The 57,671-nt window shown below is 40.7% G+C and carries 55 protein-coding genes (1 of these 55 running past the window's edge); 23 read left to right on the forward strand and 32 right to left on the reverse strand.

What is annotated here, in order from left to right; all coding sequences use genetic code 11:
• Positions 1–73 precede the first annotated feature (73 nt).
• From CWC14_RS12190 to CWC14_RS12200, 3 genes are all read right to left on the reverse strand, one after another.
• Positions 74–436, reverse strand: coding sequence for a hypothetical protein (locus tag CWC14_RS12190; protein ID WP_249928746.1), 363 nt, complete (start codon positions 434–436; stop codon positions 74–76).
• Between the two features lie 199 nt (positions 437–635).
• A complete protein-coding gene (locus CWC14_RS12195; RefSeq protein WP_138563118.1) occupies positions 636–1,883 on the reverse strand; it encodes a DEAD/DEAH box helicase in 1,248 nt (415 codons plus the stop codon).
• Positions 1,884–1,974: 91 nt separating this feature from the next.
• Positions 1,975–2,679: a DUF3581 domain-containing protein gene (locus CWC14_RS12200; RefSeq protein ID WP_016900441.1), complete on the reverse strand. Its 705-nt coding sequence runs from the start codon at positions 2,677–2,679 to the stop codon at positions 1,975–1,977.
• Positions 2,680–2,835: 156 nt separating this feature from the next.
• Between CWC14_RS12200 and CWC14_RS12205 the strand changes: the two genes are divergently transcribed.
• Both CWC14_RS12205 and CWC14_RS12210 read left to right on the forward strand, forming a co-directional pair.
• Positions 2,836–3,231 carry a hypothetical protein gene (locus tag CWC14_RS12205; RefSeq protein ID WP_138563119.1) on the forward strand — a complete coding sequence of 132 codons (396 nt, stop codon included), beginning with the start codon at positions 2,836–2,838 and terminating at the stop codon, positions 3,229–3,231.
• An 87-nt stretch (positions 3,232–3,318) separates the two neighbouring features.
• A complete protein-coding gene (locus tag CWC14_RS12210) occupies positions 3,319–4,170 on the forward strand; it encodes a CPBP family intramembrane glutamic endopeptidase (protein ID WP_138563120.1) in 852 nt (283 codons plus the stop codon).
• 57 nt (positions 4,171–4,227) lie between these two features.
• Here the strand turns inward: CWC14_RS12210 and gltX are convergent, their stop codons facing one another.
• The 3 genes from gltX to proB all read right to left on the reverse strand — a co-directional run bounded on the left by gltX (position 4,228) and on the right by proB (position 7,332).
• Complete coding sequence (gene gltX, locus CWC14_RS12215) at positions 4,228–5,712, reverse strand: glutamate--tRNA ligase (protein WP_008111109.1); 1,485 nt, start codon at positions 5,710–5,712, stop codon at positions 4,228–4,230.
• A gap of 50 nt (positions 5,713–5,762) precedes the next feature.
• Positions 5,763–6,122, reverse strand: a complete 360-nt coding sequence (locus tag CWC14_RS12220; protein ID WP_036981509.1) for a glutaredoxin family protein — start codon at positions 6,120–6,122, stop codon at positions 5,763–5,765.
• Positions 6,123–6,228: 106 nt separating this feature from the next.
• On the reverse strand, positions 6,229–7,332 hold the full coding sequence (gene proB / locus CWC14_RS12225; RefSeq protein WP_138563121.1) for a glutamate 5-kinase: 1,104 nt from the start codon (positions 7,330–7,332) through the stop codon (positions 6,229–6,231).
• A 131-nt stretch (positions 7,333–7,463) separates the two neighbouring features.
• On the opposite strand from proB, the gene CWC14_RS12230 reads away from it, so the two are divergent.
• Positions 7,464–8,423: a DMT family transporter gene (locus CWC14_RS12230; RefSeq protein WP_036981507.1), complete on the forward strand. Its 960-nt coding sequence runs from the start codon at positions 7,464–7,466 to the stop codon at positions 8,421–8,423.
• On the opposite strand, the gene CWC14_RS12235 is transcribed toward CWC14_RS12230, so the two are convergent.
• The 3 genes from CWC14_RS12235 to pdsO are packed head-to-tail and all read right to left on the reverse strand — an operon-like array spanning position 8,318 to position 11,672.
• On the reverse strand, positions 8,318–8,923 hold the full coding sequence (locus CWC14_RS12235) for a class GN sortase (RefSeq protein ID WP_036981504.1): 606 nt from the start codon (positions 8,921–8,923) through the stop codon (positions 8,318–8,320). The genes CWC14_RS12230 and CWC14_RS12235 overlap by 106 nt on opposite strands.
• Entirely contained in the window at positions 8,920–10,920 is a 2,001-nt protein-coding gene (locus tag CWC14_RS12240; protein ID WP_138563122.1) for a marine proteobacterial sortase target protein, read from the reverse strand. The genes CWC14_RS12235 and CWC14_RS12240 overlap by 4 nt, the downstream gene beginning before the upstream one ends.
• Positions 10,921–10,946: 26 nt before the next feature.
• Positions 10,947–11,672, reverse strand: a complete 726-nt coding sequence (pdsO, locus tag CWC14_RS12245) for a sortase-associated OmpA-like protein PdsO (RefSeq protein ID WP_138563123.1) — start codon at positions 11,670–11,672, stop codon at positions 10,947–10,949.
• 228 nt (positions 11,673–11,900) lie between these two features.
• Here pdsO and pdsR point away from each other — a divergent pair, with 228 nt between their 5' ends.
• The 3 genes from pdsR (at position 11,901) to CWC14_RS19170 (ending at position 15,013) form a co-directional block, all read left to right on the forward strand.
• Positions 11,901–12,596: a proteobacterial dedicated sortase system response regulator gene (gene pdsR / locus CWC14_RS12255; protein ID WP_138563125.1), complete on the forward strand. Its 696-nt coding sequence runs from the start codon at positions 11,901–11,903 to the stop codon at positions 12,594–12,596.
• A complete protein-coding gene (gene pdsS / locus CWC14_RS12260; RefSeq protein ID WP_138563126.1) occupies positions 12,590–14,725 on the forward strand; it encodes a proteobacterial dedicated sortase system histidine kinase in 2,136 nt (711 codons plus the stop codon). The genes pdsR and pdsS overlap by 7 nt, the downstream gene beginning before the upstream one ends.
• 132 nt (positions 14,726–14,857) lie before the next feature.
• Positions 14,858–15,013, forward strand: coding sequence for a hypothetical protein (locus tag CWC14_RS19170; RefSeq protein WP_171036851.1), 156 nt, complete (start codon positions 14,858–14,860; stop codon positions 15,011–15,013).
• An 18-nt stretch (positions 15,014–15,031) separates the two neighbouring features.
• Here CWC14_RS19170 and CWC14_RS12265 read toward each other — a convergent pair whose 3' ends face one another.
• A complete protein-coding gene (locus CWC14_RS12265; protein WP_138563127.1) occupies positions 15,032–16,273 on the reverse strand; it encodes a multifunctional CCA addition/repair protein in 1,242 nt (413 codons plus the stop codon).
• Between the two features lie 142 nt (positions 16,274–16,415).
• On the opposite strand from CWC14_RS12265, the gene CWC14_RS12270 reads away from it, so the two are divergent.
• Positions 16,416–16,631 carry a hypothetical protein gene (locus CWC14_RS12270; RefSeq protein WP_138563128.1) on the forward strand — a complete coding sequence of 72 codons (216 nt, stop codon included), beginning with the start codon at positions 16,416–16,418 and terminating at the stop codon, positions 16,629–16,631.
• A gap of 16 nt (positions 16,632–16,647) precedes the next feature.
• On the opposite strand, the gene CWC14_RS12275 is transcribed toward CWC14_RS12270, so the two are convergent.
• Genes CWC14_RS12275 through CWC14_RS12290 form a run of 4 tightly spaced genes read right to left on the reverse strand, consistent with a single transcriptional unit; the run spans position 16,648 to position 20,514 of the window.
• Complete coding sequence (locus CWC14_RS12275) at positions 16,648–17,148, reverse strand: DUF1543 domain-containing protein (RefSeq protein ID WP_024602371.1); 501 nt, start codon at positions 17,146–17,148, stop codon at positions 16,648–16,650.
• 24 nt (positions 17,149–17,172) lie between these two features.
• Positions 17,173–18,522 (reverse strand): sigma 54-interacting transcriptional regulator, encoded by a 1,350-nt coding sequence (locus CWC14_RS12280; protein ID WP_138563129.1) that lies wholly within the window; start codon positions 18,520–18,522, stop codon positions 17,173–17,175.
• 2 nt (positions 18,523–18,524) lie between these two features.
• Entirely contained in the window at positions 18,525–19,058 is a 534-nt protein-coding gene (locus CWC14_RS12285; RefSeq protein WP_138563130.1) for a hypothetical protein, read from the reverse strand.
• Between the two features lies 1 nt (position 19,059).
• The gene (locus tag CWC14_RS12290; protein ID WP_138563131.1) at positions 19,060–20,514 is read right to left on the reverse strand and encodes a HAMP domain-containing sensor histidine kinase; all 1,455 of its coding nucleotides are present in this window, start codon (positions 20,512–20,514) and stop codon (positions 19,060–19,062) included.
• A 304-nt stretch (positions 20,515–20,818) separates the two neighbouring features.
• Here CWC14_RS12290 and CWC14_RS12295 point away from each other — a divergent pair, with 304 nt between their 5' ends.
• The 5 genes from CWC14_RS12295 (at position 20,819) to CWC14_RS12315 (ending at position 23,821) form a co-directional block, all read left to right on the forward strand.
• Complete coding sequence (locus CWC14_RS12295; protein WP_076920714.1) at positions 20,819–21,052, forward strand: EF-hand domain-containing protein; 234 nt, start codon at positions 20,819–20,821, stop codon at positions 21,050–21,052.
• 12 nt (positions 21,053–21,064) lie between these two features.
• The gene (locus CWC14_RS12300) at positions 21,065–21,292 is read left to right on the forward strand and encodes an EF-hand domain-containing protein (RefSeq protein ID WP_008111149.1); all 228 of its coding nucleotides are present in this window, start codon (positions 21,065–21,067) and stop codon (positions 21,290–21,292) included.
• 155 nt (positions 21,293–21,447) lie between these two features.
• A complete protein-coding gene (locus CWC14_RS12305; protein ID WP_138563155.1) occupies positions 21,448–21,684 on the forward strand; it encodes an EF-hand domain-containing protein in 237 nt (78 codons plus the stop codon).
• 8 nt (positions 21,685–21,692) lie between these two features.
• Complete coding sequence (locus CWC14_RS12310; protein WP_138563132.1) at positions 21,693–21,929, forward strand: EF-hand domain-containing protein; 237 nt, start codon at positions 21,693–21,695, stop codon at positions 21,927–21,929.
• A 203-nt stretch (positions 21,930–22,132) separates the two neighbouring features.
• Entirely contained in the window at positions 22,133–23,821 is a 1,689-nt protein-coding gene (locus CWC14_RS12315; protein WP_138563133.1) for an amidohydrolase, read from the forward strand.
• A 27-nt stretch (positions 23,822–23,848) separates the two neighbouring features.
• Here CWC14_RS12315 and CWC14_RS12320 read toward each other — a convergent pair whose 3' ends face one another.
• Positions 23,849–24,085, reverse strand: coding sequence for a YgjV family protein (locus CWC14_RS12320; protein ID WP_036981470.1), 237 nt, complete (start codon positions 24,083–24,085; stop codon positions 23,849–23,851).
• Positions 24,086–24,368: 283 nt separating this feature from the next.
• On the opposite strand from CWC14_RS12320, the gene CWC14_RS12325 reads away from it, so the two are divergent.
• Positions 24,369–25,025: a Crp/Fnr family transcriptional regulator gene (locus tag CWC14_RS12325; RefSeq protein WP_016900456.1), complete on the forward strand. Its 657-nt coding sequence runs from the start codon at positions 24,369–24,371 to the stop codon at positions 25,023–25,025.
• Between the two features lie 49 nt (positions 25,026–25,074).
• Here the strand turns inward: CWC14_RS12325 and CWC14_RS12330 are convergent, their stop codons facing one another.
• Together CWC14_RS12330 and pepB are read right to left on the reverse strand one after the other, a co-directional pair.
• On the reverse strand, positions 25,075–25,641 hold the full coding sequence (locus CWC14_RS12330) for a phosphoribosyltransferase (protein ID WP_010387648.1): 567 nt from the start codon (positions 25,639–25,641) through the stop codon (positions 25,075–25,077).
• A 175-nt stretch (positions 25,642–25,816) separates the two neighbouring features.
• Complete coding sequence (gene pepB / locus CWC14_RS12335; protein ID WP_069440153.1) at positions 25,817–27,115, reverse strand: aminopeptidase PepB; 1,299 nt, start codon at positions 27,113–27,115, stop codon at positions 25,817–25,819.
• 144 nt (positions 27,116–27,259) lie between these two features.
• Here pepB and sfsA point away from each other — a divergent pair, with 144 nt between their 5' ends.
• The 8 genes from sfsA to CWC14_RS12375 all read left to right on the forward strand — a co-directional run bounded on the left by sfsA (position 27,260) and on the right by CWC14_RS12375 (position 33,651).
• Positions 27,260–27,979: a DNA/RNA nuclease SfsA gene (gene sfsA / locus CWC14_RS12340; protein ID WP_138563134.1), complete on the forward strand. Its 720-nt coding sequence runs from the start codon at positions 27,260–27,262 to the stop codon at positions 27,977–27,979.
• Between the two features lie 282 nt (positions 27,980–28,261).
• The gene (gene dksA / locus CWC14_RS12345) at positions 28,262–28,705 is read left to right on the forward strand and encodes an RNA polymerase-binding protein DksA (RefSeq protein ID WP_013465738.1); all 444 of its coding nucleotides are present in this window, start codon (positions 28,262–28,264) and stop codon (positions 28,703–28,705) included.
• Between the two features lie 13 nt (positions 28,706–28,718).
• Positions 28,719–29,615 carry a tRNA glutamyl-Q(34) synthetase GluQRS gene (gene gluQRS, locus CWC14_RS12350; protein WP_138563135.1) on the forward strand — a complete coding sequence of 299 codons (897 nt, stop codon included), beginning with the start codon at positions 28,719–28,721 and terminating at the stop codon, positions 29,613–29,615.
• Between the two features lie 305 nt (positions 29,616–29,920).
• Positions 29,921–31,219 carry a polynucleotide adenylyltransferase PcnB gene (gene pcnB, locus CWC14_RS12355; RefSeq protein WP_138563136.1) on the forward strand — a complete coding sequence of 433 codons (1,299 nt, stop codon included), beginning with the start codon at positions 29,921–29,923 and terminating at the stop codon, positions 31,217–31,219.
• A gap of 3 nt (positions 31,220–31,222) precedes the next feature.
• Positions 31,223–31,708 (forward strand): 2-amino-4-hydroxy-6-hydroxymethyldihydropteridine diphosphokinase, encoded by a 486-nt coding sequence (gene folK / locus CWC14_RS12360; protein ID WP_138563137.1) that lies wholly within the window; start codon positions 31,223–31,225, stop codon positions 31,706–31,708.
• A 30-nt stretch (positions 31,709–31,738) separates the two neighbouring features.
• Entirely contained in the window at positions 31,739–32,533 is a 795-nt protein-coding gene (gene panB / locus CWC14_RS12365) for a 3-methyl-2-oxobutanoate hydroxymethyltransferase (RefSeq protein ID WP_138563138.1), read from the forward strand.
• Positions 32,533–33,381, forward strand: coding sequence for a pantoate--beta-alanine ligase (panC, locus tag CWC14_RS12370; RefSeq protein WP_016900475.1), 849 nt, complete (start codon positions 32,533–32,535; stop codon positions 33,379–33,381). The genes panB and panC overlap by 1 nt, the downstream gene beginning before the upstream one ends.
• Positions 33,382–33,411: 30 nt before the next feature.
• Entirely contained in the window at positions 33,412–33,651 is a 240-nt protein-coding gene (locus CWC14_RS12375; RefSeq protein WP_036981457.1) for a hypothetical protein, read from the forward strand.
• Positions 33,652–33,718: 67 nt separating this feature from the next.
• Here CWC14_RS12375 and CWC14_RS12380 read toward each other — a convergent pair whose 3' ends face one another.
• The 11 genes from CWC14_RS12380 to CWC14_RS12430 form a co-directional block, all read right to left on the reverse strand.
• The gene (locus tag CWC14_RS12380) at positions 33,719–34,687 is read right to left on the reverse strand and encodes a PstS family phosphate ABC transporter substrate-binding protein (RefSeq protein ID WP_138563139.1); all 969 of its coding nucleotides are present in this window, start codon (positions 34,685–34,687) and stop codon (positions 33,719–33,721) included.
• 79 nt (positions 34,688–34,766) lie between these two features.
• Positions 34,767–36,113, reverse strand: a complete 1,347-nt coding sequence (phoR, locus tag CWC14_RS12385) for a phosphate regulon sensor histidine kinase PhoR (protein ID WP_138563140.1) — start codon at positions 36,111–36,113, stop codon at positions 34,767–34,769.
• A gap of 93 nt (positions 36,114–36,206) precedes the next feature.
• Positions 36,207–36,896 carry a phosphate regulon transcriptional regulator PhoB gene (gene phoB / locus CWC14_RS12390; protein ID WP_013465747.1) on the reverse strand — a complete coding sequence of 230 codons (690 nt, stop codon included), beginning with the start codon at positions 36,894–36,896 and terminating at the stop codon, positions 36,207–36,209.
• Between the two features lie 617 nt (positions 36,897–37,513).
• Positions 37,514–38,578, reverse strand: a complete 1,065-nt coding sequence (gene fba, locus CWC14_RS12395; RefSeq protein ID WP_008111197.1) for a class II fructose-bisphosphate aldolase — start codon at positions 38,576–38,578, stop codon at positions 37,514–37,516.
• A 210-nt stretch (positions 38,579–38,788) separates the two neighbouring features.
• Positions 38,789–39,964 (reverse strand): phosphoglycerate kinase, encoded by a 1,176-nt coding sequence (locus tag CWC14_RS12400; protein ID WP_138563141.1) that lies wholly within the window; start codon positions 39,962–39,964, stop codon positions 38,789–38,791.
• A gap of 50 nt (positions 39,965–40,014) precedes the next feature.
• Positions 40,015–41,028, reverse strand: coding sequence for an erythrose-4-phosphate dehydrogenase (epd, locus tag CWC14_RS12405; RefSeq protein ID WP_138563142.1), 1,014 nt, complete (start codon positions 41,026–41,028; stop codon positions 40,015–40,017).
• Positions 41,029–41,213: 185 nt separating this feature from the next.
• A complete protein-coding gene (locus CWC14_RS12410) occupies positions 41,214–41,960 on the reverse strand; it encodes an SIMPL domain-containing protein (RefSeq protein WP_138563143.1) in 747 nt (248 codons plus the stop codon).
• 125 nt (positions 41,961–42,085) lie between these two features.
• Positions 42,086–42,709 (reverse strand): 3'-5' exonuclease, encoded by a 624-nt coding sequence (locus CWC14_RS12415; RefSeq protein WP_036981448.1) that lies wholly within the window; start codon positions 42,707–42,709, stop codon positions 42,086–42,088.
• A gap of 5 nt (positions 42,710–42,714) precedes the next feature.
• A complete protein-coding gene (locus CWC14_RS12420; RefSeq protein WP_069440145.1) occupies positions 42,715–44,553 on the reverse strand; it encodes a DUF294 nucleotidyltransferase-like domain-containing protein in 1,839 nt (612 codons plus the stop codon).
• Between the two features lie 140 nt (positions 44,554–44,693).
• Positions 44,694–46,418: a sodium:solute symporter family protein gene (locus CWC14_RS12425; RefSeq protein ID WP_036981444.1), complete on the reverse strand. Its 1,725-nt coding sequence runs from the start codon at positions 46,416–46,418 to the stop codon at positions 44,694–44,696.
• Positions 46,419–46,428: 10 nt separating this feature from the next.
• Positions 46,429–46,692 (reverse strand): DUF4212 domain-containing protein, encoded by a 264-nt coding sequence (locus CWC14_RS12430; protein WP_138563144.1) that lies wholly within the window; start codon positions 46,690–46,692, stop codon positions 46,429–46,431.
• 461 nt (positions 46,693–47,153) lie between these two features.
• Here CWC14_RS12430 and CWC14_RS12435 point away from each other — a divergent pair, with 461 nt between their 5' ends.
• Positions 47,154–50,594: a PAS domain-containing hybrid sensor histidine kinase/response regulator gene (locus tag CWC14_RS12435; RefSeq protein ID WP_138563145.1), complete on the forward strand. Its 3,441-nt coding sequence runs from the start codon at positions 47,154–47,156 to the stop codon at positions 50,592–50,594.
• 49 nt (positions 50,595–50,643) lie between these two features.
• Here the strand turns inward: CWC14_RS12435 and CWC14_RS12440 are convergent, their stop codons facing one another.
• The 3 genes from CWC14_RS12440 to CWC14_RS12450 form a co-directional block, all read right to left on the reverse strand.
• The gene (locus tag CWC14_RS12440) at positions 50,644–53,250 is read right to left on the reverse strand and encodes a DUF2339 domain-containing protein (protein ID WP_138563146.1); all 2,607 of its coding nucleotides are present in this window, start codon (positions 53,248–53,250) and stop codon (positions 50,644–50,646) included.
• A gap of 75 nt (positions 53,251–53,325) precedes the next feature.
• On the reverse strand, positions 53,326–54,225 hold the full coding sequence (locus CWC14_RS12445) for a GGDEF domain-containing protein (protein WP_138563156.1): 900 nt from the start codon (positions 54,223–54,225) through the stop codon (positions 53,326–53,328).
• Between the two features lie 64 nt (positions 54,226–54,289).
• Entirely contained in the window at positions 54,290–54,874 is a 585-nt protein-coding gene (locus tag CWC14_RS12450; protein WP_138563147.1) for a YqaA family protein, read from the reverse strand.
• Between the two features lie 146 nt (positions 54,875–55,020).
• Here CWC14_RS12450 and CWC14_RS12455 point away from each other — a divergent pair, with 146 nt between their 5' ends.
• Positions 55,021–56,253 carry a TMEM143 family protein gene (locus CWC14_RS12455; protein ID WP_138563148.1) on the forward strand — a complete coding sequence of 411 codons (1,233 nt, stop codon included), beginning with the start codon at positions 55,021–55,023 and terminating at the stop codon, positions 56,251–56,253.
• 63 nt (positions 56,254–56,316) lie between these two features.
• Here CWC14_RS12455 and CWC14_RS12460 read toward each other — a convergent pair whose 3' ends face one another.
• Positions 56,317–57,671, reverse strand: the 3' portion of a protein-coding gene (locus tag CWC14_RS12460; RefSeq protein ID WP_138563149.1) for an efflux RND transporter permease subunit. 1,783 nt of this gene lie beyond the right edge of the window; 1,355 of the gene's 3,138 nt are visible here — the last part of the coding sequence; its start codon lies off the right edge, out of view; it ends in the stop codon at positions 56,317–56,319.

Raw genomic sequence — 57,671 nt, forward strand, 5'->3', positions numbered from 1 at the left:
TCACACTACTACACCTATATGGCTTGCCTTTTTATTTTTATAATGTAATTGGCCGGTCAATTTCTTTTTAAATTTATATTTTATTACTGTGTTTATCGCGGATTGTTTTTTTAAGCTGTTTTTTAATTAAGGTTTGCTCGCAATATAATGCAACAAGAACTCCAATAAAACTCGAAAAGATCACAATAAGCCAATAGTAAATACTATTAAAAATGACCACCCCTGAAATAGATAGATACAAATTGAATGGAACCACAAAAATTAAAAACCCTAAGACTTTGATAAACTCCCTAAATAGCTGAGAGTCCATTTTTGCTGAGTTTATATGAGCATTAATAGTTTCGTCTGACACATTACCTAGCTCAGCATATTCCTTTTTCAACCAATTGAGATAATCCAATTTCACTTCCTTTTTTATATTTTTCGCTTCAATCACCTGATTTCATTCTCGACAAAATAATTACACTTTATTGATTACATGTAAACAATACAATGACTTAACACTTAAGCTGTGTGCTAAAAAGAACTAACAGGGAGAGGTAGTGAATTAAGAAGATGCAGCAAACCACGGCGCTAAATTTAACGCCGTGTTGGGCTCTTTTTACTGACAACTGATAGCTAAAAACTGAACGCTTTTATTTACGTCTTCTATTTGGCGCTCTTTGGCCTGTAATACGTTTTTTATCGCGATCTTTACGCGCTTTGTTAGTGTTTTTGCGGTTATCTTTGGGTGGCTTATTTAAGTCGGGCTCGTAGCCTTCAAGCCATTGTGGTGTTAAGCGGGTATCAAGCAATACTTCAATTTCTTCAAGCAGCCATTGCTCATCTAAGCTCACTAATGACATCGCTAAACCTTGCTCGCCAGCACGCCCTGTACGGCCAATACGATGCACATAATCTTCAGCTATGTATGGCAATTCAAAGTTAATTACGTATTTAAGTGCCGGTATGTCTAAACCGCGCGCCGCTACATCGGTGGCCACTAAAACACGCGTACTGCCTTCTTTGAAGTTTTGTAATGCGCGGTCGCGGGCACCTTGCGATTTATCACCATGAATAGATTCGGTTTTTAAACCATCTTTACACATTTCTTTGGCAAGCTTATCGGCCATTTGTTTTGTGCGGGTGAATATAAGCACTTGGCGCCAGTTTTTCATGCCAATCATGTGCGATACCAGCTCGCGCTTTCTGTCTTCATCTACTGCGTAAATAACTTGTTCAACCTCTACAGCAGCAGAGTTGCGCTTATCGACTTCAATAAGCTCAGGGTCTTTGAGCAATTTTTTACTCAGCTCAAATACACTGTCATCAAAGGTGGCGGAAAACAGTAAGGTTTGACGATCGCCTGGGATATGACGCAGTATTCGTTTAATTTCGTCAATAAAACCCATATCAAGCATACGGTCTGCTTCATCAAACACCAAAGAGTCCACGCTTGAAAGCACCACACTGCCCTTCACTATATGATCAAGTAAGCGCCCTGGCGTTGCCACTATTACCTGCGCTGTTTTAAGTGCTTTGATTTGCGGGCCAATACTTGCGCCACCATAAGCAAGTGCACCTTTTATATCTGTACTTTGTGCGTATTTTTCAAAGCTTGCGAATACTTGCTGAGCAAGCTCCCTAGTGGGCGTTAAAATAACCACACGGGCAATGCCAGGTTCGTCTTTTTTAGTGGTATTTAAAAGCTTATGTAATAGCGGCAAAACAAAAGCGGCTGTTTTACCGGTGCCAGTTTGAGCGCTGCCCATAACGTCTTTGCCCGCTAAAATTGGCGGTATCGTTTTTTGCTGAATGGCGGTAGGCGTAGTGTAATTATTTTGCTCTATTGCAGTTAATAGTAACGGGTCAAGGGCTAGTGATGAGAACGATGTGGCAGACATAAGCTTGGCTTTAAAATAACAAAGAACGCTATTATACCTGAGCTTTAGTAATAAAAAAGGCGCTAAATAGCGCCTAAGTAAAATGAAATATTTAAGCCGGTTTTAATGTGGCTTTACGCTCATTATAAAATGCAATTAAATCATCTACGGTGCTTTGACAGTACTCACGAATACCCGATACCACCATGTGTTTTTCACCAAAACCCACCTTTTCGCCGTTTTCTAATAAATTAAAGCGCAAGGTTATTTTGCCGCGTTTACCAGCGTATTCAAAGCTTGGCTCTGCAAACTCAAGGGTCGGTGATTTAATATCAATGTTATTAAGATTAATTATCATTGATTCATAAATAATCATAGGGCGCGCAGGGTTTATCATTACCTCTTGCTTGCCCATTAAAGGAATAATTACATGCGGGAACGCAGCACCTGAGAACTCAACATAATTTTTTATTAGACTGTTTGTAAGTGTTGGGCATTTACTGGTTTTACCGTCGCGTTTAACCTTTAAAATTACTTTTTCGCCATGGTTTACATCAAACTCTTCTCCAGGTTGTTCTGGAAAATTTAGCTTGGTATTTTCATCAACCATACCGGCAAAGGTAAACTCCATTCGCTCACTAATGCCATAGCGGTCTAACACTAGAGAAAAAAGTAAGTCTCCTGGTGCGCAAAACTTTTTAGCGTCTTTATCATGAAGCGGGTTGTAGTCGTCGGCTACACATTTAGCAAAGCGACAACCTTGCTCACGAGAAATTGAAACATAATCAGCATGCTGCTGATAGTAAGGACTTAACATAGTGTGTTCACTGCTTAAACTGCTTATAACCTAGCTATACTACCAGAAAAAAAATCTTGAGAGGTCGAATCTGTTTAATAAAGGCGAAAAATGATAATTTGCAACTCGCTAATTTACTAAGTAAATTAGGAAAATACGAGTTTAAGGGATTAACTAATGAAGTATTTTTCTTTATTAATATGCGCGGTTTCATTTTTAACTGGCTGTAATAACGTTACTTACACAACCAATATCGACGACGAGGTTTTATCAGAACACGTTTCAAGCCACATTAAAAAACGTGGCCTAGAGCAGTTTTACAGTGTTCAGGACGCTCTCGATAGAGGTGCAAGCCCCCTTGGTGGAATAAAAGGCGAAAGCTGCGATGTTTCAGATGATACGCGAACATCCTCAATTAGCTATAACCGCTTGAAATCACAAGCTATAGAATCCCTTAAAAACGATGTGCTTTATTTAGGTGGCAATGCATTTACACTAGAGCAATGCCAATCAGTATCCCGCTACAATTGTGATTTAGCCGTTATTTGTACCGGACAAGCCTATAATTATTAATAGCTCTGAATTATCTAATTGAGACTATAACGCTATGTAATTCGTTTTCTCTCATTTCCCCTATCAAACAACAAGCTGTATTTGCCAATGACTTTTTACTTTTTAGCTGCCGCTATTTTATGTGTTTTCCCACAGTGTAAACTCACTGTATTTCGCCAACCATTATGGCAATACTTATTGCTGCTAAGTGTTATTACTGCCTATTATCAAGAATATATAAATTTAAACGCGGTTGCTGTTATAGCTGTTTATGTGGGATTGTTTCACTTTGCGCTATTGGCAACCTCAGCGTTAAAACGTAATGTTCTAACGTCTTTATTTTTAACGACCTCCCTCGGGTTAGCCTTACATTGGTTTGCGGGTTTTAATAACCTGCCAATTGTTGTTAATGAACAAGTCACCAGTAACGCAATTGCATTTACCCTGTATGCTAATTTTGATAAAGCATTAGCGGGTTTAATGCTGAGCGCTTATTTTTTTGCAAAAAATAAAACGGCAAAGCCAGTGACTATCGGCTACTCCGTTTTAATTATAACTATCACTATTTTAGCGGCGCTTATAACTGCTTTAACGTTGAACCTTGTTGAATTTGCGCCAAAAGTACCTGAATTTTGGTTGTTATTTATAGCTATCAACCTACTTTTTACCTGCGTTGCAGAAGAGGCATTCTTTAGAGGAATAATACAAACTAAGCTTTCAAAACTAATAACCCCGGGCAGATTTGCATTACTGGCACCGGTGATCAGCACTTGTGTATTCTCACTGGCACACTTTTCAGCGGGTACTCATTATATGCTTGTGGCGGCCGTTGCAGGTTTTGGTTATGGCTATATTTACTATAAAACTAGCCGATTAGAATGGGCCATTTTATGTCATTGGCTCGTTAATGTGTTTCACTTTTTCTTATTTACTTACCCTATGCTGGCAACTCCATCTTAAAACTACGGGTACAAAAAAGCCGCTTAAATAAAGCGGCTTTTGAATCTATATACGCGATTACGCACTTGGGTAATCGCGGTATGCGCGTTCTATCTTTTTAGCCTGCTTTTTAGAAATACCTAAATGGGCAAGCGCAACACGTAAACGTGCACGCGATAGGTCAGACCCTAAAATCTCCATTGCATCTAATACCGAAGTTGATGATGTTTTGCCGGTAATAGCCACAAATATAGGCTCTAAGAAGTCTTTAATTTTAAGCTCGTGGAAGGTGGCTACTTCTTTTGCAATTGCAAAAATAGCTGGTTTTTCAAAGCTACGTAAGCCTTCTAGCTGCCATACAAAAAATTGTAATGCTTGGCGAATAACATCTTCGTCAGCTTTACCGGCTGTTAATAGCGCTGGATCGTAAGTCGGGATACCGCCTACAAAGTGCCCTGCTAAATCAACCATGTCAGAGAGCGTATTTATACGCGTTTTAGCTTCCGGTAATACTTTAGCAAGCATGTCGCCATTAAATTTCCAGTCAACAAAACGCTGCATTAGCTCTGCATCAGTTAAGTTTTCGCGGATCCACATACCGTTTAACCAGCTTAACTTGTCTACGTCGAATACTGGGCCCCCCAGCGATACACGCTTCATGTCAAAATGTTCAATCATTTCATTAAGGGTAAACTTTTCACGCTCATCAGGCATTGACCAACCCATACGGCCTAAGTAGTTTAGTACCGCTTCTGGTAGGTAACCCATTTCTTTGTAGTAATTAATAGACGTTGGGTTTTTACGCTTAGACAGTTTTGATTTATCTGGGTTACGCAGTAATGGTAAGTGACCTAATACGGGTGCTTCCCAACCAAAATCTTCATACAGTTTTAATAGCTTAGGCGCTGAGTTTATCCACTCTTCACCACGGAAAATATGGCTAATTTGCATGTGGTGATCATCCACCACATTAGCTAAAAAGTAAGTTGGAAAGCCATCCGCTTTTAATAGCACTTGCATGTCTACGTTTTCCCACGGGATCTCAATTTCGTCGCGTAGATAATCGTTAAACTTAAAGGTACCTTCGCTTGGGATTTTCATACGAATAACGTACGGTTTACCAGCAGCTAGGTTTGCTTTAATTTCGTCTTCTGTATGGTTTAAGCCACGGCCATCATATTTAGGACGCAGACCTTCAGCCATTTGCTCTTCACGCATTTGGTCCAGTTCTTCGCTGGTTGCGAAACAGTAGAATGCTTTGCCGTCTTCAACTAACTGATGAGCGTATTTTTTATATAAATCACTGCGCTCAGATTGACGGTATGGACCAAACTCACCACCTACATCAGGACCATGATCCCACTCAAGGCCTAACCAGCGTAAGCTATCCATGATGGCTTGTTCAGATTCTGGTGTGCTGCGAACTTGGTCAGTATCTTCAATACGAAGTACAAATTCACCGCCTTGCTGTTTAGCAAAACAGTAGTTAAATAAGGCAATGTAAGCGGTGCCAAGATGCGGGTCACCAGTTGGCGACGGAGCAACACGGGTACGAATTGTCATGGTAATGTCTCTTTTAATAAGTGAGATGGTATGAAATACCAATAAATATTTTAAGCGGCTACTTTGTTTAAGTAAGCAATAATATCGTTTGATTCATAAAGCCATTTAACTTGGCCATCTTGCTCAATACGTAAACAAGGTACTTTAACTTTTCCGCCTTGCTCTAATAGCTCTTGGCGGTATTGCTCATCATTTTTTGCATCGCGTGTTTCAATTTTTAAGCCTTCACGCTTAATTGAACGGCGCACTTTTACACAAAAAGGGCATGCTTTGAATTGATAGAGCTTAAATTGTGCGGTTTGCTGATCAAGCTTAGCTTGCTCTTGCGGATCACGTTTTTTGCTACGCGGCGTAAAAACAAAATTAAAAAATAAGATGATACAACCCAAAACCCAGCGAACTAATTTCATCTTCAATACTCTTTACAACAAATTTAAGGTGCAAGATTTTAACACAAAAAAGCGCAACACTATAAGCGGATTATACGTTGCGCTATATCGTTAAAAAAGTGCTTAATTACAACACCACCATATCATCTCTGTGTAGTACTTCCACACCGCTATCGTAATCAAGTAATTGGCTGATTTGATTAGAATGTGCGCCTTTTATTTTATCAATTTCAAGATGGCTAAAGCGAGTTAATCCCCGTGCAATAATTTGCTGGTTTACATCAATTAAGTTAATTAAATCTCCACGTTCAAATTCACCAATGGCGCGCGTAATGCCTTTAGCAAGTAAACTGGCGCCCTTAGATTGCAAGGCATGCACCGCACCGGCATCAATTAAAATTTGGCCACTACTTTTAGGCCCTGCCAATAACCATTTTTTTCGGCCATCTTTAGGCGCGGTAAGTTTTAAAAAACGGGTGCCTGGCAGTTGCTCGCTCATGCATTTTAAAATCACATTTTCATCAGCGCCTTTGGCAATAATCACCTCAACCCCAGCTCTTCTGGCAATATCTGCGGCCTGTAGCTTGGTTGCCATACCTCCAGTGCCTAGGTTTGTACCACTGCCACCCGCAAGTTGGCGTAACTCATCATTAATATGGATAACTTCGTCAATCAAGGTGGCGTTAATGTCGGTGCGCGGATCGCTGGTAAATAACCCTTGTTGGTCGGTCAGTAGCAGTAATTTGTCGGCATTGGCTAAAATAGCCACCAATGCCGATAAGTTATCGTTATCACCTACTTTTATTTCACTGGTAGCAACCGCGTCGTTTTCATTGATGATCGGCACTACATCGTAATTTAATAAGGCATTGAGGGTATCGCGGGCATTTAAATAGCGCTCTCTGTCGTCAACATCTGCGCGCGTTAGTAGCATTTGCCCGACGTTAACGCCATATAACGCAAATAAACTTTGCCAAATATGAATGAGTTGCCCCTGTCCAATGGCGGCCAACATTTGTTTGTCTATTAATGTGCGCCCACAGGGTTTTAATAGCTGTTCGCGACCTGCAGCAACCGCACCGCTTGATACTAAAATAACGTGATGACCTTGCTTTTTTAGCTCACAGCATTGGCGAACAAGTTCCACCATGTGTGCTTTGTCTAACTTATCGGTACCGCCAGTGAGTACGCTTGTACCTAGCTTTACAATTACGACCTGATCCCTTTGCATGTTTTTTACTTTGCGCAATAAATGATGCATTTATTTATACCAGTTCGGTATTTTTGAACAAGTAAAAAATATTCAATCACCCCCTCTGCGTGCTAGGATCGCACTATATTCAACCTTTTAAATTACGCCTTATGCCTGCCAGTTTATGTTTAATTATTGCCACCTTTTTGTGGGGTAGCTCCTTTATTGCACTTAAATACGCGATTGCGATTTATGATCCGGCCTTGGTGATATTTTTACGTATGCTCACCACTTTACTGATTTCGTTATGTTTATGGCGCTACGTAATTCGTTTTGAATATTTAAAAGGCGATTGGAAGTACTTATTAGGCATGTCGCTGGCAGAGCCTTGCTTATACTTTTTATTTGAAGGCCACGCAATGGAGTACACTTCAGCGTCTCAGGCGGGGGTGATTGTTTCTTGTTTACCCATTATTGTGGCACTTTTAGCATTTTTCATGCTCAAAGAGCATATTAGTAAAGCTATTGTGGTGGGTTTTACGCTGTGTATTGGCGGCAGTATTTTACTGACCTTGCTCTCACCGAGTTCAAGCCAAGCCCCAAACCCATTACTGGGAAATTTTTTAGAATTAATGGCCATGGTGTGCGCGGCATTTTATACCGTGTGTATAAAACATTTAGCTAACCGCTACTCCCCGCTCACATTGATTGCTCTGCAAGGCGTGAGTGGTAGTTTGTTTTTTGCTCCGTTTTTATTATTTATTGACCTACCCAGTGAAAATCAACACGATTTAACCGCACTAATGAGCATTTTGTACTTAGGCTCTTGTGTTACTTTGGGTGGGTACGGCATGTACAACTATGCAATTAGTAAAGTGTCGGTATTAACCGCCGCGGCTTACTCTAATTTAATCCCTATTTTCACTTTAATTTTGTCAGCCATTATCCTCAACGAGGTACTAACTCTTGGCCAGTGGATCAGCATATTTGTGGTGTTTATAGGCGTAATGATTAGTCAACGCCATCAAGAGCTGGTGGTCGATATTCCCAACTCAACTTCGGGTGAGGATATTTCAGCCGACACTAACCATCTTAAATCGGTCCCCGAGGCCAGTGAATCAAAAGGGTAACAGGTTAATAAATACAACCCTGATTGCTGCAAAAAATCGGTGTTGTACTGATTAATTACCTCAACGTGTGTTACTGAATAATGCTGCACTTGGCCATTTTTAAGTTGTAGAGAAAATTGCTCCCCCACTTTAGCGTTTTTTAAAAACGCAAAGTGGGTATCGTTGTGGCCAGCAATAAGTGCTCCTTGCGAGTTACCAAAATCAGCCCCACCTAACTCCCCAGCAGGTAAAAAGTGGCTCGGCGCAAACGCTAAGTTTCTACCACTTGCGCCATCGAGCACGGTTAGTCGTTTATTATGCTTTGGCCATATAATTTGTGCCACTGGGTAACTATCAGCATAAAACCACGGCTTAATTTTTTTATTGGGCGATTTAAGGGTCGTTTGCCATGCTTGCTCTATTAACACTTGTGCAAGCCACGCCTTTGCCTGCATGTATACACCATGGCCAAACAAGCTCAAACCTAAGGCAAGTAAACCTATGCTTAGCCACTTTTTCATTTGCAGCGCCTTACCAACAACAGGCCACCTAGTAGCATTAAAGCTCCAAACACAATATGCATTTTGCTTTGCCCATCAGTTTGCGGCAAGCGCATACTCATTCCTTGCGGCATTGAATTAGCCACTTGTGTAGTTTGTTTAGCAACTTCTTTTATGGTCGTCTCTTCTATGGCAATAAACGCAGTAAATGGGCTAAGTAACTGATGCTCAAGCGCAAGTTGCTGCACTTGCTGTTTTACTTCACTTTGTTGGTTGTATAGCAATAATGACTTTATTTTTTGACGTGCCCAAAGCTTATCAATTCCTGTGGCTTTTGAGCTTGCTTGCGGATTAAGCTTAACCTTAAACTCCCCATGCGCCGTTTGCCCCGTAAAAGTAATTGCATCGGTATTGTCTAATTTAATAGCCACCATAATAGGCTCAGCAAAATATAGGTCAGGCAAAGGTGAGGGCCAAAAATCTAAACTCTCTTCATTTTTATTTGTTAACGCTAAATTAGTCATCGCCGGGTGAGCAAGTTTATCAAACAACTGCTGCATTTTCGGCTGCACATCATGAGCACTGCTTATAAAGGTGTAAGTTCCCTTGCCTATATCAGCGGCACGACGCATAAAATAACGGTTAGGCGCACTACCAATGCCCACGGTAAATAAACGGCTATCACCTAAAGCATGCGCAATATGTTTAAATAATTGATCTTCGTTACTTACGCTACCATCGGTTAAAAATACCACTTGGCGTACAAACCCTTCAAACTGTGTACCATCGAGTACTGCATCAAGTGCGCCTTTTATTTCAGTTCCGCCATCGGCTTGTAAATTATAAATAAAACGCTCTGCGCGACGTAAATTAAAGTCACTGGCAATTAATGGGGTCTCACTCATGGCTGCAACCTCATTATTAAAACTGACAATATTGAAGCTATCATCACTATCTAATAATGATAATGCGTAAAACAGCGCTTTTTTAGCTTGTTCAATAGACTGCCCATGCATAGATCCCGAAGTATCAACTACAAACACCATTTCACGCGGTAAACGCTGAGATTGAGTAAAACTATCGCTTGGCGGCATTAACATTGCTAACGCATACTGCTCACCATTTTGTGCTTGCTGAGTAAAAAGTGCAGCTTGCGCTTGCGCTATTTGAAGTGGCTTAAACTCAAGTACAAAGTCTCTATTTATGGCTTGCTGTGGTTTTAGCGCAATGCTGTATTGCCCAAATGCAGGGTTTTCAATATTAACTTGATGGTACTTAGCGTTTATATCAACCAATTCTAAGCCTATATCCATGTTAATTGTTAAGCTTAAATCACTGGCATTTGCCGCCTCATTGGTTTGTTTTGTGTAAACAGGGCTTAACCACCCCTGTGGAGTGAACAAAGGTGCATTAGCGCTTTTTATCGCATGTTTATCGTGATCATCGTTAACTTCCCCTGTTATTGCATGATAGCGTGGCGTAATTGTGGTTGGAAAATGAATCGCAAAGGTACCTTGTTGGTAATCAATAATCTCTTGATATTCAAGCGTTATAACAATCTCTTCACCAGGCCCTATGTTCGCCACATCCGTAATAAACATATTTGCGCGCTGCTGACGAACCAAAGAGGCCTGTTTCCCTGTTTGTTTGGCAGCTTGATACTGTTTTTCTGCTTGGTGTTTTTTTGCTATTTTACCGTGAATCACTCGCTCACCAATACGCATGGTCATTGCTTGCACGGCACTTTCATCGGGTAAAGGAAATATATAACGTGCATTTACTGCAAAAGGGTTTTCATTTATGTAGTGCTGCGTTACTACAACATGATTAATTAGTCCTGTTAGGGTCATTTTTGCATCGCTTTTTAAAATAACCCCAGGATTAACCGCCACTCCTTGGCTATCAAACAAGGATAGTTTTGGCGACTGTGCATGGCTTTTAAAGCTGGCCAAAAGCACGATAATAATAAAAATAAAAAGGCTTACCTTGGTAAGCACTTTGGTGGGTTTACTCAACATAAATCACTCCATCGAACGCCTTGCGATTAATTGCTTGCTGTTTGATTACTTGACTGATTTAGCGCACGGGTAGTGAGAGTAACGCGTCTGTCAAAAAAGTTATCTTCAAGGGTGTTACTGTTTGCTATGCTTTGCTGCTCGCCAAATGCTTGTGCGCTTAAACGTGTATGGCTTACACCTTGTTTAATTAAGTAACTTTTTACGGCGTTTACTCTGGCTTTTGAAAGTAATAAGTTTGCTTGCTCTTCACCACGCTGATCGGCAAAGCCACTTAAATCAAGTGCGAGTTGTGGCTGGCTTTTTAATAACGCAACTAATTGATCAAGCTGCTTGGCAAAATGAGGAGCAATATCGCTAGAGCCTGTTTTAAATTGCACTGTCATCGCCAATAAATTATTAAGTTGTGATTGCGTTAATTGCTCATTCTGCTGAGCCAGTAGTTCAAGTTGCGCCTCTAGGTGACTGTTATGATTAAGAACATGTTGGTAGTCGTTGGTTTTCTCTGCCATTACAGTTAAAGCTTGCTGCTGCTCAGCAATGGTTTTCTCAGCCACCTTGGCATCGCCAATCAAACCACCAGCAAATGCGCCTACAAACGCGCCGATTGGCCCACCAACAACACCACCAATAATGGCACCGGTGCTCAGGCCAACAATTGTTTCTTTTTTTGCTTCTTTTGATGGGGTATCCGCGGCAAAAGCAGGAGTGCAAAAAGTACTAACGAGTGTGAGTGCGATTAATGTTTTCTTCATGATTTATTCCTTACTATTAATAATGGTTGGCAAGCTATTGGTTGGCACTTGCGTTGTATTGGTAATTTCAATAGTTGTATTAAAACACCATGAAGTGGCAACAAAGGGGATCAAAAATGGCAAACTGCTGAGCAATTGTGGCAAAAAAATGGCAATTGTGTTTTTAACCGTACTTAGCGCAAAAACTTCGCTATAGTGCGCCTAAGTCAATATGAGTAATTAATAAAAATGAAGAAAATAGCCATCATTGAAGATGAAACCGCAATCCGCGAAAACTACATAGAAATGCTGAGCGCTCAAGGCTATCAGGTGAGTGGTTATGAAAACCGCCCTCAAGCAGAAGCGGCCTTTAAAGAAGCGCTTCCCGATTTAGCCATTGTTGATATTGGTTTAGGCCATGAAATAGATGGTGGCTTTTTACTGTGCCAAACACTGCGTTCACTGTCTAAAACCTTACCGATTATTTTTTTAACCGCTCGCGACAGCGAAATAGACACCGTATGCGGCCTGCGCATGGGCGCCGACGACTACTTAACCAAAGACATTAGCTTAGCCCATTTAGCTGCGCGTATTGGCGCACTATTTCGCCGTATGGAAGCATTAGAGCAACCCGCCGATGCCAACGCATTAATAATTCGCGGTCAACTAACACTCGACACGCAACGCATGCAGGTGCTTTGGCAGCAACAGTTGGTTGATTTAACCGTAACTGAGTTTTGGATGCTGCATTCACTCGCCCAACGCCCTGGCCACGTTAAAAGCCGTAATGAGTTAATGAGCGATGCTAAAATTTATGTAGACGACAGCACCATTACCTCTCATGTAAAACGCATTCGCAAAAAGTTTATAGCACTCGATAGCCAGTTTGACTGCATTGATACCGTGTATGGCATGGGTTACAGGTGGGAGCAACCCACATGCTGAGATTTGGTCTACGCAGTAAATTTATTCTACTTTCATGCTTTTTGTTTTTGTTGCCATGGTTAGGCTACGAGTACGTATGGGAAATGGAAAAGTTTTTACGCCAAGGCCAAGAAAAAACGCTCGTAGGCACTACACGCGCACTGGCAACGGCCCTGCACGAACGCCCCGCTTTATTTGACGAACAAACCAACTTTTTAGATCAAGTTGTAAAAGGCCGCGATCTCTATGCTTATAATTTAAAGAGTCCAATTCAGCTCGATGGTAAACTCAGCGATTGGGACGCTTACCAATCGCTATTTTGGCTTTATGACAAACGCTACTTACAAACAGCCAATGATAACCATCCACTGAGCAACTTATCATTTAGCCACATGGTAGGTAAGTTTGATAATTACTTATATGCTGTATTTAAAGTCACAGATGACACTGTAATTTACCGTGCTAAAAACAGCCTCAGCATTACCAATAATGACTATGTAAAAATTGGCCTAAAAAACCCTGATGGGCAATTTAATACTTATATTATTGCTCCGCGCCAAGATGGCTGGGTCAACGCATTTGATGCCAACAGTAAAATGCCTTTTACTAAAATTCAGGGTTTCTTTAAAAAAACTGAAACAGGTTATAACCTTGAGCTGCGCTTTCCTTTGAGTATGCTTGGCAATAAACTGGGATTTGCCATTGCCGATGTTGATAGTAAACAACCAAACCAAACCCCTAGTATTATGTCTACATCGAACTTAAATAACCCGAATGATTTAGGTTCGGTACTGGTGCCCTCCCCTGAAATAAACCGTATATTAAAAGGCATGGGACACAGCGGCAGTCGCATATGGGTGGTCGATAATCATCACCGTGTATTAGCGCAATCGGGCAGTATTCAAAATGCCGATGGCGTATGGGCCGATGGGTTAAAAAATCAAGCGCCAAAAACCGCATGGCAGCGCTTTGAACAGACCTATTTGCATCCTTTGTACTATAAAATTTTAACCCGTCCCGAAGATGAGTTTATAGACACCCTACACGATGTCGCCTCAATGCAAGGGACTCATTTAGCCAAAGCACTCAAAGGCCAACCGGCCTCGTCTTGGCGACTCACCCCCGATAACAAAGCGGTAATATTATCGGCCGCGTATCCTATTTGGATTGAGGATAAAGTTATTGGCGCAGTTATAGCCGAAGAAACCACTAATGGCGTGCGCACACTGCGTAATAAATCGCTGGAAAAACTGTTTAATGTGATTTTAGCGGTCATGTTAATTGGCACAGTCACTTTGTTCTTTTTTGCCTCACGTATATCAAGTCGTATTAGGCGACTACGCGATACAGCAGAGCAAGCCATTGATGCACAAGGGCGGGTAAGAGGCCATATAAATTACAGCGATGCCAATGACGAAATAGGCGATTTATCGCGTAGCTTTTCAAATATAGTGAGCCGCCTTGGAGGGTATACCGATTATTTAGAAAATATGTCGTCGCGCTTATCTCACGAGCTGCGCACGCCGGTTGCGGTTGTCCGTTCATCACTTGAGAACTTACAAAGCTTGCAGCAAAGTGAACTGAGTCAAAAATACCTTGAGCGTGCCAGTGAAGGAGTTGAGCGTTTAGGTAAAATAATTACCACTATGAGTGAAGCCACCCGCCTTGAGCAAAGCATTCAAAGTAATGAGTCTGAGCCGTTTGATTTGCAAAAGGTGATCAATGGCTGCATGCAAGGCTACCAGCTAACTTACCCTAACCAGTTATTTACATTGGATATACACCAAGGTGAATTACCCATGCTAGGCGCTCCCGAATTTATAGCCCAACTGCTCGATAAACTAATTAATAATGCCTTGGAATTTAGTGAAGCCAACACCGCGATTGAAGTCAGCCTTGTAAAACACGAAAGCAAAGCCGTTTTAACCGTAGGTAATACCGGCTCTTTGCTCCCTGAGGGGCTTACTGAACATATTTTTGATTCTATGGTTTCGGTGCGCAGCCAACAAATGCAGCAACAACCGCATTTGGGTTTAGGGTTATATATTGTCAGGTTGGTGTGTGATTACCATAACGGTACAGTAACAGCACACAATAATGAGCAAGGCAACGGTGTGGTATTTACCGTGAACCTGCCTTTAAATAATTAAACAAAAAGCGGTTTAATTATAAACCGCTTTATTTTAAAGCTTTGCAGTTACAATTTAATTCACACTCAAGTGTAACGATTCACTTTTAATTCATTCGCTCAGTCTTAGTCTACTCACCTAGGAGGAGTCAAAATGAAAGAGTTACTAGAACCCGAAGAAATAGAGTTTATTCTCGATTTATATCGTCCTAATGCAGCCAATAACCATGCTCAACAGGGCGCGACTAAAAAGCCCAAGGTAAGTAATAAACAAGCCATGCAAGCTGAGGCTTTAGCTCGTAGTGCTTAACTACACAAACCTTACAAGTTAGCCATTAAGCTGTAAAAACGCTTTAATACAGTCTATTTCTGCCTGCTTGACCGTTTCGCCTATTTCAGGGCCCTTTTTGCCGCTTTTAAGCGCGTCTTGCACTATCTGTTTTTTATCCATTTTTTGTAGTTCGTTGTGAATAGCGTGTAATTTAGCGGCTTGTGGATAAGGCTTATCTACCAGCGTTTCGCCTCGTCCTTGTGCATCACACTGACAAGCTTGAGTAAAGGCAATAAAACGCTCTGGGTGCACTAGTGCATTTAAATTAGTGACAATTAATTTATGAATGGTTTGCGGCCTTAATTGTTCAAGCGTGTGGCAAAGCGTATGGTTATCACTGGTAAGCACACCGATATCACGAAAGCGATTAGGTACTTTTAAACGTTCACAAAAGGCCTCAACCACTGCAACCCCTTCACGTTCATGGCCGCGTAAATTACCGCGTTTTTTATAACTGAGCGCTTTACCAAAATCATGAGTTAAAGCAGCAAACCGGGTTTCTAGGTTAAAGCCTAAATCGGCTGCTCGCCTAAGGACTAACATAGTATGTACAAAAACATCGCCCTCTGGGTGATGATTTTCAGGCTGCGGAGTGTTTTTCATCTGTTCAATTTCAGGAAAAATACCTAAGCCATCTAATGCTTGAAAATAAAGCTCTGGATGTTTTTCACCAAGCGCTTTTTCTGTTTCAAGCCAGACTCGCTCTGGTACTAGATGTTCCAACTCGCCTTTATTTTTAAGCTCCTGCATTAATGCAGTAGTACTTGGATGAATAGACCATTCACTGCCATAACGGGCTAAAAAACGGGCAATACGTAATACCCGAACAGGGTCTTCTACAAATGCGTGTGTGGTGTGGCGCAGCACTTTATTTTTTAAATCAGCTTGACCATTAAAAGGGTCAATAACAGTGCCGTTTTCGTCTAGCGCCATAGAGTTTATGGTTAAATCTCGGCGTGCTAAATCTTCTTCAAGGGTTACGTTTGGGCTCGCATTCACCGCGAAGCCGGTATAACCTTTACCACTTTTACGCTCAGTGCGCCCTAGTGCATATTCTTCTTTAGTGTGTGGGTGTAAGTAAACGGGAAAATCACTGCCAATAGGTAAAAAACCAAGCGCTTCCATAACCTCTGGCGTTTCACCAATAACAACGTAATCGTTATCTTTTGATTGTATGTTTAGCAGTTTATCTCGTACTGCTCCGCCAACTAGGTAAACTTGCTTTAAGCTTTGTTGCACTTTATCCCCAACCACTACTTTTAAGGTTTTCTTTGATGTTAATCATACCTAATCGCAATTTAAAAATCAGCGTTGTTTGCCAAGCTTTAGTAAGCTCATTACAATAGTGCATTATTTTTTATACCTAAACTCACCTTAACTAATGAAAAAACACTCAGCAAAAAAAGAACTTAGGTTACTACCCATCCTTTTGATCGTTATTATTATGTGTGTTGCGGGGCATTTTTTGCTGCAAACTAATTTTCAAGACAGCCATTTGGTTGAGTATTTGTTAGCTGCAATCCCATTTGCTATGTTTGGCTTAGTAATAGTAGCCTTTAAAATGGCAGCCAAAAGTGAACAACAAGAGCAGGAATAAAAGACTTAACTTTTAGCTATAATACATGATAACCAAACCAGTCCGGTTTAATTGGTTGTGCTTGGCCGCTTGGGGTTAGCTTAATATTAAGCTGACTATCGAGTAAATCAATCGCAAAGCAGTCATCAACATCATATAAATCATCTTTATGAAGATGACTCAGCCCTGCTAATAAGTCATTTTTAGCGCGTTGTTTCGCTTCTTCACTACTGCTGGCAACATACAAAGCAAAGTCGTGTTGCTCTGCCATTGAGTCGCTTCTGTAAGCACCTAAGTTAACAAAATAAAGTTGCTTATTTTGCTCTACATAACTATCAACTACCTCGATTTTATAACCATCAATGTGATTAACCGCCATGTAGCTATCCATGTGTACACTGTTTTTATCACCCACCCATTGGCTTTTCAGTTTGGTATAGGTTTGCTCAATATTTTGGCCTACCACAAAACGTACGTCGTGCATTTCTATGTGACAACCTTGAATGCGTCCACCTAAATACACCATGAATAACTGCATGCTCACTTCCTTTTAAAAACCAAATTAAATTAAACTATCTACGTCAATCTCATGCTTTTTAATCAACTTATAAAAATCAGAACGATTACGCTTGGCAAGTTTGGCGCCTTCTGCCACATTGCCTCCTGCCATTTTCAGGGTATTAATTACATAGTCTCGTTCAAATTCTTTTTTAGCTTCATTAAGTGATAATGGCTCAACGTTGCTTTCATTACTGTTTAGGGCACTAAGCACTAAATGTTCAGATATAACCTCACTAGGAGTCAACGCAACCACTTGCTCCACTACATTTTGTAATTGACGTATATTACCTGGCCAATCATACCTTACTAGGGCATGCATGGCATCGTTTGCAAAGCGCTTTTCTTTTTGCTCCATACGCTTTGCGATGTTGGTACTAAAAAAGTTGGCTAATAAGCTAATATCTTCACGGCGTTCACACAGCGGGGGCAACTTTAAGTTTACGACGTTTAACCGGTAGTATAAATCTTCTCTAAACTGCTGATTACTTATCGCTTCAGGCAGGTTTTTATGGGTTGCAGACACAATTCGCACATTAATAGGAATTTCTTCTTGAAAGCCCACTGGGCGAATGGTTTTTTCTTGCAGCACACGCAACAACTTAACTTGTAAATTAAGCGGCATATCACCAATCTCATCTAAAAATAAGGTACCGCCTTGCGCTTGCTGAAATAAGCCTTGGTGATCTTTTACAGCTCCTGTAAATGCCCCTTTTTTGTGACCAAATAGCTCTGATTCTAATAGCTCACTAGGCACGGCCCCACAGTTAATAGCCACAAATGGGCCATCACTAACATGGCTGTGCTGATGAATTGCCTGTGCAAGCAGCTCCTTACCCGTACCACTAGCACCAGAGATAAGTACATTTACCTGAGTAGGGCCTAGTAATTTAACTTGCTCTAGCAAATGCAGCATTGCGCCACTGCGAGTAACAATATTGCTTTGCGGAGTAATATCATCATTATTCACCCCATGTATTTCTATGGCTTTAGCTAAGCTATCGAATAGCTCATCTTTATCAACTGGCTTAGTAATAAAGGCAAAAATACCTTGCTTAGTCGCCTCTACCGCATCAGGAATTGAACCATGAGCCGTCATCATAATTACAGGTAGTGCTGGGTAGCGGCTTTGCAATTGTCGGTGCAGTGCCATTCCATCCATTTCATCCATTCTTAAATCGGTGATCACCGCATCAAATACTTGGCTTTTAAGTATTTGTAATGCATTCATGCCACTATCACAGGTTGTTACTTCATAACCTTTTGATTGAATTCGAATTGCCAGTAACTGCAGTAAGCTGGCATCGTCATCAACGAGTAACACTTTAGCGCTTGATGGAAGTGTGACTGACATAGTTACTGCTCCTTCGTTTCTTCACGTAATAAAAGTTGCTGTTCAATTGCAGCTAATGACGATAAGGTTTTTTGCATTTCAGCGTTTAATGCTTGCTGTTGTTTTTTTGCATTTATTTGCATTAATACCTGCTGCTTTTGCAGCCATAAATAGTGTTTTATATCGTCTGGCCAATAGTAAGCTTGATCTAGCTTAAGCAATTGACTCATAACAGTATCAGGGTCGCGACTAAGGTTGACGCATGCGGTATTAAAAAATGCCTTAAGTGCTTGCTCCCCTAAGTAAGTTTTATTGTCAGGCGTTAATTTAAAGCCACCACACTGATGGGCGTGCCATGCAATAACTTGCGCTGCAGAGGGATATATTGGCTCTGATTTTGGCCGAGGTTTGGGATTTGGCTGATTCGTTTTGCTATCTGGCTGAGAGGGTACATTTAATGCTGATTCACCCTGTGTTTGAGTGTTTGTTATTTCACACCCAGATAAAAAAACAAGACTGCTGGTTAGCCATACAATAGCCATTAAACGCGCAGACATATTATTTAACTCCTTTATTTTTATAGGGGATGACAATGTTAAATCGACAGCCTTGCGGCTCATTATGCTCAATTTTTAGTTGCCCATGTAACTGTTCAACTGACTCTTTGACTATAGTAAGGCCTAAACCACTGCCTTGTAAGCTAATCTCTTTGGTATGTTTGCCTTGATAAAACGCCCCAAAAACATGTTCTCTTTCATGCTCTTTAATGCCACAGCCCTCATCTGCCACCTGCATATTTAGGCCGTTATTTTCTAGACTCAAGCTAATAGTAACGACTTGGTTTGGCTGAGAAAACTTTAAACCATTAGAGATTAACTGAATTAAAATCATTTCAATTAATTCTCTCGGTAAATTAAGTGCAACTGTCGGTAAGCTATTGTGCCAAATAAGCGATTGTTCTCGCGCATTTAAGCGGTGCTCAAAGTGGTTATTTACCTTTTTTATTAGCTGATTAAATTCCACTTCACTGACGTTGTCTTTACTGGTGCGAATGGCGTTATAACTCAATAAACTGTCTATCATAGTACGTAACCTCACCATCGATTGACTGATCAGCCCAAGTACCGCTTTTTGCTCATTATTAATTGGCCCAACAATTTCATCGGCTAATAACTCAGTGCCCTCAACCATAGAAGCCAAAGGGGTTTTTAATTCGTGAGTAACGTGGCGTAAAAATGTATCTTTTTGTTGTTCTAACATATGCAGCTGCGCTTGCACCCACTGCAACTTGTTACCTAACTCTATGAGTTCAGCTGATCCCTGCACCGATATTTTTTGCTGCCAATCTCCTTGGCCTAATTTATCAATAACGGAGGTTAAACCTTTTAAACGGCCACTTATCCGCCATAAAAACCCACCGCCAACAAGTAAGGTTAAAGGCGTAAGTGCCACTAACCAGTTTATAAAGGAGGCTTGTAAATTTGTAAGTTTAATTTGGTTTTGAGTGATTTTGGCTTCATTGGTTTCGCGCAACCACATTGTTAGATCTGCCAGTATTTCACTAATTGGCACAAACAACTCTGCTTGCTCACGAGCTTCAACCACCAGTTTGGTATGCGCTGCTTTTAGCGTATCTGTTAACCGTTGCCATTGTTGAGTACTTTGTTGGCTGCTAGAAAGCTGTTTAAGCTCATTTATATTGTCCAGCGATGACTGCCATTTATCCACGATAAGTTTATCGAGTGAGTCGCTCTTTAATACCCAGTTTTGCCTAGTTGCTCTTTCTAAACTATTAAGCTCTTGCTTAAGCAGATTAAACGACTTGGTTACTTGATAGTTATTACTGACAATTTGCTGTGTGACCGCTAATTGTTTATTTAATACATTTAAAAATACAATAACCACAATAGACAAAGGCAAGAGTGACAACAGCATGCTCATTACAAACTGGCCAATCAAGTTAGGACGCCAGTTTACCAATGCTTTATATTTTTCAGCCATGATTGCAGGCATACACTAATCCTTTACTACTTTTAAGCGCTCTATTATTAAGCGCTCAACTTATACACTCGCTGAACCAAATACATTTTTGAGAGCAAAATCGTTGCAATGTCGCACAATTGCGACAAGTTAAACACTTGATTTAAAAATAGTAAAAAATTCTAACTAAGAAAATGTTGCATAAAACACACAACCGTCGGTAAATATTACTCATTAAAAACAAGTTAAAAAATTAAACCATTGATTTTTAATAAAAATTAAAGATGGCACTATAATTGTATTACGCTTATAAATATTAATTTTTAAAGGCCAAGGAATGACTAAAGGTTATTTAAAATCTACTGCCTTAATAGCGTTATGTTTAACGAGTAGCCATTTATTTGCGCTTGATGTGAATACAGCATTTTACAGCCTAGATAAAGACAGCAACGGTACATTAAGCGAAGCAGAGGCCGGCGAAGATGCATTACTGCATGAGAATTTTGCACAAATAGACAAGAATGAAGACGGACAACTATCGTTCGATGAATTTAAACAGTTTGTAAAATAAAGGAGTATATTTATGAAACAATTAATTGGTGCTTTTTCGCTACTATTTTTAGCTATTAGCGCGACGGCATTGGCATCGTCGTTAAATGTACGTTTTATGCATTTAGATAAAAATATGGACGGCCAAATATCGCTCACTGAGGCCAAACAAGATAAGCAGCTGCTTAAGCAGTTTACTGATTTAGACAAAGACAATAACGAGATGATTTCTAAAAAAGAGTTCGAAAACTTTAAACCTTAAGTTTAGATTCAAGTTAAGTTTTATATTATAGAGTTAAAAGCATTTGCCATAATCCCTGAGGGAGTGTGTAAACGGATTTAATGTTGGGAGTTAAATTATGGCAAGTGCTTTCTTTCAATACTGCAGCAATTAAAATACACCTTGGAACGCCAACTATGAGAATACAGCTTCCCTTTATTGGTGCTTTACTTTTTATCAGCCAAAGTGCATTCGCACTTGATGTAAAGCAACGCTTTGACCATTTGGATAAAAATAATGATGGATATTTAACCCACAGCGAGCTTGCTGCTCAGCCTCAGCTATTAAACTCATTTTCAGATTGGGATGAAAATCAAGACAACAGAATTTCTTTAACTGAGTTTAAAAACTACTTAACCACTAACCTGTACTGAGCATTTATATGAAGCCTTTTCATAATATTATTTTACTAACACTGACTGTTTTTAGCTGTATGAGTTTTGCAACAAGCAGTTATATTGCCGAAAAGTTTGAAAAACTTGACCGCAACCAAGATGGCTTTTTGACTCGTTCGGAAACTGCCAGTGATCCTGCTTTATGGTCACGTTTTGGCAGTTACGACCATGATAAAGACGCACAATTGTCATTAAGTGAATATAGTTTGTACGCCAGTAAATAAATAGCTCCCTCAAATAAAGCTTGGTTAACAATATCAAGCTTTAGAAAGTTAAACCCCCATTGTTAACACATCCTATTTCACCCTTAACTTGTTGCTTGATTTAGCTAAAGGCTGACTTATACGACGCTTAATAAATTATGCTATTGGTATTCTAAATTTGAGTTTGCTACTGTGATAGTACAAATAATAACAATGTGCGTCTTATGCAACTGATAAAACTAATAAAACCGATATTGCTAGCAAGCCTTTGTGCCGTCACTAGCGTGGCAATAGCACAAACTAAAGTCATTTATAACGCCAATGGCTACTCACCTTTGTATAAAGGAAAAATGCGCCATGGCGAAGTAAACACGTTTACGACCTTGGTCATAAAAGATGGCAAAGTAGTTAAGACAGGTCCAGACAACTTAAAAAATAGCTTTCCTGGTGCAACCCTAATTGACGCGAAAGGCAAAACTCTACTTCCAGGACTCATTGATGCGCATGGACATATCATCGGGCTAGGTAATAATTTGTCGCAACTTGATGTGCGCGGTGCAAAGTCGGTAGATGAAGTAACCGCTAAACTCAAGGAATTTGCCAAAGATAAAAAAGGTTGGATCATTGGTCGAGGCTGGAACCAAGAGCTATGGTCAAATAGTCGCTTTCCAACGGCCGCTGACTTAGACAAAGTCGTTAACGATCGCCCTGTTATTTTATCGCGAGTAGATGGTCACGCCATTTGGGTTAACTCAAAAGCATTAGAACTTGCCAATATTAACGCTGATACATCAGCCCCAGCTGGCGGAGAAATTATAAAAGATGAGTTTGGTAAGCCCACCGGCATTTTTATTGATAAAGCAGAAACCTTAATTACTCAACATATGCCTGCAACGTCTGCACAATCGGTCAGTAATGCATTAGATGCCGCAGGTAAACACTTACTAAGCCTAGGCATTACCTCAACTCATGATGCAGGTATTGATAAAACCACATGGCAAGTTTACAAACAACGCGCCGAGTTAGGCACATTACCGCTTAGAATTGTAGCGATGTTAAGTGCAGCAAGCCCAGATTTAAACATGATGCTTAAAGCCGGTCGTTATCAAGATTCACAAGACTTTTTATCTATCCGCAGTGTAAAAATTTATGCTGATGGCGCATTAGGGTCACGTGGTGCTGCGCTTATTGAAGAATACGCTGATAGAGCCAACCATTTTGGCCTTATGCTTGAAACCCAACAAAAGCTAGAGCAATTATTTACCCTGACTTTTAAAAATGGTTTTAGCGCTAACACACATGCAATTGGCGATAGAGCAAATAAAATTGTGCTAGATGCCTATCAAAATGTATTTAAACAAACCGGTGGCATACTACTGCGCAATCGTATGGAGCATGCACAAATAGTCTCGCCAGAGGATATCCCGCGCTTTAAAACCCTGAAAATAATTCCATCTATGCAACCTGTGCATGCCACATCAGACATGCATATGGCAGAGCAGCGTTTAACCGATAAACAACTCAAAGGCGCATACGCTTGGCAAACATTCTTAGAGCAGGGGTCGACTATTGCAGCGGGTTCTGATTACCCTGTCGAGCTGGCGAATCCGTTTGATGGCTTATATTCTGCCATTACACGTATGGATCATAATCAATTGCCTGAAAATGGTTGGCGCGCCAGTGAAGTGTTAAGCAGAGAAGATGCATTACATGCGTTTACCCTTGGCGGCGCGTATGCAGCGCATCAAGAGTTTAAGCTAGGGAGTTTAGAGCAAGGTAAATGGGCTGACTTTATACTGGTTGATCAAGATTACTTTAAAGTCCCCATTGAGCAGCTATACAAAACTCAGGTGCTGCAAACGTGGATTGCGGGTACGTTACGCTACGAAAAAGACGCTACAAAAGCTGAGTAATTAAAAACAAAAAAGGGTTAACTTGCGTTAACCCTTTTTTGTATCAACTTTTGACTGACGATATAGCTTAATAATGTGATAAATATTAACCAAAGCCAACAAGCCGTTGGTAAAAGCCACCGGCATTGAGCCTATAGCCGCACCGTAAAAAGTAAACGCAATACAGCCCAATAAATTAAACCAACGTAGTTTGGTTACATCAGTCATAGTTAATGATATGACTAATAAGACGGATGCTAAATAACCTAAATATTCCCAACTCAATTGTTCTCTCCTAGGCTTTAGGTTAGTATTACGCGTTAAATTTTAGTACATTATTAAGCTACGCTACGCTACGCAGTAGTTAAAATAAAAAAGCTAACTTACCAATAAAACCTTAAAATATACTGGTTAATACCACAATTTTTAATCATTACACGGAAGAATGAAGGTCATTTAACGCTGTTAATTATATTAACGGCGTGGGCAAGTTAGCATAAATTCTTAATCTTAATGCTATCGTCATTAAGGTGTAATAAATAGGACAATTGTCCGAAGAGCATGATTGATGTTTCAATACCATTTTTCCAGTTACCTTGTTGATCAACTGCTGACGTTTGCCGGCAGTAGTTTTCAGCAATCAAAAAAAGAAATATTAATACAGCAAGACCAACCACTCACTAAGTTGGTACTGGTGCGAAGTGGTACTGTATCGTTTAGTTACGATGTAGGTAATGGCAGGCGTCTGCTACTTGGCCAGCTCGACTGTAATAACACCTTGATTGGCGAAATTGAAGCACTCAACAATAACCCGTGTATTTACACAGTAACTTGCTTCAGTGATGTCACGTATAATCTTATTGAGCTAAAACATTGGCGTTCATTATTGCTCGATAAACCCGAGCTAAGCTTATATACGGCGCAAACGATTGCGGCTAAGTTTCAAGAAAATCAAAAAATTAATTTAGATAAGCTGTTACTTCCCTTAAGCTACAACATTGCTAAAGACTGTTTATTGCGTGCGGAGAATAACAACCCCACTTTATTGCGTGCTTATCCTACGGTAAATGCCGAAGCAGAGCGCTTTGCAACTACTGAGCGTGCATATCGTCGGGTAGTGAGTGAGTTAGTAGAAAAAAACCTAGTGCAACGAAGCACACAAGGGCTGCAAGCTGTCGATATTCCTAAACTCAGTGACTATGTAGATAGCTTTGCACAGCTTTAAAGACAATTAAAAAGGCCATTAAGGCCTTTTTTATTGAGCAAAATCACGTTTATTTTTCAAGTAAAATATCGTGAATTTTCGCTAGATCAGATTTGCCTTCAATAATTTCATCCGGCGTTAACCCTGATAATTCATGCGGGAATACTAACCATTCTTCAGATTCATGAATGTAGTAATCTGGCACTGTATCTACTTTTGAGTTTTTTGGCTTGTAGTATGGACAAGCAATACGAATATCACTCGGTAAGTTTAAGCGCATTAGTTCAGAAAGCTTCTCTTTTAGCGCCACAATACTACGACCTGAGTCAAAAACATCGTCAACAATCAGTAAAGAGTCACCAGCATTTGCGTTTTCAACTATGTAGTGTAAACCATGTACTTTGATTTCTTTTGATTGCTTACCAATACCGTAATAAGACGAGGTACGAACCGCAATGTGATCCGTTTCTATGCCTTTGTAATCATAATATTCCTGAACAGCAATCCCAATTGGAGCACCACCGCGCCATATACCAATAATAAAATCTGGACGAAAGCCATCTTTATACACTTGTGCCGCTACGCGGAATGAATCTTCAAGTAATTGTTGAGCCGTGATATAGCACTTTTCTGACATAATAAGGATCCCAGTGGTATGTATAATATTTGAGCGAGGTTTAAATAAAAATAGATGCCCAAACACGTAATGGCGAAAGATTTTACCGTAAATAAAACAAAATTGCTTGTTTGACGGATAAAAAAATAGGCACCCTAAGGTACCTATTTTTTAACTAATGCGTAATCTCAGTAGATTATGCCTTTTCAAGTAGGGTGCGTGCTACGGTGCGCATACCTTGTGTAGTTGCACCTGAAGCCCATTGACTTGTGCTACCACCCATATTAAATGCAGCAGCTAAATCGATGTGTACCCAGCCTTTGCCATCGTTTGGCACAAAGCGAGATAAGAAACCAGCGGCGTTAGATGCACCACCGAAACCACCGCCTTTTTGGGCGCGGCTATTTGCTGTATCCGCATACGGCGATGGGCAGTTTTGTTGATGCCATTTTTCAAGTGGTAATGGCCATGCGGCTTCCATTTCTTGTGACGCAAAGTCTTCCACTTCACGCACTAGCTCTTTATCAAGGGCAAACAATGCGTTGTACTCTTGACCAACAGCAACAAGGGCGGCACCAGTAAGGGTTGCCGCATCAATAATAAGTGGAGCGCCTGTCTCGCCTGCGGCCATTAAGCCATCAGCTAATACTAAACGCCCTTCAGCATCGGTATTTACAATTTCAACGGTTGTGCCATTTTTGTAAGTAAGAATGTCACCTAGCTTGTATGCATGACCGGAAATTAAGTTCTCAGCACAACATAAAAACAGTTTAATACGCTTTTCTACGCCACGGCTAATTGCCAGTGCCAAACCTGCGGTTACCGTTGCTGCACCACCCATGTCGCACTTCATACCCAACATACCTTCGCTTGGTTTAATTGAGTAACCACCTGAGTCAAACGTAATACCTTTACCAACAAGTGCTGCGCTTACCGGTGCGTTCTCATCGCCAGTTGGGTTGTAATCAAGCTCAAGTAATACTGGCGGACGTTCACTACCACGACCTACGGCATGAATACCAATCCACTGCTGTTCCAATAGCGCATCGCCTTTTATTATTTGATAGCTAACATGCTCTGGTGCCAGTGATTGAATAAATTCAGCGGCTTTTTCAGCCAAGCTTTCTGGGTAAATGTCATCGGCGGTGCCATTGATCATTTCGCGCGCCCACGTTGCCGATGCTTTTAAATCAGCGAGTTCTTTAAGATCAGATTGTGCGTTATCAACAAACTCAACACCGTTTAGTACTTTTGGTGATACAAAGCCTTGGTAAAAAGCCCATTGGCTCTCTGTACACCATACATCACCTTCAAGCACAACACTTTTAATGCCTTGGCTGGCAATAGTACGACCTGCTTTTTGCACATTTTTTAATGTTTCTTGCTCAGATAAATGAACCGTTGCGCCGTGTTCGTTAAAAGATAGTGACGCACTTTCGCCCCAATGCCCTGGTGCCGATTGCTCGCTTAATTGAACAACAAATTTTTCACTCATGTTAGAATATCCTTGCACTTAAATGTGTGGTTGAGTTTACTATAGCGCGCTTAAGTTCCCAACTGCTTGCGGTAAATAACCTCAAATAGTCCGTAAAGTCTTATTTTACTTAACCTGAATTCTGGTTATAAAAGGAAGTCATTAATGAAGTACACCCCGCCATTACAATCTGCTACGTTATTAAAACGTTACAAACGCTTTTTAGCTGATTTAGAGCTCAGTGATGGCAGCACTTTTACCGCTCACTGTGCTAATACGGGTAAGATGACGGGCTGTGCCGATGCCGGTTTTACTGCCTTTTATTCCACCAGCAGTAATACTAAGCGAAAGTACCCGCAGTCATTAGAGCTGACGCAAAATAACTTATCACAACTTATTTGTGTAAATACCGCCGTTGCCAATAAAGTGGTCGAAGAAGCACTTAATAATGGGGTTATTGATGAGCTTACAGGCTATCAACACATACAAAGTGAAGTGAAGTATGGCAGTGAAAACAGCCGCATCGACTTTTTACTTACCCACAGCAGCAAAGCCAATTGTTATGTTGAAGTTAAATCAGTCACGCTGCTGAGCGAAGATCGTCCACAAAGCGGTCAAAGCTACTTCCCTGACGCCCAAACTGTTCGTGGGCAAAAGCATATTCGTGAATTAATCGACATGGTCAAACAAGGGCATCGAGCGGTATTACTATTTGCAGTGCTGCACCAAGGCATCACACAAGTCAGTGCTGCGGTGCATATTGATCCAACCTATGCACAATTGCTTAGCGAGGCCATTGAGCAAGGCGTAGAAGTATTAGCTTATAAAGCACACATTTCAGCGAGTGAAGTAACTTTGGTTGAGAAAGTAGCATTTGTTGAGTAAAAAGAGCGCATTTAAGCGTTGGTATTTCGCCACGCCCAAAAAATACTTATCCGAAAAGTAAAAGATAAGTTGTTTTTATTATTTTTGCCCACATAACAACGCCAGTTTATAAACCGATACTGTAATAAAAAATATAAACACTGCTTTTGCTACTTTAATATGAGTAAACAGGGTTGAAGCTAATTCGATTATTTAAAAATAAATTTGCCTAGGGTATGAGTTTCTGCTATTTATACCGCCGGCTAATGCTGAGGCATTAAATTAAGGATTTAGGAGAGAGTTATGCCAGACCAAAAAAGACATGGTTTATTGGCTCAAGCCGGTTTAGAACCATACCAAGAAAAACCGGGTGAAGAGTACATGAATGAAGCACAACGTGCTCATTTTAAAACAATTTTAGAAACTTGGCGTAATGATTTACGAAACGAAGTTGATCGTACTAAGTCACACATGCAAGACGAAGCAGCTAACTTTCCTGATCCCGTTGACCGCGCAGCACAAGAAGAAGAGTTCTCATTAGAGCTTCGTACTCGTGACCGCGAACGCAAATTAATTAAGAAAATTGAAAAAACAATCAACTTAATTAAAGAAGACGAGTTTGGTTTTTGTGAGTCTTGTGGCATTGAAATTGGCATTCGTCGTTTAGAAGCACGTCCTACTGCTGATTTATGCGTAGACTGTAAAACACTTGCCGAAATTAAAGAAAAACAAGCTGGACGCGGCTAATTAAGTTATAGCCATGTCTTCTACAGCCGTTACCGCGCAAGTATCTGACTATCGCGGCCGATTTGCACCGTCTCCTTCGGGGCCGTTACATTTTGGCTCACTTGTGGCGGCTGTAGGTAGCTACCTAGATGCAAAAGTTAACCAAGGAAAGTGGTTAGTTCGCATTGAAGATATAGACACTACTCGCGTTGTAAAAGGCGCCGCCACCGATATCTTAAATACCTTAGACGCCTACTGCCTTAATTGGGATGAAAACGTTGTGTATCAAACACAGCGTCTTACTATTTATCAAGATGCAGTAAACTCACTGTCAAAACAACAGCTTATTTATGCCTGCCAATGCTCTCGTAAGCAAATAAAAGCCCTCGGCGGTATTTATCAAGGGCAATGTAAACATAGCCAACTCAGTGAACAGGGTCATGCCCTTCGCTTAACTCAATGCCATGCAACCGTGACTTATAACGACCTTATTCAGGGACGTATTGACGTTGACCCTGCTCTGGCCCATGAAGATTACATTATAAAACGTAGCGACGGTTTATTTGCCTATCAACTGGTGGTGGTTATTGATGACATTGAGCAAGGGATCAATCGAATTGTACGAGGCGCTGATCTACTTGAACCTACCGCCCGTCAAATCAGTCTGTTTAAGCAACTTAATAACCCTATTCCAGAATTTGCTCATTTACCTTTAGCGGTAGCAAAACCAGGGTTTAAACTGTCTAAGCAAAATTATGCCCCTGCAATTTGCAAACAAAATCCAAAACCCACTTTAATAGCTGTATTTAAATTTTTAGGCTTGCCAATACATGAGCAACTAATGGATTTAACCTGCGAACAGTTACTCGCTTGGGGCGTGGCGCATTTTAACTTAAGCCTTGTTCCTGCTAAGCGTGAAATACAGATTTAACCTCCCTTTACGTATTACGTGGAATTAATTCAAATAAAATCGTTAAAAATGGCTTAATTTCAGTGCTGCAACTTAATTTTTTTACCTTGCTGGTATATGATAGCCGCCTAAATATATGCTAATTACATTAAACAGTAAAAATAACGCTTTAAGCGAATACTTGCTGTGATTTTGATTGCAATGGCGAGTAAATCAACCGCTTCTCTAGGAGACAGACTATTATTTCCAAGCTTTTTCAATTTTGTCGACAAATTATTGGCCCAAGTGCCAATAACGAAAATGTCGCAATCAGCAGTGAGCCGTTAGTGATCCCTAGAGGTGAGCATGGTATTTCTCGCAAACAATTTAGCCCAAATGCAATCAAAGTACTCTATCGCCTAAAAGATGGTGGCTATGATGCCTACTTAGTTGGTGGTTGCATTCGCGATGTATTGTTAGGCCAACAACCTAAAGATTTTGATGTTGTAACCAATGCAACCCCTGAGCAAGTTAAAAAACTGTTTCGTAACTGCCGTTTAATTGGCCGCCGCTTTCGTTTAGCGCACATTGTTTTTGGTCGTGAGATTATTGAAGTGGCCACCATGCGCGGCCATCACGAAGCACAAGAAGATAAAAATCAAATTAGCCAATCAAGCGAACATGGGCAACTACTTCGCGACAACGTATTTGGCAGCATTGAAGAAGATGCCGAGCGTCGTGATTTTTCAATCAATGCCTTATACTACTCAATCAATGATTTTTGTATTTATGATTACGCCAATGGTTTAGCGGCCATAAAGGCAAAACAAATAGAGTTAATTGGCGATCCTGAAACACGCTACCGTGAAGACCCCGTGCGTATGCTTCGCGCAGTGCGCTTTGCCACCAAGTTAGATATGCAAATAGCGCCAGCAAGCGAAAAGCCGATTACCGAATTAGCGAGCTTGCTTGATAATATTCCGCCAGCGCGTTTATTTGAAGAAATACTCAAGCTATTTTTAAACGGCAAAGCACAGCAAAACTTTATAATGCTGCGCAAATACGGGTTATTTAAATCGTTGTTCCCAGAACTTGACCGCATTTTGGATAAAAACCCAGGCGGGCTTGAAGAAACCTTCATCAAGCAAATGTTTGCAAACACTGACATCCGCATTAATGCAGAGAAAAAAGTCACCCCTGCGTTTGTATTTGCAGCATTACTGTGGTTCCCGCTGATTGAACGTACTGAAAAAATTAGACGCCAAGAGCAACTCTCAGAATACGATGCATTTGCTCAAGCAATTAATAAAGTACTGAGTGAGAATGCCCAACATATTGCCGTACCAAAACGCTTTACGTTAGGTGCTCGTGATATTTGGCATATTCAACAACGCTTAGATAAACGTGCAGGCCAACGTGCCTATCGTTTAACACAGCAGCCGCGCTTTAAAGCCGCTTATGATTTTTTACTATTGCGTGTTGATGCTGGTGAAACTGAGCATACAGAGCTGGCACAGTGGTGGACACAGTACTTAGGTCAAGATATTAATGGCCAAAAAGAAATGGTGCGAGAGCTTGGTCATCAAGGTGGCCCAAAGCCACGCAAGCGACCTCGTCGTCGTACTACTAAAAAGCCAGCTGAGTAAATAATGCAACGTGTCTATTTGGGTTTAGGTGCAAACCTTAACAGCCCTAAAAAACAACTTGATAACGCTGTTATTGCACTTAAAAGCTTGCCAAACAGCGAACTTTTAGCCTGCTCGCATTATTATGCGAGCAAGCCTATGGGACCACAAGATCAACCTGATTATGTGAATGCAGTCGCCTGTATCAATACTTCACTTGAGCCAGAGCAACTACTCGATTTAACCCAAGCCATAGAGCTGGAACATGGTCGAGTCAGAAAAGCTGAGCGCTGGGGCGCACGCACACTGGATATTGATATTTTATTATTTGGTGAACAGGTTATAAATACTAAACGTTTAACGGTGCCTCATTACGGGTTAAACGAGAGAGAATTTGTTGTTTACCCGCTGCAAGAAATTGCACCCGAACTTATTTTACCAAGCGGCGTATCTATCAAACAGATAGCAAATAACCTACCGCTTAACGACTTACAACAATTACCGCTGTAATTAACTAAGGCCACTGTCTGCGAGAATATTATGTCTAAAATAACCGTTTCAACTTTGAATAAAATGAAGGCTGAAAGTAATAAAATCACTGCGTTAACAGCTTATGATGCCAGTTTTGCTAAGTTATTTCATGAGAATGGCGTTGAAGTTGTTTTAGTCGGTGATTCTTTGGGAATGGTATTACAAGGTGGCGATGACACACTCGCTGTAACAAACCATGAAATTGCGTACCATACTCGCTGTGTTCGTGCTGGAAGCCGTGACCTATTTGTTATTGCCGACTTACCGTTTATGACCTATGCAAATCCAAATGATGCCTGTAAAAATGCCGCAGAGTTGATGCGCGCAGGTGCTAACATGATCAAGCTTGAAGGCGGTGAATGGCTACATGACAGCATTAAATCACTCACTCAACAAGGTATTCCGGTGTGTGGGCATTTAGGGCTTACGCCACAATCTGTGCACGTATTTGGTGGTTTTAAAATTCAAGGCCGTGAAGAAGTACAAGCACAAAAAATTATTGCCGATGCAAAAGCATTAGAGGCAGCGGGTGCTCAACTACTCGTGCTTGAGTGTATTCCAAGTGCCTTAGCAAAACGTATTACTGACTCATTAAGCATTCCGACTATAGGGATTGGTGCGGGCAATGTAACCGATGGTCAAATTTTGGTTATGCACGATTTAGTCGGCATTTCTGCAGGCTACATTCCTAAATTTTCAAAAAACTTTTTACTCGAAACAGGCAACATGCCTGCCGCTGTTAAAAAGTATTGTAACGATGTTAAAAGCGGCGTTTTTCCAAGCGCTGAACACGAGTTTAAATAATGCAGTCAATCACTGAAATTAAATCATTACGCAGTCAAATAAGAGCTTGGCGCCAAGCGGGTTTAAGTGTTGCACTAGTACCTACTATGGGTAACCTGCACCGCGGCCACTTTTCGTTGGTAGAAAAAGCAAAAACACTGGCCGACAAAGTCGTTGTTAGTATTTTTGTTAACCCGATGCAATTTGGTGCTAACGAAGATTTAGACAATTATCCGCGTACCTTAGATGCCGATAAACAAGGTTTAGCCGATCTTGAAACGGATATTTTGTTTATCCCCAGTGTAGAGGCTATTTACCCAAATGGCTTAGGGGTGCAAAGTTTTGTTGATGTACCAGGTATTTCGATGGGCTATTGCGGCGGCTCACGTCCTGGTCATTTTAAAGGTGTAGCAACAGTTGTCACTAAACTATTTAACTTAGTCCAACCTGATTACGCCTGCTTTGGTGAAAAAGACTTTCAACAGCTGCAAGTTGTTAAAACAATGGCCCGTGATTTGTCGATACCAGTAGAAATTATTGGTGTGCCAACGATGCGTGAAGTTAGCGGCCTTGCCATGAGCTCACGCAATGGGTATTTATCAAGTGATGAAAAGCAAACCGCTACGATTTTATTCAATACTTTAAATCACTGTGCGCAGCAACTAAAAAGCGGAAATAAAGCGTTTGCTACTCTTGAAGCTGATGCTAAAGCGACTTTAGAAAGCGCAGGGCTAAAACCAGATTATTTTTCGATAGCTCAACGAGATACATTAAAAGCTGCTACACTCGAAGATACACGATTTGTTATTTTAGCTGCCGCCTTTTTAGGAAGTGTTAGATTAATCGACAATATACAGGTTGAAGTTTAATACTGGTGTAGCCTCACTTTAAGGATAAGTATGAAAACTTTTATTAAAACTAGCCTCGTGGCTTTTTCGTTTGCAGTTCTTGCTGGCTGCCAGAGCCAGGCGGGTAATCCAGCACTTAATCAATGTGCTCAGCAAAGTTATCAATGCGAAACCAGCTGTGAACAACAAACAACCACCGACAGCCTTAAGTCACAGGTTTGCTCATCTAAGTGCATCGAAGCGTATAATCAATGCAAAGTACAAGCTGAAAACTTAAGTAAAGCTGACTAATATCAATCGGCATAAATTGTAAACCAAAAAAAACCGCTCATTTGAGCGGTTTTTAATTATTAGCGGTTTAGTTTAAGCCTAACTTTTTCAACTCAACTTCAACTAGCTTTGCAGAAAGTGGCACATAACCATCTTTTTCTACAATTTTTTGACCTTCTTGCGAAAGTACCATCTTTAAAAACTCAGCTTCAACTGGGCCAAGTGGCTTATTTGGGTGTTTATTTACATAAACATATAAGAAACGTGAAAGTGGGTATTTACCTTGAGCTACGTTTTCAAGCGTGGCATCTACAAAGTTAGTACCTTTTTTAGATAACGGAACAGTGCGCACACCCGATGTTTTATAACCAATGCCAGAATAACCAATGGCATTTAGTGATGCTGAAATTGACTGTACAACAGAAGCTGAACCCGGTTGCTCGTTCACGTTATTACGAAAATCGCCTTTACATAAGGCTTTCTTTTTAAAGTAACCGTAAGTCCCTGATACTGAGTTACGTCCATATAATTGCACGTCTTTTGCAGCCCAATCACCTTCTAGACCAACATCACTCCAGCGGTTTACTTGCTCTGGTGCGCCACATTTACGTGTTGAAGAGAAAATAGCATCGATTTGGTCAATACGTAGCCCTTCAATTGGGTTATCTTTATGAACAAATACCGCTAATGCATCAATTGCTACACGTACTTGTGTTGGCTTATAACCATAGCGCTTTTCAAATGCTTCAATTTCTTTCGACTTCATAGCACGGCTCATTGGACCTAAATTTGCCGTACCTTCTGTTAGTGCTGGTGGCGCAGTAGACGAACCTGCCGCTTGAATTTGAATATTTACATTTGGGTAAATACGCTTATATTCTTCAGCCCAAAAGGTCATCATGTTGGCTAACGTATCAGACCCTACCGATGAAAAGTTACCTGATACACCGCTAATTTTTTGATACTCAGGCATACCGTCTTCTAATGCTACTGCTTGCGCAGATACAAATGTTGTAACAGCCACACCCATTGCGGCAACTAAGTTTTTAAATTTCATTTTGGGGTTCTCCAGTTTGTTCGTCCCATTTCCTAACTGCGGTTCACTCTAAAGTGAGTACATGACAATGGTGTGACTCTTAAATGACACTTTTATGACTAGCAGTATTACTCGTCACTAATGGCGGAATAGAGATCAACCTATCGCTTGAAAACGCAAAAGAAAAACAGGAGCCTTTACCCAGTTCACTGCTAATTTTTAATTGGCTACCATGGCGAGTAAGTACATGTTTAGTGATTGCTAAGCCTAATCCTGAGCCACCTGTGGTGCGGCTTCTGGCTTTATCGACCCGATAAAAACGCTCAGTTAAGCGATTTATATGCTCTGGTGCAATACCATCACCATTATCGATAACACTAAAACATGCCTGTGCATTGTTGCGCTGCCAACACACCTCAATTTTACCACCTGGCTTAGTATAATGAATGGCATTAAATACTAAGTTTGAAAAAGCACTTCTGAGCTCATCCTCAGCACCGGTAATATCAAGTGACGCATCAATATTAAAAATAAGTTGATGGCCTTTATCTTGATTTATAGACTGTGCTTCAATTTCAATCAGTTTTAGCAATTGCGGTACATTTACTGCCTTATCATTACTGTGGCGTTTTGCGCCTTCAATACGTGATAACGAAAGTAACTGATTCACTAAACTATCCATGCGTTTACATTGTTCTAGCATGGTAGTTTGTGCCTTATTCCACATTGCAGGCGAAGGGAGCGAATCACTGTCGAGCATTTCAAGGTAGCCGGTAACAACCGTTAAAGGGGTTCTGAGCTCATGAGAGACATTAGCAACAAAGTCTTTACGCATCTGCTCAAGCTGCTTTAAACGGGTGACATCACGTACTACCACCAATAACTGAGTGTTAGCATAAGGCATCACCCTAAACTCAAGTACTTGTTCTACACTGTGGCCACTTTCAAGCTCCAGTGCATCACTAAACTCTTTACGGTGCATATATTTAGCAAATTTAGGATCGCGAATGAGGTTATCTAAACGCTGACCATGATCAACCGGCCATTGTAACCCTAACACTTTGAGTGCAAGTTGATTACACCACACAATTGATAAATCGTTTTGCAATACAACAACGGCATCAGGCACCGCCTCAGCACCGTCACGAAAACGGCGTATCAGCTCTGCCAGTTCGTTACGCTTTTTACGATTACGATTTTGCAGCTGATAGATGCCTTCAAATACTTGCTCCCACGATCCTTCACCTTCTGGTGGGTTAAAACTGCGCTGGTTATGCAGCCAATCACTTAACCGATAAAGTTGATGGTAATGCCACATAAGTAGCGAAAAAGCGCCCAAAAACAACATCAAAAATGGGGCATCAATAAGCACCCCAATTAAAAGTAAAGGTATAAAATAGACAAACAGCCGCTTTGTTAGCGCCTGCTTGTTAATAACTCGATACATACACGCTCTTTACCTTATAAACGCTAGCAGACAAGTTGACTGAACTAGGTTAATAGATTGCTACTTAACTAAGTAAGCTTAATTGTAAGCACACTATAGTTTACTCGAAAAGCGATAACCAGCTCCGCGTACCGTTTGTACTAAGCGGTCATGTCCAAGCGTAGCAATCGCTTTACGCAAGCGACGAATATGAACATCTACGGTTCTGTCTTCAACATACACATTCGTGCCCCATACATGATCAAGCAGTTGCTCACGGCTGTAAACACGCTCTGGATGGGTCATAAAAAAGTGTAACAGTCGAAATTCCGTTGGTCCCATATCAAGCTCACTGCCCCCTGAGGTAACACGATGCGAAATAGGGTCCAAGCGCAGGCCATGCACTTCAATTGCTTCTTCTAAAGAGGTAGGTGCTACTCGGCGAATAACTGCTTTAATACGCGCCATTAACTCTTTAGGTGAAAACGGCTTAGTAACGTAATCATCAGCGCCCACTTCTAAACCGCGTATTTTGTCTTCTTCTTCGCCGCGAGCAGTTAGCATAATGATAGGGATTTGGCGTGTGTGTTCATTTTGTTTGAATTTTTTAGCGATTTGAATTCCACTACCACCAGGTAGCATCCAATCGAGTAACACCATATCTGGATAAGGTTCAACCATTGCGGCTATTGCAGAATCATAATCTTCTGCCTCAATGGCTTGAAAGCCATTTTGTTCTAAAACAAAAACCAACATTTCCCTGATAGGTGCTTCGTCATCAACGACTAATACTTTACGTGACATTCCAATTTATCTCTTAGGCTATTGAGTAGGTTTCATTATTATGACTAAGTATGACATTTTTATTAAAGTGTAACGTCTAAATTAAAATGAAACTAAAAAAAACACAAAATAGTAACAAAAAATTGAATATGTCATATTTTTATCATCTTGAGCAGTAAATAAAAAAGTGGTTTGCAGTAAAGTGAGTCGTTATTAAAGGCCTATTTATGATATTAACTTGGGATCATCAAATTACTAACTAGCAGCTATTTTTAGGCTTAATAATAAAAGTCGGCACCTATTTAGATCAGGTTTATTATGATCTTAAATACAAGGATCAGAGTTTTATTAAGCAGATCCCTTTTCGGATCACTATTTTACCCACTAACAAAGCTAAACCAATGATTTGCTGTGTGATTTTTATCCATTCATTATGATGTTCGACACTTAAAAGTACAAAATGCGTCACTTTAAGCCCTTCACTTAGTAAAGTAATGATCCCAGATATGACAAGTTAGTAATCGAGTGATCCCAGATTTATCGGTAAGTAAAATACTGATCCCCTCAGATCAAAAAAGCCAGAGCGTAAGCAACTGGCTTTTTATAATGAGTGCGAGAGTATCGCCGTTATTGGCTCATTATTTTATTTTTGGATTTAACTCACCGCTTAAGTATTTAAGGTGCATTTCATCCAATGAAATTGGCTTAATTTTACTTGCTTGACCCGCAGTACCAAACGCTTCGTAACGGGCAATACAAATGTCAGTCATTGCTTGTGTTGCAGCGGCTAAGAACTTACGTGGGTCGAAGTTCGATGGGTTCATTGCCAAATGACGACGAATCGCACCGGTAGACGCTAAACGTAAGTCAGTATCAATGTTTACCTTACGCACACCGTATTTAATCCCTTCAACAATTTGCTCAACTGGCACACCGTATGTTTCAGGAATTTCGCCACCGTATTGGTTAATCACTTCTAACCACTCTTGTGGTACAGAAGACGAGCCATGCATTACTAAGTGCGTGTTTGGAATACGCGCATGAATTTCTTTAATACGATCAATCGCTAAAATATCGTCGGTTGGTGGACGCGTAAATTTGTAGGCACCGTGTGATGTACCACAGGCAATAGCCAGCGCATCAACATGGGTTTTATTTACAAAATCTGCCGCTTCTTCTGGATTCGTTAGCATTTGCTCTGTGGTAAGTTTACCCTCAGCGCCAACGCCGTCTTCTTCACCCGCTTCACCGGTTTCAAGTGAACCTAATACACCTAGCTCACCCTCTACAGATACGCCACACGCATGTGCCATTTCAACTGTTTTACGTGTTACATCAACGTTGTAATCGTAGCTTGACGGAGTTTTGCCATCGCTCATTAACGAGCCATCCATCATTACTGATGAAAAACCTAACTGAATTGAACGCTGACATACACCCGGTGATGTACCGTGATCCTGATGCATAACCACGGGGATATGTGGCCATTCTTCAACTGCCGCTAAAATCATATGACGAATAAAAGGTGCACCGGCATACGCACGTGCGCCCGCAGAACCTTGCACAATAACAGGGCTGTTTGTTTTATCAGCCGCTTCCATAATTGCGCGCATTTGCTCTTGGTTATTTACATTAAACGCGGGTACACCGTAACCATGCTCAGCGGCATGATCCAGAAGTTGTCGCATACTGATTAAAGCCATTGGGTATTCTCCAATTTATCGATAGTCATTAAACTATCTAGTTTGAACGGATTTGTTAGTTTGGTGCAATAACTACACCTCGAACCTTAAAGCTCAATGCCTAAAATTCGAATTAAATACTAATAAATAAAAGTGAGAGGTATTTATCAGTTAAGTGTAGCAGATGCGGACACTCCACATCTGCCTAACGGCTAGCTAATACTTTACGTATTACTTAGCACGTGATTCTAGCATCACTACTGCAGGCAGTTTTTTACCTTCTAAAAACTCTAAGAAAGCACCACCACCGGTAGAAATATACGAAACTTTGTCACTAATGCCGTACTTGTCAATTGCTGCTAGGGTGTCACCACCGCCTGCAATTGAAAACGCTTTTGAATCAGCAATCGCTTGGGCAATGGCACGTGTACCATTACCGAACTGATCAAATTCAAAAACACCCACTGGGCCATTCCATACAACGGTGCCCGCATTAGCAATAATTTTTGCAAGTTGATTTGCGGTATCGGGGCCAATATCAAAAATCATATCGTCGCTGGTAACTTCGCTTACATCTTTAAGTGTTGCTACAGCTGATTCTGAGAATTCATTACCCACAACAACATCTGTCGGTACCGGAATTTCACCCTTGTTAGCTTTTGCTGCTGCACATAAGCGATTAGCTTCGTCCATTAAGTCAGCCTCAAAAAGGGACTTACCTACAGGGTAACCTGCAGCTGCAATAAAGGTATTAGCAATACCGCCACCCGTAACAAGCTGGTCAACAATTTTAGACAATGAATCAAGTACGGTTAACTTAGTTGACACTTTAGAGCCACCCACAATCGCCACTAATGGGCGTGCTGGGTTATCAAGCGCTTTACCTAGCGCTTCAAGTTCAGCCGATAATAATGGACCGGCACACGCTACATCAGCAAATAAACCTACACCATGCGTTGATGCTTGTGCCCGATGCGCAGTACCAAAGGCATCCATTACGTACACGTCACATAATGCAGCGAGTTGCTTTGATAAAGTTTCGTCGTCTTTTTTCTCGCCTTTATTAAAACGCACGTTTTCAAAAACAACGACTTCGTTATCTGCAACATCAACGCCGTTTAAATAATCTTTTTCTAGGCGAACTGTTTGCTCAAGTGCATCATTTAAGTAATCGACAACCGGAGCCAATGAAAACTCTTCTTCGTATTGCCCTTCCGTAGGACGGCCAAGGTGTGACATAACCATCACTTTCGCGCCTTTCTCTAACGCTAGTTTGATAGTAGGTAACGCAGCACGAATACGTGCATCTGACGTCACTTTTCCTGCTTTAACGGGTACATTTAAATCTTCACGAATTAATACGCGTTTGCCGTTTAAATCTAAATCTGCCATTTTAATGACCGACATGAACATCTCCTTAGTTAACGATACTGAACCTGAAAAATACGTTTAAAATATTACTTAAATGCCATCATAGCACGCGCGGTATCGAGCATGCGATTCGCAAATCCCCACTCGTTATCACACCAAACTAATAACTTTATCAGTCGTTTATGACTAACACGTGTCTGTGTGCCATCTATGATACAAGAATGTGGGTCATGATTAAAATCAACCGATACCAATGGCTCTTCGGTGTAACTTAAAATACCTTCAAGGCGGTCTTTAGTTTGTGCTTTAAGGGCATTATTAACCGCACTTAAATCTACATCTGCATTAACCGTGACACTTAAATCCATCGCCGTCACATTAATGGTCGGTACACGGACCGCAATGGCCTCAAAGCGACCTTTAAATTTAGGTAAAATACGGTCTATACCACGGGCTAATTTTGTATCTACAGGAATAATAGACTGGCTGGCGGCACGCGTACGGCGTAAATCATGATGATACGCATCAATTACTTGCTGATCGTTCATTGACGCATGAATGGTCGTAATAGCACCTGATTCAATGCCAAAGGCATCATCGAGTACTTTAATAACAGGAACGACGCAGTTGGTGGTACACGAGCCATTAGAGACAATAGTATGCTCGCTTTTAAGCTCATCGTCATTAATACCGTAAACAATAGTGGCATCAACATCATTATCCGCAGGATGTGAAAATAGCACCTTTTTTGCGCCCGCAGTCAAATGTAATTGCGCGTGTTCACGCGAGTGATAAACCCCCGTACATTCAAGCACCACGTCAACATCTAACGTTTGCCACGGTAATTCAACTGGATTTTGTTCACAAAATAACGCAATGGTGTCATCAGCTACGCTAATGGTGTCTTCACCTAGTTTAACTGGAAAAGCAAAACGACCATGAGAGGTGTCGTATTTTAATAAATGGGCAATAGCTTCAGGGTCGGCTAGTTCGTTAATTGCAACAATTTTGATCTCGTCGCTTAAGCCTGATTCGTATAGTGCACGGACAATATTTCGACCAATACGACCAAAACCATTAATTGCAAGTTTGATTGCCATGAAATATAAAATCCACTCTAGTTACGTACAGAGAAAGGCAGCGTCGCCTTTTAGATGGCGGTATTGTAATCGACCTTGCTTGTGATTATAAGAGCCAAGCATTAGAAACTTTAAATTAACGTCATAATCAACACACACACTGCACTTTTACTTTTAGTCCTGCTAGTGGGTATTTGCACTGTTTGCTATTTTAGTTTTAAATCAAACACCACCTTTATTGATGCTTTAACGCTTATTGTTGCGCCTAAATATTGCTGCTGCATAAATGGATTCTCGTTATTACTAGCAACCACGCTATTTCTATCGCTAGATAAAATAATGTGCTTAACACCGCCCGCGTCATAATCGTAATCTGAGCTGCCGGAATTTGCACTGATACTGTAAACGTTGCCAAGTTCAGCGCCAAAAGCTTGAGCGAGCTTATTTCCCTTCGCTTTTGCGTTATCGATTGCTAATTGTGTTGCTTCTACCTCTAACTGATTAACTTTAGAGGATAAACCATTAATTTTTTCGATATTGTCTATTTTTAAGCTTTGAGCAAAATTAATAAATTCATCGACTTTTTTAATATCTTTCAATGTGACTTTAACTGTTTTCAGGGCTAAATACTTATCGCCTGAAACAGTCCCAGATTCTGTACCAATCATAGTGTATACCTTGCTTTTTAAACCCGATATATAAACATCGTTTTGGTCAAAACCGTATTTGTCTGATTGTTCAAGTAGCAAGCTAATCCGGTCATCAAGCTCACGTTTAGCCTCAAGGAATGTAGCTTCAGTGCTTTTTACTTCAAATATAATTTGAGCCATATCAGGCTCAACAAATACCTCAGCTGACCCCTGCACTGCAATGTGACGATTAGCTGGCACGCTTGAATGAGCAAAAGTAATAAGAGGGAATAAGGTAATAAAAATAGCGATGATAAGTTTCATATTCGTTCCTTGAATTCATAATAAATCACACGTTCCCATAGTTATACAAATAAAAACAAAAGTAAACTGCCTCAGTAATCTAGTATTTATGTATTCTTTATAGGTTGGGTTTCGCTCTGCCCAACCTACGTTAACTCGCCTACTTTGAGCTCCTTACCGGCGCTTATTTGATGGCATTGGGCTAATAACAACTCAGCAGTAGCTTGTGCATCGGTAAGGGCGTGATGACAATGATAGCTTGGTAAGCCGTAGCGTTTACGACATTCATTAAGAGTTAAATCGTCTAATTTTATATCTGAGCTATGTTTTAGCAGACGCTTTTTTTCTATTTGTAAGGTGTCGATAATCAACTTGGGGCGCTGGGTGATCCCTGCATTTTTTAGTGCTAACTTTAAAAAACCCCAATCGAGCATGGCATTATGAAATACTAAAATACAGTCACTAAAGTGAGCGCTTAAAGACGTTAAAATGCTTTGTAGACTTTGCCCTTGTGCCACCGAGTCAGTACTAATGCCATGAAAAACGGGGCTCTGCTCTAAACTTTTCACCTCTTTATTAACCAAATGCTGCGACTGACTGTTTTTGATACATTCGTTATCAATCAGTACCCAAGCAACCGAGACAATTTCATGTTGTTTAGGAGCAAGCCCTGTTAATTCCAAATCAATTACTAAATAACGTTGCTTTAAAGCACTTTGCACGAGCAAATGACGGCGCTTTAAATAACGAGTAATAAGCTGCTTAACCATTGTTGTTACAAACTCCCACGCGAAAATTTAAACGCCGCGCCTTGCTGCGCTTGTTTTACTAGGTAAAACGCTTCTTTAAGCTGATGACGCTCTAACGAATTGAGCTTATCTGGGTTTATACAATTGCTGGGTAACCCCTCTTCGTTTATTTGTGTGCGCAGCCGAAGCTGAGTTAAAAATCGCCAACAATCTTTTAAATTATAAATATCTTCTTTGCTTAACAATGAATACTTTAATAAGGCGTCTAATCGCTCTTGGGTGTTAGCACGACGGATGCCTACTTTTAATGCATACAACCTTGCCAGATCGTTAATGATCACCACCCCGCGCTTTTTAAGATCGATGTACTTGTGGTGTTGCTCTGTTTTTTCGGTTTTAAAGTTATTGAATAAACCAATCGGCGCGCTGTTGGTATTCACATCGCTGGCCATTGCCGCATAAAAAAGATCGTTGCGAGAAATATGAGTTAACTCTTCACAAAACTGGCTATAAAGCGTGGTTGATCCTTCAATAAAACGCAGATCAAAAAATATTTTACAGTTGAGCATTGCCTGAGGTGTGGGGCTGGTGATCCACTTTAAAAACTTCGCCCGCCAATCACTGACACTCATTCGACACGCATCACTGCTGGCCATAATGTTACCAGGGCAACGACGAATACCGCATTCAACTAAGTTTTCACATACAAATTCACCCATTTGTTTAAAGTACGCGTGCTGCTCATCGTTTAGACCATCGGGTAATAACAAGCCATTATCTTGATCAGAATGCAGTGTTTGCTCTTCGCGCGCTTGAGAGCCAAAACAAATAAAGCTAAAGCTCGTAGGTGCAACACCATGTTGTTGTTGAAATAAAAATATTAGCCGCGAGGTTAGCGCATCAGTTAAACCGCTGAGTAACTTTCCGATCAGTGAAATATCATCAATATTATTAGAAAACCCCTTTAATAACTCAGGAATTTCTTTAGCGTAACGCTTTAAATCAGCGACATTATGCGCTTTATAAATACGGCCAATGAGCTGGACAGGGTCGCTTTTTTGTTGGCGTAGTAAGTCTGTACTAGTGATCATACCTAGCGGTTTATGATTTTCATCAAGCACAGGTAAATGATGAATATTATGCTTAAGCATTAAGTGTAGCGCTGAAAACACACGATTATTTTCAAATATAAACTTAGGCTTATTGGTCATAATACTATTGATAGCTTGCGCGGGGTCCACCTCATCAGCAAGCACTCGATTACGTAAATCACGGTCAGTAACCACCCCAACAAGGTGCGAGTTTTCGGTGATCATTATTGAAGAAACCCCATGCTCTTGCATTTTTTTAGCACTATGACGGATGCTGGCATCGGGGGGCAGCGTTATCGCTTTGCGAGTCATGATCTCTGATATTTTACGCTCAGACCAGCTGTCGTTGTTGCTCTTATAATGCGATGACAGCAATCGATTAGCATGAGCACGGACAAAATATTGCTCAAAGGCTTTATATTCTCGGCGTAAATAATCAAAATGCGTTTGGTCGAGCATATACACTATGCCCTCTTTTTGTACTTCTAAGCTATTTTGTATTGCATCTCCCGTTAATAAAGAGGGGTAACCAAAGTAATCACCTTGAGTTAAACGCGTTACCGTATCGCCTTTGGCATCGACTAAATCGTATAACCCAGAGCGGATTAAAAATAACTTAGGCTGTTCACTGTTAAGCCATTGCGTTTGGTTTTCTCGGGTCAAATAAATACTATCCAGATGGTTTACAAAATAACTGCAGGCGCTGTCTTGTAACATTGAAAATGGCGCTTGCTTGTTAATAAACTGCGCGACTTCCTGTTGCTCATTACTCATAAATCATCCTCAATAAAAAAGCGACTTAACCTGAAATATGGTTATCTAATATAGCGATTATTTAATGTAGTCATTATTTAAACAAATAAAAAGCCCGACTTAAGTCGGGCTTTGATGCGTTATATCATTAGCTATATGGATTAGTGAGCATGCGCTTCACTAGACCCTTTAGGATTACGAATGCCTTCCACCATTTCTTGGATTTCAATTGGTGTTGGTTGAGTCATTTTCATTACAACTGCAGCTACTGCAAAGTTAATGATCATACCTACTAAACCAATCCCTTCAGGTGAAATACCTAAGAACCAATTTTCTGGGCTATTAAGCTCTGGGCTCACAAACTTGAAATAGATGATGTATGCAGCAGTAAAGGTGATACCCGTTACCATGCCTGCAATTGCACCATGTTTATTCATTGATTTAGAGAAAATACCCATAATAATTGCAGGGAAGAAGCTCGCTGCCGCTAAGCCGAAGGCAAAGGCAACAACCGAGGCCACAAATCCTGGCGGGTTAATCCCAAAGTAGGCGGATATTACAATAGCAATCATCGCTGCTAACCTCGCTGCAAGTAATTCTTGCTTGTCGGTTATATCCGGTTTGAGTGTCCGTTTTAGCAAATCGTGCGATACTGAGGTTGAAATAACCAATAGTAAGCCCGCTGTAGTCGATAGTGCCGCGGCAATACCACCAGCAGCAACGAGTGCAATAACCCATGCTGGTAAGTCGGCAATTTCAGGGTTCGCTAGTACCATAATATCGCGGTCAACGTTTACTTCGTTCGCGCTATTAGGGTCAGTGATTTTACCTGATGTGTAAAACATTTTGCCGTCACCATTTTTATCATTAAAGGTAATTAGGCCTGTACGTTCCCAGTTTTTAATCCAAGCTGGTGCATCTGCATACGCTGTGCCGCTACCGTCTTTACCATTAATGGTGTCAATCATGTTTACACGGGCAAACGAAGCTACTGCGGGTGCTGTTGTGTAAACAATAGCAATAAATACCAGTGTCCACGCCGCTGAAATACGTGTGTCCTTTACGCGAGGTACAGTGAAAAAGCGAACAATTACATGTGGTAAACCAGCAGTACCGACCATAAGAGCACCTGTGATTGCAAATACATCAATCATGCTCTTCGAGCCTTCAGTGTATTGACCAAAGCCCAACTCAGCACTTAAACCATCTAATTTATCCAATACATACATGCCTGAACCATCACTTAGCGTGGCACCAAACCCTGTTTGTGGGAAAAAGTGACCGGTTGCCATCATCGAGATGAAAATAGCCGGTACCAAATAAGCAAATACCAGTACACAGTACTGCGCAACTTGCGTGTAAGTAATGCCTTTCATGCCACCAAGTACAGCATAAAAGAAAACAATAATCATGCCGATGTAAACGCCGGTTTCAATTTCAACTTCTAAGAAACGAGAGAACACCACACCCACACCACGCATTTGACCCGCAATGTAAGTAAAACAAATAAAGATGGCACATAAAATAGCCACTAAACGCGCAGTACGTGAGTAGTAACGATCCCCGATAAAGTCTGGTACAGTAAACTTGCCGAATTTACGTAAGTAAGGCGCTAAACACATGGCCAGTAGTACATAACCACCCGTCCACCCCATTAAGTAAACACTACCGTCATAGCCAGCAAACGAAATAATACCTGCCATTGAAATAAATGACGCAGCACTCATCCAATCCGCAGCAGTTGCCATACCATTGGCTAGTGGAGGTACACCACCACCGGCAACATAGAATTCATTTGTTGACCCTGCACGAGCCCAGATTGCAATGCCGATATAAAGCGCAAAGCTTAAACCGACGATTATAAAAGTGAGTATTTGAACATCCATTGCTGAGCTCCTATTCGTCTACGCCATATTTTTTATCTAACGTATTCATTTTGAAAACGTACACAAAAATCAAAGCTACAAAGGTATAAATCGCGCCTTGCTGGGCGAACCAGAAGCCAAGTTTAAACCCAAAAAAACGTACTTCATTTAGTACATCTACAAGTAATATGCCAAAGCCAAAAGAGACCAAAAACCATACCGCTAATAACTTAAACAGTAATGAAATGTTTTCTGCCCAATAAGCTTTTGCTTGTTCTTCATTTTTAAAAGCCATTTTTATTTTCCCCTTTAAACATCGCAAGATTACGATAGGTGGTTTTTTATATTCGTTAATCAATTTAGCAACGCTACTCAAATATTGAATTGCGACAATGGTCGTAACAATGTGTTAACGTTTCTGCAAACTGTAGGCGTTTAATTAGTAAACAATAAGTGAACTACTTTAATTTCAGTAAGTTAATTAATTTTTTTGCGAGATGTTTACGCCAATTTTTGAGTAAAGCGTGGGAATAAGACATTAGTCTAACCAAACAACCAATTTAAAATAAAACATTAAAAATCAAATGGTTATTTTATTTATAGATAATATAAATAAAATATATACCCCTAACTTAATCCCCAGCCAGGTATTGTAAATAATCAAACGGCCTCAAATGCCAACTGACGCTCGCATCTTGAAATAGTTTGGGTATAGTTATGGCAAATTATAAAAATATTCTACAAGGTTAAATAAACATGACGGCTGTACTACTCATTGTTGCCTTTGGCTACATAGGCGTGCTGTTTTGGCTGGCTAATTGGGGGGATAAAACCACGCCACTTGCCAAGCGTATTAGTCATCACCCGTTTGTGTATTCATTTGCACTAGGTATTTATTGCACTTCATGGACTTACTACGGCTCAGTAGGCACAGCAGCGACCAGTAGCTGGAGTTTTTTACCTATATTGTTAGGCCCCGCTTTATTGTTTTTTTTCGGTCAAGGCTTTTTACGTAAACTGGTACTGGTGAGTAAAAAACAAAATATCACCACTATTGCCGACTTTATTTCAGCCCGCTATGGTAAGCGTCAAACCACCGCCATTATGGTAACAATAATCGCCTTATTGGCCACCATTCCGTACATTGCATTGCAATTAAAAGCACTCAGCTCTAGCTTTTTACTCCTACAAAACAGCAATCAGATATCAGGGGATATTTTGGCGCTATCGGCCACGTTAATGATGGCGTTATTTGCTATATTTTTTGGTACGCGCAAAGTTGATGTAACCGAGTATCGCTCAGGTTTAATGCTCGCTGTAGCGTTTGAATCTTTAGTTAAACTGTTTGCCTTAGCCGCCGTTGCTGGGCTTGCGATATACAGCTTATTTAATTTACCTACAGAGAGCTCTAGCCAAGTCGCCGAGTCTATTTGGCTGTATTGGACACACTTTGACTTTTTTAGTTTTAATTTTATCGGCCAGTCACTTATGGCAGCAGCGGCTATTATTTGTTTGCCACGCCAATTTCATGTAACCGTGGTCGATAACCAAGATAAGCGCCATTTATTCACTGCGCGTTGGGCCTTTCCGCTGTATTTGCTATTAACAGCAGCAATGATTTTACCTATTGCCACCGCTGCGATTCACCCCGAAATAGGCCGCAGCTTATCACCAGACAGCTTTGTACTGGCACTGCCTATGTTGCACGATAATGCTTTTTTAACTACGTTTGTGTTTATTGGAGGGCTTTCAGCAGCTACAGCCATGATTGTTGTAGCCACATTAACGTTAAGTACCATGATCTCAAATGATGTGGTACTGCCGTTAATGTTACGTCGTAAATTTAAACGTAACTTAATTACCAGCAGCTATAAGTCTCGTATTTTACTGGTGCGTCGATTTACCATTGCTGGGGTGCTTATTTTAGCTTACTTCTATCAGCAATGGTTTGGTAATGGCAGTGCACTGGCTAGTATGGGATTGGTTGCTTTTTCATTGGTATCGCAACTATTGCCTGCCATTGTGGGTGGCTTATATTGGCGAAAAGGCCATGCTTATGGTGTTTATGCCGGGCTACTCGCTGGGGTTATTTGTTGGGTATTGTTTTTAATGTTGCCTATTTTAGATGCCCCCAACCCTCTAGACAGTGAGTTACAACAAACCCTAATAACGCGCGGTACACTTATCGCGTTGTTCGCCAATATTGGCTGTTACATTAGTTTTTCGCTAGGGGCTGAAGAGCGCTTAATCGACAAAATTCAAGCGGCTGCTTTTGTTAATCCAAAAGATCAGGCTATTTTATCGCGCCGATTAAATAAAAATGTAAAAGCCACGGTATACGACTTCAAAATATTGCTACAGACCTTTTTAGGCATTCAACGTAGCCAGCAAGTATTATCACACTATGCGCTTCATCACGACTTAAACGACAACAATGCTCACCCTCGCGCTGACTTTATTGCTTACTGCGAACGTGCACTTACTGGGGTATTAGGTGCCTCGTCGGCGCAAGCGCTTATTCATACCGTATCGTCGGGCAAACGCATGGCGTTTGAAGAGGTGGTAAACTTTTTTGATGAAACCACACAAGCACTGCAGTTTAATCAAAACTTATTGTTTACCTCGTTAGAGAACTTAAGCCATGGCCTATCCGTTGTAGATAAAGACCTTAACCTCGTGGCTTGGAATAAGCGCTACAGTGAAATGTTTAACTACCCCGAGGGCTTTTTACAAGTTGGCCAACCTATTGAGGAAATAATCCGGTATAACGCAGAGCGCGGTGAATGTGGCCCAGGTGAAATTGACCGTCATGTTGATAAGCGAGTTCAGCATTTAAAAAATGGTAGTTCACATCACTTTATTCGCCACCGTCGAAACGGCCAAGTGTATGAAATGATCGGTAACCCACTTCCTGATGGCGGATTTGTAACCAGTTTTTCTGATATTACTACTCACATTAGTACTCAAAATGCACTAGAAGAAATTAATATGGACTTAGAAAACCGTATTGAAGCGCGCACCCAAGAAGTACAAATGATTAATAGTAATCTACAAGCTCAAATAGATAGCCGCGTACAAACAGAGCAAGCACTTACTTTAGCCAAGCGCGAGGCAGAACAAGCTAATGATAGTAAAACTCGCTTTTTAGCATTGGCCAGTCACGATATTTTACAGCCATTAAATGCTGCACGTTTATACCTTGCCGCGATTGATGAAACACAACTAGACACCACGAATAAAAATAATTTTAATAAGCTTGGCGACAGTTTAGATTCAACTGTGCATTTAATGTCGGCCTTACTCGAAATTGCAAAATTAGAACAAGGCGCAATGACCCCAAGCCCACGTCACTTTTGTATTGACGATATTTTAGACCCTCTCAAAAGTGAATATGCCATTTTATCAAGCGATAAAGGACTGTCATTTACAGTGCGCTCAAATAAGCAAATAGTGCATAGTGACATTACCTACTTGCGCCGAATACTACAAAACTTGCTGTCTAATGCGATTAAATACACCGAAAATGGCCAAGTGCTAATTGCCTGCAGAAATCGTAAACACAGTTTACGCATAGAAGTATGGGATACAGGCCCAGGCATTAGCGATATTGAACAGGCAAAAATATTTAACGACTTTTACCGAATTGAAGCGGGCGACAATAAAGGCGTAGGCCTTGGTCTAGGGGTAGTTAAACGTATGGCTGATTTACTGAGCCTGCCGATTGATGTGGTTTCTTTACCTAATAAAGGCAGTCGATTTAGTATAGAAGTGCCTTATGGTGATGCGCAATTAGTGCAACAAAAACAAACAAATCAAAATATCGTAGACAACCGCGCTGCGATTAATATTATTGCCGTTGACGACGATCCTGAAAACTTAGCCGCGATGGCCAGCTTATTGAAAAAATGGCGGGCAAATTACACCTTATTCGACAAAGTTGATGCTGTGTTAGCGTATGCTAAAGCGCATGCAGCGCCCGATGTTATTTTAATGGATTATCAATTAGGTAATGATTGGGATGGCATTACTTTAATTAAAACACTGCGAGAGACTTGGCAAAGCGACATTCCGGCAATTTTAATTACCGCGGTGCGTGACACCGAGCTAAAACAAACAACCAAAGCTGAAAATATTCATTACCTAAGCAAACCAGTAAAACCAGGTAAACTTAAGGCCCTGCTTAATCATAGTACTTAACCACCAATAAACGCTTAAGCCCAGTAAAATACTGGGCTTAAAGCTATGCTTAATTGCTATAATTACGCTTTCTTAGTTTTTGGAACAACCAACTAAGCCCGACTAACGAAAGCCCTAAGCCAATAAACGATAATGCCTTTAAAAGCCCAGTTAAATTAGCCATATCAATTAAAAATACTTTAACAATTACTGCACCAAGAACCCCCAAACCAACATTTTGTAATAATCGCAGCTGTTTTAAATGTCCGGCGATCACCACCAATGCGCCAAGTAATAACCAAATAACCGAATAGCTATATAGCTCGGCGTCACTGGTTGCCTTATCAAGGTAAATAAAGCCGCCTTGCCAATATTGGCGGATCAAGGTGTTGATAGCTAACAGGGCTAATAAACCAGACACACCGAGTGTAATTTGACTCAATTTAGCATTTAACGATTTAACTAAACTCGCTAACCATAACGCCAGCAGGCTCGGGACGAACCAGATTAAAAGCAGCCAGTTAAATATTGGCGTTTCACCAACATAAAGACGCATTAATAACGGATTATCATCCAACGTTGTATTGATTAATAATAAGCCAGCTAACGCTGATAAAATCAAACCTGCAGTGCGGTATAACTTACCCAGCTGCCCTGCACTTTGCGCGCGATATAAATAAACGCAGCCTAAAGCAAGCAAGTTACAGCTGAGCAAAACTTGCTCATAAAAACTTAAAGAAAACAGCTGAGGGTAGTGCCCTACCAGTTGATAACTGGTTTCGGTTGTCACAAATAACGCTAAACAATGCAGTGCTGCTCCTTCAAGCCATATTTTTAGTTTTGAAGTATTAAAACATTTAGCCGCTGCAAAAAATAACCCTATACACAGCGGGTAAACAACTAAGCTCCAATGCAAACCAAATATGCTTAGCTCATCATAACTAGGCGTCCACGGCGATAAGGTAAGACGTAAAAGTAATGCTGCCACAAGGGCTTTTATTGGCCAGTATGGCATAGCCACATTGTATTTTTTTATTAATAAGCTCAGCAGTAATACTTGAACAGCCAGTGCAATGGTAAGGCCGCTATCACTCAGTAACATTGTAATTGCTAAGGTGATATTGGCGTTTGCCCCCACCCAATAACTAAAACGCTGCCATAAAGTTGTATTATTTTGCGTAAATTTAATTAACACCGCACTCATTAAACATAGCAATACCGCCCAGAGTGGATAAGCGGTTACTAAAGCCGTATTTGGGATCAGCGCATACAAAGTGCCAACTAATGCAAACATGCTTAATGAAGCAAGCAAATGAAAAGCTAATCGTTTTGGGTATTTATTACCAAAATAGAGTCCATAGCCACTTAACCCAAGAGCAAGTAATAAGCCTAGCCCATATTCGTTTTTAAAAATGAATAACGCGTCATCAAAGGCATAAGTTTGTTTAGCGCTGACCACTAGTAACAGCGCAACCAATAAAGAGACCCCTTGCCATGCATCCCAACGGCTATTTTTTAACACTAAAAATAGTAACAAAGCGATGCTTAATAACGCCACGATTTGCCATTGTAAATTAAACACACTCAACAGCATGGCAATCATTAAAGGAGCAATAAAGGCCAGTAACAAACCGTGGTCTGGAAATAAATTAACTAACCGTTTAAAGCTGTGCGGGCGTACTTCAAGGGTGTTAAAGCCCAAACCTAAGCGTGCAATAACGATTAATCCTAAAATACTTAACAAAGCAAAAGCGCCTATTAACCACACTGTGTCGTAGTTAAATAAAGTGAGTCCAACCAAGTACCAGCCAATATGCCCTACCCACAGTAAATACCACAACCACACTCGCTGTACTTTATGTGCCACAACTGCTGCGGCAACACTCACAAGGGCAACATAAATAAGCAAAGAAAATAACTGCCCACTGCCCGTATTTACCCAAACAGGGACACTGTATGCGCCTATAATGCCTATTACAGCAAGTAAAGGACCTAGCTTTATTGCCATTGCACTAGCACACACAGCAATAACTGCTAAGCCAATAAATGCCCACTCAGCACTTAGCATGCTAAAGCTGTTATAGGCCAAAAACATTAAGGCAAAACAAGTCATAAAGCCGCCACTGGCAAGGGCTGCAGGAATGTAATTATTAAAGCCTTCAAAAACGATACGTTTATAATGTAAATAATACGCTGCTGCGATTAAGCCAATGCCAAATAATCCACCGGCACTGAGCCTCATTGCAGGTGAAAGTAGCCCAGCCTCTAAACTGTATTTTGCTAAAAATACGCCACCTAAAGCCAAAGCAATAGCACCAATCCAGGTCATCCAATTTTGCTCGAAGCCGGCACCTAACTGCTTAAAGAGCAGTTCAATACTCGATGGTTTTTTAGTTATCGTTTTACGAGGTGGTGGAGGTTTAATGCTGGTTGGCTTATAAACAGCGGCTGGAATATCTGAGCTGTGTAGAGGTTTTACATTATCTATTTGAGGATCAGCGGGAGATTTTTCATTTATTGCTGCATTTGCGTTTAACTCAAACTGAAATAGTTTTAGTTTTAATGCGGCAACCTCTTGTTTAAGGGAGTTCAATTGCACTAAGGCTACTAACCCACATATGGCCCCTGCAACAATAACAATAGATATAATAATTGCTAATCCGATTAACTCATCCATACAATTCCTTTTTATCTTGCAACAAGAGCTCCCAAAAATAGCACAAGCGAAGTCTATTTCATAAAATTACGATGTTTAAGCAAACTCAAGGCGATCACGGCCTGCTTTTTTAGCGCGGTATAATGCTTGATCAGCACGTTTCATTACATTATCAAAGGTCTGGTCGCTTGTACGATGTGCAATACCGATACTGACCGTTAAAGAACGCTGATTTTGTACTGTAATAGTGCGAGCAGTCTCTAGGATAGTCTGCGAGAAGTTAAGTACTTCATCAAGCTCATAACTAGGCAGGTAAGCGGCGAACTCCTCACCGCCTATGCGAGCAAAAATATTTTCATTTTTAAAGAGGTAGTTCACTTTATCAGCAAACTGTTTAAGCACCTTATCGCCCACATCGTGGCCATAATCATCATTAATACGTTTAAAGTGGTCGAGATCTATAATTAAAACAGTGTAAGGATTATTAACAACCCCCTTCACATGCTGATAAAAGCAGCGACGGTTATACACTTTGGTTAAATCATCTATGATAAATTCTTGCGCCAAGCGGGTATGCATTCGCTGCATAAAGTGCATGGTTTTAAATAAACCATAAGCGGTAATTAGCATACCTAATGTGCGACATAAGTCTTCTACGTAATTACTTATCCAAAAAGGCTGACGTATCACTTCATCGAGCACATCGGCAGTAGAGCCTACAATCCATAGCATTAAACCGATACTGACATATAAATACGCTTTTTTAGCTAACCGTGAACATTGCACTACAAAAAAAATAGCAAAAATCACCACTAAATTAATAAAATCAGTGGTAAAGCCATAGAGGTTTTGGGTTATGTCTAATGGGGGAAAGTACATCAACGAAAAAATTGAGAAAGCAATAATAAACGCCAGCGTCATCAAAATTAACAGCTTATTTAATCTGGTAATTTTAACAAAATGGCTTAACTTTAAACTCACTTTTTCCGGATTCAGCATGGGCTGTATTTAAATTTATTATTGTTACTAAAAACTATACCATAAACTTAAACTGCTTTATTTATATTTGCGTACTAATTATCCAGCCAATAGCAATTAAAATAGTTAATCCAATCATAGTTTTAGTTTTATGTTTACTGATAAGTCGCTCAGCTTGATTGCCTGCATAATATACCACTAACGCTAACCCAAAATAGCGTATAGAGCGGGCAATCGCAGATGCCACTAAAAACAGTGCCAGCGAATACTTAGTTGCACCAGCGGCTAGCATCGCAATTTGAAACGGAATAGGCACGATACCTAGGCTTAATACAAACCAAAACCCTTGTGACTGCATTTTCTGTTTTACGTTTTCAAACTGCTCAGGGCTTGAGAATGTGTTGATAACCCAATCGCCAATCACATCAAATAAGTAATAACCTAAAGCGTAGCCAAATAGCGCCCCCACAATACAGCCTAGTGTTGCCATAAGAGCAATTTGCCACAGTTTTTCGCGCCTTGCCTGCATTAAGGGCACCAAAACAGCTTCGAGTGGAATGGGCACTATGGTGGATTCTAAAAATGAGGCAATAGTAATTCCACCGAGCATATTTTTAGACTCAATAAACTGACGTGTTTTTTGCTTGAGCTTTTTTTGTACTGCCATAAACGTCCTGTTAGCAATGAGGTAAGTGATTAAATCATCTCATAATAAGGTTAATGCTGCCTGAAGAAATACAACCAACATAGTAATCAGCAAAAGAGTGCTTTATTATCTTTACATGACATTATACTTTTAAAAATTATCACTGTATGCAAACTGCTCGCTACATTCCATTTAGAAAACACGACATCATTACAATGTGCGTCAAAGAGCTTGCTAAAGACCAACAAACTTCTTTTAAGCAGCTTTGTGAACTTTTAGCTAGCTTAATTCACTTTCAGTACCATGGCACACTTGAGTCATTAAAAAATAATTACGCGCCTTTTGATCCAAATAGCGATACTCGTTTGATAAACAGCGTGACTGATGAACAAAAAGCCCAGTGCCAACGCGATTTTGCTAAAGATTTCGCCAACGTATTAAACGCGGCTAATTTTGAAGTGATCACCCATCAAGACCTACAAGATGCACTCAACGAAGAATCGCTTTTTAAAGTTCGCCTTGAGGTAGAGTTTGAGGATTTTGAAGAAGTGGTTTTTTATCGCAGAGGCGAGTCGCAACTCACCGAAACCATAACCAGCTTTTGGGGCTTACGTAAAAAGCCACTGCACTTTACCAACTACGACCGCGTAGCGGTATTTATTCGCTTTAAAGATAAAGCCTATTTTGAATCAAAAAATAAACTACCTATGGGGTTTGAGCCCAGCTCAACCATAGTAAAACTATTTCAAAATGTGCCAAAAGCTGACTTAGAAATGCTATTCCCTAATAGCGAAGTACGGATGCGTCCTATTGATAAAGTGATTATTGGCTCGTCAGCACTTATTGGCGGTGCGGTGGTGTTAGTTACCAAACTGGGCGCCTCATTACTTTTATTGTTTGCTTTGTTTGCATTTTGGGGAGGGTTTAGAGATGAAGCCGTTACCATGACTCAGCAGCACTTTATTACATTAGCCATTGGTATTGGGGTATTTGGTAGTTTTGTATTTAAAGAGTGGAGTAAATTTAAAAACCGTAAAATTAAATTTATGAAAGCGCTGAGCGATAATCTCTACTTTAAAAACCTAGATAACAACGCCGGTGTTTTTCATACACTAATAGACGCCGCCGAAGAAGAAGACATAAAAGAAGCCCTACTGGCCTACACGTTTTTACTAAAATCTAAAAATGGCTTAAGTGCTCACGCACTTGATGAGCAGATAGAGACGTGGTTTAAAAGCAAGTACCAATGCGAGCTAGATTTTGAAATTAGCGACGCGCTTGAAAAGCTTGAACGTATGCATTTAGTAACTTGCACAAACACCCTATATAACGCGGTAAATCTAGAGCGCGCAAAAGCCATATTAGATGAGCGCTGGGATAGCCTATTTCAATATAACTAAGCAACTCCTTACTTAACAAAAAAGCAGCTGACACTTCAGCTGCTTTTTACGTTATTACCTAATTTAGGCTGTTTGCTGCTTTTTAAATTTTGCATGCACTAATTTATAAAGTGCTGGTAAAATTAACAATGTGAGCAAAGTGGATGACATAATTCCACCTACCACCACGGTTGCCAAAGGCCGTTGTATTTCAGCGCCGGTACCGGTATTTAGCGCCATAGGTATAAAGCCTAAACTAGCCACAAGCGCGGTCATTAGCACTGGGCGTAATCGCTGTAGTGCCCCGCTATGTATTGCATAATATAAGCTTAACCCCTCATTTCGTAATTGCTTAATGAACGACAACATCACTACACCGTTTAATACCGCAACTCCACTTAGCGCAATAAACCCCACACCCGCTGAAATAGAAAGCGGCATATCTCGTAGCAATAATGCCAATACCCCACCGGTCAGTGCCAGTGGTACACCACTGAATATAATAAGTGAATCACGCAGCGATCCAAAAGCACTATAAAGTAAGCCAAAAATAAGCAATAAAGTCACAGGCACTACCAACGACAAACGCTTACTCGCCGATTGTAATTGCTCAAACGTACCGCCGTATTCAAGCCAATAACCGCTAGGTAAGTTAAGTTTTGCATTCATACTCGCTTGGGCATCGCTTACAAAGCTGGCTAAATCGCGTCCTGTTACATTCGCTGTTACTACCACATTGCGCTTGCCGCTTTCGCGATTTATTTGATTAGGGCCTTTTTCAATACTGATTGTAGCCACTTCTCCAAGCGGTACAAATGCAAGCTCAGGGTTACTACTTTGAGGTAATGCAATAGGTAAACGCGCAAGCACAGAGACATCATCAGACCAACGCTTATCTAAGCGTACTAATAACGAAAAGCGCTTATCACCCTCATAAATTAGCCCTGTTTGCCCCCCACCAACAGCAGCGGCAAGAGTTTGTTGAATGTCGTTTACAGTCAATCCTAGTAGCGCCATATGGTCTCGCATTGGGGTAACAGAAAGTGTAGGCAAGCCCTCCATTTGCTCTAAACGTACATCAGTAGCACCGGTAATATTTCGCATTAAACCAGTGGCTTTTTCGCCAAACTGTTTAAGTGTGGCTAAATCGTCACCGTAAATACGCAGCGCTACATCGGCACGCACACCGGCAATTAACTCGTTAAAGCGCATTTCTATAGGCTGGGTAAATTCATAGTTATTACCCGGTACCTCATTCACACGATGACGAATTTGCTGCACTAACGCGTCTTTACTTAGTGACGGATCTGGCCATTGCTCACGCGGCTTTAACATTAAAAAAGTGTCGGCAACATTAGGTGGCATAGGATCGCTGGCTACATCCGCGGTGCCAATCTTTGAAAATACGTTTGCAATTTCAGGTTGCTCTAATAAAGCCT

Source organism: Pseudoalteromonas sp. S3260, from assembly GCF_005886925.1.
Lineage (GTDB): Bacteria > Pseudomonadota > Gammaproteobacteria > Enterobacterales > Alteromonadaceae > Pseudoalteromonas > Pseudoalteromonas tetraodonis.

What these genes read in the sequence shown, in the direction of transcription:
- dksA (WP_013465738.1), top strand. Translation starts at nt 28,262, where the DNA reads ATGCCAGACCAAAAAAGACATGGTTTATTGGCTCAAGCCGGTTTAGAA.
- CWC14_RS12295 (WP_076920714.1), top strand. Translation starts at nt 20,819, where the DNA reads ATGACTAAAGGTTATTTAAAATCTACTGCCTTAATAGCGTTATGTTTA.
- CWC14_RS12410 (WP_138563143.1), bottom strand. Translation starts at nt 41,960, where the DNA reads ATGAAACTTATCATCGCTATTTTTATTACCTTATTCCCTCTTATTACT.
- CWC14_RS12440 (WP_138563146.1), bottom strand. Translation starts at nt 53,250, where the DNA reads ATGGATGAGTTAATCGGATTAGCAATTATTATATCTATTGTTATTGTT.
- CWC14_RS12200 (WP_016900441.1), bottom strand. Translation starts at nt 2,679, where the DNA reads ATGTTAAGTCCTTACTATCAGCAGCATGCTGATTATGTTTCAATTTCT.
- CWC14_RS12325 (WP_016900456.1), top strand. Translation starts at nt 24,369, where the DNA reads ATGTTTCAATACCATTTTTCCAGTTACCTTGTTGATCAACTGCTGACG.
- CWC14_RS12420 (WP_069440145.1), bottom strand. Translation starts at nt 44,553, where the DNA reads ATGAGTAATGAGCAACAGGAAGTCGCGCAGTTTATTAACAAGCAAGCG.
- folK (WP_138563137.1), top strand. Translation starts at nt 31,223, where the DNA reads ATGCAACGTGTCTATTTGGGTTTAGGTGCAAACCTTAACAGCCCTAAA.
- CWC14_RS12210 (WP_138563120.1), top strand. Translation starts at nt 3,319, where the DNA reads ATGACTTTTTACTTTTTAGCTGCCGCTATTTTATGTGTTTTCCCACAG.
- gltX (WP_008111109.1), bottom strand. Translation starts at nt 5,712, where the DNA reads ATGACAATTCGTACCCGTGTTGCTCCGTCGCCAACTGGTGACCCGCAT.
- sfsA (WP_138563134.1), top strand. Translation starts at nt 27,260, where the DNA reads ATGAAGTACACCCCGCCATTACAATCTGCTACGTTATTAAAACGTTAC.
- CWC14_RS12290 (WP_138563131.1), bottom strand. Translation starts at nt 20,514, where the DNA reads ATGCCTGCAATCATGGCTGAAAAATATAAAGCATTGGTAAACTGGCGT.
- CWC14_RS12455 (WP_138563148.1), top strand. Translation starts at nt 55,021, where the DNA reads ATGCAAACTGCTCGCTACATTCCATTTAGAAAACACGACATCATTACA.
- CWC14_RS12435 (WP_138563145.1), top strand. Translation starts at nt 47,154, where the DNA reads ATGACGGCTGTACTACTCATTGTTGCCTTTGGCTACATAGGCGTGCTG.
- panC (WP_016900475.1), top strand. Translation starts at nt 32,533, where the DNA reads ATGCAGTCAATCACTGAAATTAAATCATTACGCAGTCAAATAAGAGCT.
- CWC14_RS12380 (WP_138563139.1), bottom strand. Translation starts at nt 34,687, where the DNA reads ATGAAATTTAAAAACTTAGTTGCCGCAATGGGTGTGGCTGTTACAACA.
- CWC14_RS19170 (WP_171036851.1), top strand. Translation starts at nt 14,858, where the DNA reads ATGAAAGAGTTACTAGAACCCGAAGAAATAGAGTTTATTCTCGATTTA.
- CWC14_RS12315 (WP_138563133.1), top strand. Translation starts at nt 22,133, where the DNA reads ATGCAACTGATAAAACTAATAAAACCGATATTGCTAGCAAGCCTTTGT.
- CWC14_RS12300 (WP_008111149.1), top strand. Translation starts at nt 21,065, where the DNA reads ATGAAACAATTAATTGGTGCTTTTTCGCTACTATTTTTAGCTATTAGC.
- CWC14_RS12305 (WP_138563155.1), top strand. Translation starts at nt 21,448, where the DNA reads ATGAGAATACAGCTTCCCTTTATTGGTGCTTTACTTTTTATCAGCCAA.
- CWC14_RS12425 (WP_036981444.1), bottom strand. Translation starts at nt 46,418, where the DNA reads ATGGATGTTCAAATACTCACTTTTATAATCGTCGGTTTAAGCTTTGCG.
- CWC14_RS12230 (WP_036981507.1), top strand. Translation starts at nt 7,464, where the DNA reads ATGCCTGCCAGTTTATGTTTAATTATTGCCACCTTTTTGTGGGGTAGC.
- epd (WP_138563142.1), bottom strand. Translation starts at nt 41,028, where the DNA reads ATGGCAATCAAACTTGCAATTAATGGTTTTGGTCGTATTGGTCGAAAT.
- CWC14_RS12430 (WP_138563144.1), bottom strand. Translation starts at nt 46,692, where the DNA reads ATGGCTTTTAAAAATGAAGAACAAGCAAAAGCTTATTGGGCAGAAAAC.
- CWC14_RS12195 (WP_138563118.1), bottom strand. Translation starts at nt 1,883, where the DNA reads ATGTCTGCCACATCGTTCTCATCACTAGCCCTTGACCCGTTACTATTA.
- pepB (WP_069440153.1), bottom strand. Translation starts at nt 27,115, where the DNA reads ATGAGTGAAAAATTTGTTGTTCAATTAAGCGAGCAATCGGCACCAGGG.
- CWC14_RS12450 (WP_138563147.1), bottom strand. Translation starts at nt 54,874, where the DNA reads ATGGCAGTACAAAAAAAGCTCAAGCAAAAAACACGTCAGTTTATTGAG.
- CWC14_RS12415 (WP_036981448.1), bottom strand. Translation starts at nt 42,709, where the DNA reads ATGGTTAAGCAGCTTATTACTCGTTATTTAAAGCGCCGTCATTTGCTC.
- CWC14_RS12285 (WP_138563130.1), bottom strand. Translation starts at nt 19,058, where the DNA reads ATGTCTGCGCGTTTAATGGCTATTGTATGGCTAACCAGCAGTCTTGTT.
- phoB (WP_013465747.1), bottom strand. Translation starts at nt 36,896, where the DNA reads ATGTCACGTAAAGTATTAGTCGTTGATGACGAAGCACCTATCAGGGAA.
- CWC14_RS12275 (WP_024602371.1), bottom strand. Translation starts at nt 17,148, where the DNA reads ATGCAGTTATTCATGGTGTATTTAGGTGGACGCATTCAAGGTTGTCAC.
- proB (WP_138563121.1), bottom strand. Translation starts at nt 7,332, where the DNA reads ATGCAAAGGGATCAGGTCGTAATTGTAAAGCTAGGTACAAGCGTACTC.
- CWC14_RS12240 (WP_138563122.1), bottom strand. Translation starts at nt 10,920, where the DNA reads ATGTTGAGTAAACCCACCAAAGTGCTTACCAAGGTAAGCCTTTTTATT.
- CWC14_RS12270 (WP_138563128.1), top strand. Translation starts at nt 16,416, where the DNA reads ATGAAAAAACACTCAGCAAAAAAAGAACTTAGGTTACTACCCATCCTT.
- pdsR (WP_138563125.1), top strand. Translation starts at nt 11,901, where the DNA reads ATGAAGAAAATAGCCATCATTGAAGATGAAACCGCAATCCGCGAAAAC.
- phoR (WP_138563140.1), bottom strand. Translation starts at nt 36,113, where the DNA reads ATGTATCGAGTTATTAACAAGCAGGCGCTAACAAAGCGGCTGTTTGTC.
- pdsS (WP_138563126.1), top strand. Translation starts at nt 12,590, where the DNA reads ATGCTGAGATTTGGTCTACGCAGTAAATTTATTCTACTTTCATGCTTT.
- panB (WP_138563138.1), top strand. Translation starts at nt 31,739, where the DNA reads ATGTCTAAAATAACCGTTTCAACTTTGAATAAAATGAAGGCTGAAAGT.
- fba (WP_008111197.1), bottom strand. Translation starts at nt 38,578, where the DNA reads ATGGCTTTAATCAGTATGCGACAACTTCTGGATCATGCCGCTGAGCAT.
- CWC14_RS12375 (WP_036981457.1), top strand. Translation starts at nt 33,412, where the DNA reads ATGAAAACTTTTATTAAAACTAGCCTCGTGGCTTTTTCGTTTGCAGTT.
- CWC14_RS12280 (WP_138563129.1), bottom strand. Translation starts at nt 18,522, where the DNA reads ATGTCAGTCACACTTCCATCAAGCGCTAAAGTGTTACTCGTTGATGAC.
- CWC14_RS12220 (WP_036981509.1), bottom strand. Translation starts at nt 6,122, where the DNA reads ATGAAATTAGTTCGCTGGGTTTTGGGTTGTATCATCTTATTTTTTAAT.
- pdsO (WP_138563123.1), bottom strand. Translation starts at nt 11,672, where the DNA reads ATGAAGAAAACATTAATCGCACTCACACTCGTTAGTACTTTTTGCACT.
- CWC14_RS12235 (WP_036981504.1), bottom strand. Translation starts at nt 8,923, where the DNA reads ATGAAAAAGTGGCTAAGCATAGGTTTACTTGCCTTAGGTTTGAGCTTG.
- CWC14_RS12400 (WP_138563141.1), bottom strand. Translation starts at nt 39,964, where the DNA reads ATGTCGGTCATTAAAATGGCAGATTTAGATTTAAACGGCAAACGCGTA.
- CWC14_RS12330 (WP_010387648.1), bottom strand. Translation starts at nt 25,641, where the DNA reads ATGTCAGAAAAGTGCTATATCACGGCTCAACAATTACTTGAAGATTCA.
- CWC14_RS12310 (WP_138563132.1), top strand. Translation starts at nt 21,693, where the DNA reads ATGAAGCCTTTTCATAATATTATTTTACTAACACTGACTGTTTTTAGC.
- gluQRS (WP_138563135.1), top strand. Translation starts at nt 28,719, where the DNA reads ATGTCTTCTACAGCCGTTACCGCGCAAGTATCTGACTATCGCGGCCGA.
- CWC14_RS12205 (WP_138563119.1), top strand. Translation starts at nt 2,836, where the DNA reads ATGAAGTATTTTTCTTTATTAATATGCGCGGTTTCATTTTTAACTGGC.